Source organism: Pseudomonas entomophila (genome assembly GCF_013523125.1).
Classification (GTDB): domain Bacteria; phylum Pseudomonadota; class Gammaproteobacteria; order Pseudomonadales; family Pseudomonadaceae; genus Aquipseudomonas; species Aquipseudomonas entomophila_B.
This window is the reverse complement of the sequence record NZ_JAAMQJ010000023.1, coordinates 1-57,671: the sequence shown is the minus strand read 5'-3', so window position 1 is coordinate 57,671 and position 57,671 is coordinate 1. Positions and strand designations below refer to the sequence as shown.

The 57,671-nt window shown below is 63.9% G+C and carries 48 protein-coding genes and 2 tRNA genes (1 of these 50 running past the window's edge); 34 read left to right on the top strand and 16 right to left on the bottom strand.

Annotated elements, in window-relative coordinates:
• The 7 genes from dnaK to G7007_RS13415 form a co-directional block, all read left to right on the top strand.
• Positions 1–1,179 carry the 3' portion of a molecular chaperone DnaK gene (gene dnaK, locus G7007_RS13445; protein ID WP_181102435.1) on the top strand. Its footprint begins 747 nt before the window's first position, so 1,179 of the gene's 1,926 nt are visible here — the last part of the coding sequence; its start codon lies off the left edge, out of view; the stop codon is at positions 1,177–1,179.
• A gap of 210 nt (positions 1,180–1,389) precedes the next feature.
• Positions 1,390–2,514 (top strand): molecular chaperone DnaJ, encoded by a 1,125-nt coding sequence (gene dnaJ / locus G7007_RS13440; protein ID WP_181102433.1) that lies wholly within the window; start codon positions 1,390–1,392, stop codon positions 2,512–2,514.
• Between the two features lie 13 nt (positions 2,515–2,527).
• A complete protein-coding gene (gene dapB, locus G7007_RS13435; protein ID WP_181102432.1) occupies positions 2,528–3,334 on the top strand; it encodes a 4-hydroxy-tetrahydrodipicolinate reductase in 807 nt (268 codons plus the stop codon).
• 473 nt (positions 3,335–3,807) lie between these two features.
• Positions 3,808–4,944 carry a glutamine-hydrolyzing carbamoyl-phosphate synthase small subunit gene (carA, locus tag G7007_RS13430; RefSeq protein WP_181102431.1) on the top strand — a complete coding sequence of 379 codons (1,137 nt, stop codon included), beginning with the start codon at positions 3,808–3,810 and terminating at the stop codon, positions 4,942–4,944.
• A gap of 107 nt (positions 4,945–5,051) precedes the next feature.
• Positions 5,052–8,273 carry a carbamoyl-phosphate synthase large subunit gene (gene carB / locus G7007_RS13425; RefSeq protein WP_181102430.1) on the top strand — a complete coding sequence of 1,074 codons (3,222 nt, stop codon included), beginning with the start codon at positions 5,052–5,054 and terminating at the stop codon, positions 8,271–8,273.
• Positions 8,270–8,752, top strand: coding sequence for a transcription elongation factor GreA (gene greA / locus G7007_RS13420; protein ID WP_181102429.1), 483 nt, complete (start codon positions 8,270–8,272; stop codon positions 8,750–8,752). Before carB ends, greA begins: the two co-directional genes overlap by 4 nt.
• The gene (locus G7007_RS13415) at positions 8,730–9,179 is read left to right on the top strand and encodes an MFS transporter (RefSeq protein WP_181102428.1); all 450 of its coding nucleotides are present in this window, start codon (positions 8,730–8,732) and stop codon (positions 9,177–9,179) included. The genes greA and G7007_RS13415 overlap by 23 nt, the downstream gene beginning before the upstream one ends.
• A 13-nt stretch (positions 9,180–9,192) precedes the next feature.
• Here G7007_RS13415 and G7007_RS13410 read toward each other — a convergent pair whose 3' ends face one another.
• On the bottom strand, positions 9,193–9,501 hold the full coding sequence (locus G7007_RS13410) for a YhbY family RNA-binding protein (RefSeq protein ID WP_060392475.1): 309 nt from the start codon (positions 9,499–9,501) through the stop codon (positions 9,193–9,195).
• 102 nt (positions 9,502–9,603) lie between these two features.
• Between G7007_RS13410 and rlmE the strand changes: the two genes are divergently transcribed.
• From rlmE to G7007_RS13330, 16 genes are all read left to right on the top strand, one after another.
• Positions 9,604–10,227: a 23S rRNA (uridine(2552)-2'-O)-methyltransferase RlmE gene (gene rlmE, locus G7007_RS13405; protein WP_060392476.1), complete on the top strand. Its 624-nt coding sequence runs from the start codon at positions 9,604–9,606 to the stop codon at positions 10,225–10,227.
• A 217-nt stretch (positions 10,228–10,444) separates the two neighbouring features.
• A complete protein-coding gene (ftsH, locus tag G7007_RS13400; protein WP_181102427.1) occupies positions 10,445–12,358 on the top strand; it encodes an ATP-dependent zinc metalloprotease FtsH in 1,914 nt (637 codons plus the stop codon).
• A gap of 8 nt (positions 12,359–12,366) precedes the next feature.
• Positions 12,367–13,218, top strand: a complete 852-nt coding sequence (folP, locus tag G7007_RS13395; RefSeq protein WP_181102426.1) for a dihydropteroate synthase — start codon at positions 12,367–12,369, stop codon at positions 13,216–13,218.
• A 20-nt stretch (positions 13,219–13,238) separates the two neighbouring features.
• Complete coding sequence (glmM, locus tag G7007_RS13390; protein WP_181102425.1) at positions 13,239–14,579, top strand: phosphoglucosamine mutase; 1,341 nt, start codon at positions 13,239–13,241, stop codon at positions 14,577–14,579.
• Positions 14,580–14,645: 66 nt separating this feature from the next.
• A complete protein-coding gene (gene tpiA / locus G7007_RS13385) occupies positions 14,646–15,401 on the top strand; it encodes a triose-phosphate isomerase (protein WP_181102423.1) in 756 nt (251 codons plus the stop codon).
• Positions 15,402–15,405: 4 nt separating this feature from the next.
• Positions 15,406–15,804, top strand: coding sequence for a preprotein translocase subunit SecG (gene secG / locus G7007_RS13380; RefSeq protein WP_181102421.1), 399 nt, complete (start codon positions 15,406–15,408; stop codon positions 15,802–15,804).
• A gap of 18 nt (positions 15,805–15,822) precedes the next feature.
• Positions 15,823–15,908 (top strand) — tRNA-Leu (locus tag G7007_RS13375).
• 98 nt (positions 15,909–16,006) lie between these two features.
• Positions 16,007–16,083: transfer RNA gene (locus G7007_RS13370), tRNA-Met, on the top strand.
• Positions 16,084–16,211: 128 nt separating this feature from the next.
• Positions 16,212–16,670 (top strand): ribosome maturation factor RimP, encoded by a 459-nt coding sequence (gene rimP, locus G7007_RS13365; protein WP_060392482.1) that lies wholly within the window; start codon positions 16,212–16,214, stop codon positions 16,668–16,670.
• Positions 16,671–16,729: 59 nt separating this feature from the next.
• Positions 16,730–18,211 (top strand): transcription termination factor NusA, encoded by a 1,482-nt coding sequence (gene nusA, locus G7007_RS13360; protein WP_181102419.1) that lies wholly within the window; start codon positions 16,730–16,732, stop codon positions 18,209–18,211.
• A gap of 27 nt (positions 18,212–18,238) precedes the next feature.
• Positions 18,239–20,764 (top strand): translation initiation factor IF-2, encoded by a 2,526-nt coding sequence (gene infB / locus G7007_RS13355; protein ID WP_181102417.1) that lies wholly within the window; start codon positions 18,239–18,241, stop codon positions 20,762–20,764.
• 121 nt (positions 20,765–20,885) lie between these two features.
• Positions 20,886–21,284 (top strand): 30S ribosome-binding factor RbfA, encoded by a 399-nt coding sequence (gene rbfA, locus G7007_RS13350; protein WP_181102415.1) that lies wholly within the window; start codon positions 20,886–20,888, stop codon positions 21,282–21,284.
• 3 nt (positions 21,285–21,287) lie between these two features.
• A complete protein-coding gene (truB, locus tag G7007_RS13345) occupies positions 21,288–22,205 on the top strand; it encodes a tRNA pseudouridine(55) synthase TruB (protein WP_181102413.1) in 918 nt (305 codons plus the stop codon).
• Between the two features lie 147 nt (positions 22,206–22,352).
• On the top strand, positions 22,353–22,622 hold the full coding sequence (gene rpsO, locus G7007_RS13340; RefSeq protein WP_023629335.1) for a 30S ribosomal protein S15: 270 nt from the start codon (positions 22,353–22,355) through the stop codon (positions 22,620–22,622).
• Positions 22,623–22,873: 251 nt separating this feature from the next.
• Complete coding sequence (pnp, locus tag G7007_RS13335) at positions 22,874–24,979, top strand: polyribonucleotide nucleotidyltransferase (protein WP_181102411.1); 2,106 nt, start codon at positions 22,874–22,876, stop codon at positions 24,977–24,979.
• Positions 24,980–25,242: 263 nt separating this feature from the next.
• Positions 25,243–25,596, top strand: a complete 354-nt coding sequence (locus G7007_RS13330; protein ID WP_181102409.1) for a BON domain-containing protein — start codon at positions 25,243–25,245, stop codon at positions 25,594–25,596.
• Between the two features lie 107 nt (positions 25,597–25,703).
• On the opposite strand, the gene G7007_RS13325 is transcribed toward G7007_RS13330, so the two are convergent.
• The 12 genes from G7007_RS13325 to dksA form a co-directional block, all read right to left on the bottom strand.
• Positions 25,704–28,625 carry a DUF748 domain-containing protein gene (locus tag G7007_RS13325; protein WP_181102408.1) on the bottom strand — a complete coding sequence of 974 codons (2,922 nt, stop codon included), beginning with the start codon at positions 28,623–28,625 and terminating at the stop codon, positions 25,704–25,706.
• An 83-nt stretch (positions 28,626–28,708) separates the two neighbouring features.
• Entirely contained in the window at positions 28,709–29,578 is an 870-nt protein-coding gene (locus G7007_RS13320) for an oxygenase MpaB family protein (protein WP_181102407.1), read from the bottom strand.
• 125 nt (positions 29,579–29,703) lie between these two features.
• Positions 29,704–31,368, bottom strand: coding sequence for a glucose-6-phosphate isomerase (gene pgi, locus G7007_RS13315; RefSeq protein WP_181102406.1), 1,665 nt, complete (start codon positions 31,366–31,368; stop codon positions 29,704–29,706).
• Positions 31,369–31,587: 219 nt separating this feature from the next.
• Positions 31,588–32,457, bottom strand: a complete 870-nt coding sequence (gene panC, locus G7007_RS13310) for a pantoate--beta-alanine ligase (protein WP_181102405.1) — start codon at positions 32,455–32,457, stop codon at positions 31,588–31,590.
• Positions 32,454–33,254, bottom strand: a complete 801-nt coding sequence (gene panB / locus G7007_RS13305; protein WP_181102404.1) for a 3-methyl-2-oxobutanoate hydroxymethyltransferase — start codon at positions 33,252–33,254, stop codon at positions 32,454–32,456. The genes panC and panB overlap by 4 nt, the downstream gene beginning before the upstream one ends.
• A gap of 212 nt (positions 33,255–33,466) precedes the next feature.
• The gene (gene folK, locus G7007_RS13300) at positions 33,467–33,964 is read right to left on the bottom strand and encodes a 2-amino-4-hydroxy-6-hydroxymethyldihydropteridine diphosphokinase (protein ID WP_181102403.1); all 498 of its coding nucleotides are present in this window, start codon (positions 33,962–33,964) and stop codon (positions 33,467–33,469) included.
• Positions 33,948–35,330 (bottom strand): polynucleotide adenylyltransferase PcnB, encoded by a 1,383-nt coding sequence (locus G7007_RS13295; protein WP_181102402.1) that lies wholly within the window; start codon positions 35,328–35,330, stop codon positions 33,948–33,950. The genes folK and G7007_RS13295 overlap by 17 nt, the downstream gene beginning before the upstream one ends.
• A gap of 709 nt (positions 35,331–36,039) precedes the next feature.
• Positions 36,040–37,476 carry a sigma-54-dependent transcriptional regulator gene (locus tag G7007_RS13290; RefSeq protein ID WP_181102401.1) on the bottom strand — a complete coding sequence of 479 codons (1,437 nt, stop codon included), beginning with the start codon at positions 37,474–37,476 and terminating at the stop codon, positions 36,040–36,042.
• Between the two features lie 4 nt (positions 37,477–37,480).
• Positions 37,481–40,456, bottom strand: a complete 2,976-nt coding sequence (locus G7007_RS13285; RefSeq protein WP_181102400.1) for a sensor histidine kinase — start codon at positions 40,454–40,456, stop codon at positions 37,481–37,483.
• On the bottom strand, positions 40,440–40,616 hold the full coding sequence (locus tag G7007_RS13280) for a hypothetical protein (RefSeq protein WP_003250005.1): 177 nt from the start codon (positions 40,614–40,616) through the stop codon (positions 40,440–40,442). The genes G7007_RS13285 and G7007_RS13280 overlap by 17 nt, the downstream gene beginning before the upstream one ends.
• A 539-nt stretch (positions 40,617–41,155) precedes the next feature.
• Positions 41,156–42,043, bottom strand: coding sequence for a tRNA glutamyl-Q(34) synthetase GluQRS (gluQRS, locus tag G7007_RS13275; protein WP_181102399.1), 888 nt, complete (start codon positions 42,041–42,043; stop codon positions 41,156–41,158).
• A gap of 63 nt (positions 42,044–42,106) precedes the next feature.
• Entirely contained in the window at positions 42,107–42,553 is a 447-nt protein-coding gene (gene dksA, locus G7007_RS13270; RefSeq protein ID WP_181102398.1) for an RNA polymerase-binding protein DksA, read from the bottom strand.
• Between the two features lie 209 nt (positions 42,554–42,762).
• Between dksA and G7007_RS13265 the strand changes: the two genes are divergently transcribed.
• Positions 42,763–43,935, top strand: coding sequence for a pyridoxal phosphate-dependent aminotransferase (locus G7007_RS13265; RefSeq protein ID WP_181102397.1), 1,173 nt, complete (start codon positions 42,763–42,765; stop codon positions 43,933–43,935).
• Positions 43,935–44,642, top strand: a complete 708-nt coding sequence (gene sfsA / locus G7007_RS13260; protein WP_181102396.1) for a DNA/RNA nuclease SfsA — start codon at positions 43,935–43,937, stop codon at positions 44,640–44,642. Before G7007_RS13265 ends, sfsA begins: the two co-directional genes overlap by 1 nt.
• Here the strand turns inward: sfsA and G7007_RS13255 are convergent.
• The 3 genes from G7007_RS13255 to G7007_RS13245 form a co-directional block, all read right to left on the bottom strand.
• Entirely contained in the window at positions 44,611–44,955 is a 345-nt protein-coding gene (locus tag G7007_RS13255) for a Rieske (2Fe-2S) protein (protein WP_181102450.1), read from the bottom strand. The two genes, sfsA and G7007_RS13255, sit on opposite strands and share 32 nt — an antisense overlap.
• Before the next feature lie 388 nt (positions 44,956–45,343).
• Positions 45,344–45,622 carry a TfoX/Sxy family protein gene (locus G7007_RS13250; protein ID WP_181102395.1) on the bottom strand — a complete coding sequence of 93 codons (279 nt, stop codon included), beginning with the start codon at positions 45,620–45,622 and terminating at the stop codon, positions 45,344–45,346.
• A gap of 143 nt (positions 45,623–45,765) precedes the next feature.
• Positions 45,766–47,325, bottom strand: coding sequence for a bifunctional aminoglycoside phosphotransferase/ATP-binding protein (locus G7007_RS13245; protein WP_181102393.1), 1,560 nt, complete (start codon positions 47,323–47,325; stop codon positions 45,766–45,768).
• A 116-nt stretch (positions 47,326–47,441) separates the two neighbouring features.
• Between G7007_RS13245 and mrcB the strand changes: the two genes are divergently transcribed.
• The 9 genes from mrcB (at position 47,442) to msrQ (ending at position 57,304) form a co-directional block, all read left to right on the top strand.
• Positions 47,442–49,763, top strand: coding sequence for a penicillin-binding protein 1B (gene mrcB, locus G7007_RS13240; protein WP_181102392.1), 2,322 nt, complete (start codon positions 47,442–47,444; stop codon positions 49,761–49,763).
• A 36-nt stretch (positions 49,764–49,799) separates the two neighbouring features.
• Positions 49,800–50,576: a tetratricopeptide repeat protein gene (locus G7007_RS13235; RefSeq protein ID WP_181102391.1), complete on the top strand. Its 777-nt coding sequence runs from the start codon at positions 49,800–49,802 to the stop codon at positions 50,574–50,576.
• A complete protein-coding gene (locus tag G7007_RS13230; protein WP_181102390.1) occupies positions 50,573–50,905 on the top strand; it encodes a YqcC family protein in 333 nt (110 codons plus the stop codon). The genes G7007_RS13235 and G7007_RS13230 overlap by 4 nt, the downstream gene beginning before the upstream one ends.
• Positions 50,906–51,313: 408 nt before the next feature.
• A complete protein-coding gene (locus G7007_RS13225; RefSeq protein WP_181102389.1) occupies positions 51,314–53,038 on the top strand; it encodes an acetolactate synthase 3 large subunit in 1,725 nt (574 codons plus the stop codon).
• A 1-nt stretch (position 53,039) separates the two neighbouring features.
• Positions 53,040–53,531 carry an acetolactate synthase small subunit gene (gene ilvN, locus G7007_RS13220; RefSeq protein WP_060392506.1) on the top strand — a complete coding sequence of 164 codons (492 nt, stop codon included), beginning with the start codon at positions 53,040–53,042 and terminating at the stop codon, positions 53,529–53,531.
• Between the two features lie 52 nt (positions 53,532–53,583).
• On the top strand, positions 53,584–54,600 hold the full coding sequence (gene ilvC, locus G7007_RS13215) for a ketol-acid reductoisomerase (protein WP_181102388.1): 1,017 nt from the start codon (positions 53,584–53,586) through the stop codon (positions 54,598–54,600).
• Positions 54,601–54,748: 148 nt separating this feature from the next.
• Positions 54,749–55,600, top strand: coding sequence for a CDP-diacylglycerol--serine O-phosphatidyltransferase (gene pssA / locus G7007_RS13210; RefSeq protein ID WP_181102387.1), 852 nt, complete (start codon positions 54,749–54,751; stop codon positions 55,598–55,600).
• 76 nt (positions 55,601–55,676) lie between these two features.
• Positions 55,677–56,690 carry a protein-methionine-sulfoxide reductase catalytic subunit MsrP gene (msrP, locus tag G7007_RS13205; protein ID WP_181102386.1) on the top strand — a complete coding sequence of 338 codons (1,014 nt, stop codon included), beginning with the start codon at positions 55,677–55,679 and terminating at the stop codon, positions 56,688–56,690.
• A complete protein-coding gene (msrQ, locus tag G7007_RS13200) occupies positions 56,690–57,304 on the top strand; it encodes a protein-methionine-sulfoxide reductase heme-binding subunit MsrQ (protein ID WP_181102385.1) in 615 nt (204 codons plus the stop codon). The genes msrP and msrQ overlap by 1 nt, the downstream gene beginning before the upstream one ends.
• Positions 57,305–57,671: the final 367 nt, after the last annotated feature.

The following is a 57,671-nucleotide window of genomic DNA, read 5'->3' as shown; positions in this document are numbered from 1 at the left end:
ATGGACCTGAAGAACGATCCTCTGGCCCTGCAGCGTCTGAAAGAAGCCGCCGAAAAAGCCAAGATCGAGCTGTCCTCGGCCCAGTCGACCGACGTCAACCTGCCGTACATCACCGCCGATGCGACCGGTCCGAAGCACCTGAACGTGAAGATTTCCCGCGCCAAGCTGGAATCGCTGGTCGAAGACCTGGTCAAGCGCACCATCGAGCCGTGCCGCATCGCCCTGAAAGACGCCGGTATCGACGCCAGCAAGATCGACGACGTGATCCTGGTCGGTGGCCAGACCCGTATGCCGATGGTGCAGAAGGCCGTGGCCGACTTCTTCGGCAAGGAAGCACGCAAGGACGTCAACCCGGACGAAGCCGTCGCCATGGGTGCGGCCATCCAGGGCGCCGTTCTGGCCGGTGACGTGAAGGACGTGCTGCTGCTGGACGTCAGCCCGCTGACCCTGGGTATCGAAACCATGGGCGGCGTGATGACCGCGCTGATCGAGAAGAACACCACCATCCCGACCAAGAAGTCGCAGGTGTTCTCGACCGCCGACGACAACCAGAACGCCGTGACCATTCACGTGCTGCAGGGTGAGCGCAAGCAGGCCTCGCAGAACAAGTCCCTGGGCAAGTTCGACCTGGCCGACATCCCGCCAGCACCTCGCGGCGTGCCACAGATCGAAGTGACCTTCGACATCGACGCCAACGGCATCCTGCACGTCGGTGCCAAGGACAAGGCCACCGGCAAGCAGCAGTCGATCGTCATCAAGGCCAACTCCGGCCTGTCGGACGACGAGATCGAGCGCATGGTGCGTGACGCCGAGGCCAATGCCGAGGAAGACCGCAAGTTCGAAGAGCTGGTCGCGGCCCGCAACCAGGGTGACGCGCTGGTCCACTCGACCCGCAAGATGGTCACCGACGCCGGCGACAAGGTGACGGCCGACGAGAAGTCCGCGATCGAAGCCGCCGTGGTTGCCCTGGAAGCTGCCCTGAAAGGCGACGACAAGGCTGCCATCGACGCCAAGGTCGAGGAGCTGTCGAAGGTCTCCGCGCCCGTCGCGCAAAAGATGTACGCCGAGCAGGGCGAGCAGGCGCAAGCCGGTGCCCAGCAGCAGGCCGAGCCTGAAGCGCGCAAGGACGACGTGGTCGACGCCGAGTTCGAAGAAGTGAAAGACAACAACAAGCAGTAATCCCTGCAAGTTGTCGGCCGGTTGATCGCCCTGAGGCGATCAACTGGTAGGATGTCGCCGCGCGGGGGCTTGCTCCCGCGTTGGCGTGTCTGGAACACGAGAATTTTTACGGCATCTGTCTGGGCGCTTCCGAGTGTGGCGGCAGGTGCTGTCGGCACGGCGCATGATGCGCAGAGGTTTGCCGAACGCCCTCAAGAGTGCAAATGACCTATGGCAAAGCGTGATTATTATGAGGTGCTGGGTGTCGAGCGCGGCGCCAGTGAAGCTGACCTCAAGAAGGCCTATCGCCGTCTGGCGATGAAGCACCACCCGGACCGTAACCCGGGTGACAAAGCGTCCGAGGACATGTTCAAGGAGGCCAATGAGGCCTACGAAGTGCTGTCCGACGCCAGCAAACGCGCCGCCTACGATCAGTATGGCCACGCCGGTGTCGATCCGAGCATGGGTGGCGGCGGTGCCGGCTTCGGTGGCGCCAACTTCTCCGATATCTTCGGCGATGTCTTCAGCGACTTCTTCGGCGGTGGTCGGGGCGGCGGTCGCGGTGGCGCCCAGCGCGGCAGCGACCTGCGCTACACCCTCGAACTGAACCTGGAAGAAGCGGTGCGCGGCACCACCGTCAGCATCCGTGTGCCGACCCTGGTCAACTGCGCGCCGTGCGATGGCACCGGTGCCAAGAAGGGCTCCTCGCCGATCTCCTGCCCGACCTGTGGCGGCATCGGCCAGGTGCGCATGCAGCAAGGGTTCTTCTCGGTGCAGCAGACCTGCCCGCGCTGCCACGGCCAAGGCAAGATCATCAGCGACCCGTGCACGTCCTGCCAGGGCGAAGGGCGCGTCGAAGAGTACAAGACGCTGTCGGTCAAGGTGCCGCCAGGGGTCGACACGGGCGATCGCATCCGCCTGTCCGGGGAAGGCGAAGCCGGTACCCAGGGCGGCCCGACGGGCGATCTGTACGTGGTCATCAGCGTGCGTGAGCACTCGATCTTCCAGCGCGACGGCAAGCACCTGTACTGCGAAGTGCCGATCAGCTTCATCGAAGCGGCCCTGGGTGGCGAGCTCGAAGTGCCGACGCTCGATGGCCGGGTCAAGTTGAAGATCCCGGAAGGTACCCAGACCGGCAAGCAGTTCCGTCTGCGCGGCAAGGGCGTGGCGCCCGTGCGCGGTGGGGCGCCGGGCGACCTGTTGTGCCGTGTGGCCGTGGAAACCCCGGTCAACCTCAGCCGTCGCCAGCGCGAACTGCTCGAAGAGCTGCGTGATTCGCTGCAGGTCGACAGCTCCCACTCGCCCAAGGCCAGTGGCTGGTTCGACGGCGTGAAGCGCTTCTTCGGCGATCTCTGACAAGGAACACGACATGCGACGTATTGCGGTGATGGGCGCGGCAGGGCGGATGGGCAAGACGCTCATCGAGGCCGTGCAGCAACAGGCGCCAAGCGCGGGCCTGACGGCGGCGGTCGACAAGCCCGACAGCTCGCTGGTCGGTGCCGATGCCGGCGAGCTGGCGGCACTGGGCCGGATCGGTGTGCCGCTGTGCGGCGACCTGGCCAAGGTGGCGGACGAATTCGATGTGCTCATCGACTTCACGCACCCGTCGGTGACCCTGAAGAACCTGGCGTTCTGCCGCAAGGCAGGCAAGGCCATGGTGATCGGCACCACCGGCTTCACGACCGAAGAGAAGGCCTTGCTGGCCGAGGCCGGCAAGGAGATTCCAATCGTCTTCGCCGCCAACTTCAGCATCGGCGTCAACCTCTGCCTCAAACTGCTCGACACGGCCGCTCGCGTGCTGGGCGACGAGGTGGACATCGAGATCCTCGAGGCGCACCACCGCCACAAGGTCGATGCGCCGTCCGGAACCGCGCTGCGCATGGGTGAGGTCGTGGCTCAGGCGCTGGGTCGTGACCTGGACGAGGTGGCCGTGTACGGTCGCGAAGGCCAGACCGGCGCGCGGGATCGCAAGACCATCGGTTTCGCCACCGTGCGTGCAGGCGATGTGGTCGGCGATCACACCGTGCTGTTCGCGGCCGAAGGCGAGCGCGTGGAGATCACCCACAAGGCCTCGAGCCGCATGACCTTCGCCAAGGGCGCGGTTCGTGCTGCGCTGTGGCTGGATGGGCGCGCGCCTGGGTTGTATGACATGCAGGATGTGCTGGATCTGCGTTGAGTGAGGACGGCAGGTGCTCGGGCCGTGAGGGTCGGGTGCCTGTTGTGGTTTTAGGCGGTGCGTGCCTGATCCATGTCGGCAGCAGTGTGGCAGGTTTGCGGGTCCTGCGGACCCGATCGCGGCACGGGGGCCGCTCCCACAGGGGATTGCATCAGTCTGTCAGATCAGCAATGCGGCCCGGACTGAGCGGCCCCTGCGCCGCGATCGGGTCCGCAGGACCCGCTGCATGACTTTGGTCTCTCTTCAGGTCCAGCCTGCAAGCCGGCCTCATACCCGCCATGTCGCCATCCCGTGTTTTTCAGGCACATATCCGGTAGACCCAAAACACTCATTCCTGTAAGCTACAGCTTTAGTGTGTCCACTAAAAGCGCGCAGATAATCAGCATATTAAAGCGGAGTGACGTGTCCATACGTCATTCCGCTTTTTTGCAACCTGCGATCGCCCTTTCAGGCTTGATTTACGGGAGGTCTTCTTGACTAAGCCAGCCATACTCGCCCTTGCCGATGGCAGCATTTTTCGCGGTGAAGCCATCGGAGCCGACGGGCAGACCGTTGGTGAGGTGGTGTTCAACACCGCAATGACCGGCTACCAGGAAATTCTCACGGACCCTTCCTACGCCCAGCAGATCGTTACCCTGACCTACCCGCACATCGGCAACACCGGCACCACCGCCGAAGACGCCGAATCCAACCGTGTCTGGTCCGCCGGCCTGGTCATCCGCGACCTGCCGCTGCTGGCCAGCAACTGGCGCAACACCCAGTCGCTGCCCGATTACCTCAAGGCCAACAACGTCGTCGCCATCGCCGGCATCGACACCCGTCGCCTGACCCGCATCCTGCGCGAGAAGGGCGCCCAGAACGGGTGCATCCTGGCCGGTGACGACATCACCGAGGAAGCGGCGATCGCTGCAGCGCGCGGTTTCCCAGGCCTGAAGGGCATGGACCTGGCCAAGGTGGTCAGCACCAAGGAGCGTTACGAGTGGCGCTCCGGGGTCTGGGACCTCAAGACCGATAGCCACCCGACCGTCGATGCCGCCGACCTGCCGCATCACGTCGTCGCCTTCGACTACGGCGTCAAGGTCAACATCCTGCGCATGATGGTCGACCGCGGCTGCCGCCTGACCGTCGTGCCGGCGCAGACCCCGGCGAGTGAAGTGCTGGCGCTGAACCCGGACGGCGTGTTCCTCTCCAACGGCCCGGGCGATCCCGAGCCGTGCGACTACGCGATCCAGGCGATCAAGGACATCCTCGAAACCGACATCCCGGTCTTCGGCATCTGCCTGGGGCACCAGCTGCTGGCCCTGGCCTCCGGTGCCAAGACCGTGAAGATGGGCCATGGTCACCACGGCGCCAACCACCCGGTGCAGGACATCGACTCCGGCGTGGTCATGATCACCAGCCAGAACCACGGCTTCGCCGTTGACGAAGCGACCCTGCCGAGCAACGTGCGCGCCATCCACAAGTCGCTGTTCGACGGCACCCTGCAGGGCATCGAGCGCACCGACAAGAGCGCGTTCAGCTTCCAGGGCCACCCCGAGGCGAGCCCAGGGCCGACCGACGTCGCGCCGCTGTTCGACCGCTTCATCGATGCCATGGCCAAGCGCCGCTAAGCATCCTGCTCCAGGGCTCCCGGACCGGCACGCGCCGCGTCCGGACGCGCCCGACCAAGATCGTTCAAGACGGCTTGCCGACTGACCCGCGGATTTGAGTGACAACCATGCCAAAACGTACAGACATCAAAAGCATCCTGATTCTCGGCGCTGGCCCGATCGTGATCGGCCAGGCCTGCGAATTCGACTACTCCGGCGCCCAGGCCTGCAAGGCCCTGCGCGAGGAAGGTTTCCGCGTCATCCTGGTGAACTCCAACCCGGCCACCATCATGACCGACCCGTCGATGGCCGACGCCACCTACATCGAGCCGATCAAGTGGCAGTCGGTGGCCAAGATCATCGAGAAGGAGCGCCCTGACGCGGTGCTGCCGACCATGGGTGGCCAGACTGCGCTGAACTGCGCCCTGGACCTGGAGCGCCACGGCGTGCTCGAGCAGTTCGGCGTGGAAATGATCGGTGCCAACGCCGACACCATCGACAAGGCCGAAGACCGTTCGCGCTTCGACAAGGCGATGAAAGACATCGGCCTGGAATGCCCGCGTTCCGGTATCGCCCACAGCATGGACGAGGCCAACGCGGTGCTTGAGCGCCTGGGCTTCCCCTGCATCATCCGTCCGTCCTTCACCATGGGCGGCACCGGTGGCGGCATCGCCTACAACCGTGAAGAGTTCGAAGAGATCTGTGCCCGGGGTCTGGACCTGTCGCCGACCAAGGAGCTGCTGATCGACGAATCGCTGATCGGCTGGAAGGAATACGAGATGGAGGTGGTCCGCGACAAGAAGGACAACTGCATCATCGTCTGCTCGATCGAGAACTTCGACCCGATGGGCGTGCACACCGGCGACTCGATCACCGTCGCCCCGGCCCAGACCTTGACCGACAAGGAATACCAGATCATGCGCAACGCCTCGCTGGCGGTGCTGCGTGAGATCGGTGTCGAGACCGGCGGCTCCAACGTGCAGTTCGGCATCTGCCCGGACACTGGCCGCATGGTCGTCATCGAGATGAACCCGCGCGTGTCGCGTTCCTCGGCCCTGGCCTCCAAGGCCACTGGCTTCCCGATCGCCAAGATCGCTGCCAAGCTGGCCGTCGGCTACACCCTCGACGAGCTGCAGAACGACATCACCGGCGGCCGCACCCCAGCGTCCTTCGAGCCGTCGATCGACTACGTCGTCACCAAGCTGCCGCGCTTCGCCTTCGAGAAATTCCCCAAGGCCGACGCCCGCCTGACCACCCAGATGAAGTCGGTCGGTGAAGTCATGGCCATCGGCCGGACCTTCCAGGAATCCCTGCAGAAAGCCCTGCGTGGCCTGGAAGTCGGCGCCTGCGGCCTCGACCCGAAAGTCGACCTGGCCAGCCCGGAGGCGGCCAGCATCCTCAAGCGCGAGCTGACCGTGCCGGGCGCCGAGCGCATCTGGTACGTGGCCGACGCCTTCCGTGCCGGCATGACGCGTGACGAAATCTTCGCCCTGACCAGCATCGACCACTGGTTCCTGGTGCAGATCGAAGACATCATCAAGGACGAGGAAAAGGTCAAGACCCTGGGTCTGGCCGACATCGACGCCCAGCTGATGCGTCGCCTCAAGCGCAAGGGCTTCTCTGACCAGCGCCTGGCGAAACTGCTCGGGATCACCGACAAGAACCTGCGCCGTCACCGTCACAAGCTCGACGTGCTGCCGGTCTACAAGCGTGTCGACACCTGCGCGGCCGAGTTCGCCACCGACACCGCCTACCTGTACTCCACCTACGAGGAAGAGTGCGAGGCCAATCCGTCGACGCGCGACAAGATCATGATCCTCGGTGGCGGCCCCAACCGTATCGGCCAGGGCATCGAGTTCGACTACTGCTGCGTTCACGCGGCCCTGGCGCTGCGTGAAGATGGTTACGAAACCATCATGGTCAACTGCAACCCCGAGACCGTGTCGACCGACTACGACACCTCCGACCGCCTGTACTTCGAGCCGCTGACCCTGGAAGACGTGCTGGAAGTCTGCCGCGTCGAGAAGCCCAAAGGCGTCATCGTTCATTACGGTGGCCAGACCCCGCTGAAACTGGCGCGCGCCCTGGAAGAGGCCGGCGTACCGATCATCGGTACCAGCCCGGACGCCATCGATCGCGCCGAAGACCGCGAGCGCTTCCAGCAGATGGTGCAGCGCCTGAACCTGCTGCAGCCGCCGAACGCCACCGTGCGCAGCGAAGACGAAGCCATCCGTGCCGCCGGCGACATCGGCTACCCGCTGGTGGTGCGTCCTTCGTACGTGCTGGGCGGTCGCGCCATGGAGATCGTCTACGAACTGGACGAACTCAAGCGCTACCTGCGTGAGGCGGTCCAGGTCTCCAACGACAGCCCGGTACTGCTCGACCACTTCCTCAACTGCGCCATCGAGATGGACGTGGATGCGGTCTGCGACGGCACCGACGTGGTGATCGGCGCGATCATGCAGCACATCGAACAGGCCGGCGTTCACTCCGGTGACTCGGCTTGCTCGCTGCCACCGTACTCGCTGAGCCAGGGCGTCCAGGACGAAGTCCGCGAACAGGTGCGCAAGATGGCCCTGGAGCTGGGCGTGGTCGGCCTGATGAACGTGCAGCTGGCCCTGCAGGGCGACAAGATCTACGTGATCGAGGTCAACCCGCGCGCCTCGCGTACCGTGCCGTTCGTGTCCAAGTGCATCGGCACCTCGCTGGCGATGATCGCTGCGCGCGTGATGGCCGGCAAGACGCTCAAGGAACTGGGCTTCACCAAAGAGATCATCCCGAACTTCTACAGCGTCAAGGAAGCCGTCTTCCCGTTCGCCAAGTTCCCGGGCGTGGACCCGATCCTCGGCCCAGAGATGAAGTCCACCGGCGAAGTGATGGGCGTGGGCGACAGCTTCGGCGAAGCCTTCGCCAAGGCCCAGATGGGCGCCAGCGAAGTGCTGCCGACCGGTGGCACCGCCTTCATCAGCGTGCGTGACGACGACAAGCCGCAGGTCGCTGGTGTGGCCCGTGACCTGATCGCCCTGGGCTTCGAGATCGTGGCCACCGCCGGCACCGCCAAGGTGATCGAGCAGGCCGGTCTGAAGGTGCGCCGTGTGAACAAGGTGACCGAAGGGCGTCCTCATGTGGTCGACATGATCAAGAACGACGAAGTATCGTTGATCATCAACACCACCGAAGGCCGTCAGTCGATCGCTGACTCCTACTCGATCCGCCGCAACGCGCTGCAGCACAAGATCTACTGCACCACGACCATTGCCGCGGGTGAAGCCATCTGCGAAGCGTTGAAATTCGGTCCGGAAAAGACCGTGCGCCGCTTGCAGGATCTGCACGCAGGACTCAAACCATGAGCATGACCAAGTACCCCATGACCGTCCAGGGTGCTCGCGCCCTGGAAGAAGAGCTGACCTTCCTGAGCAAGACCGAGCGCCCACGCCTGAGCCAGGCCATTGGCGAAGCGCGCGAACTGGGCGACCTGAAGGAAAACGCCGAATACCATGCCGCACGCGAAGAGCAGGGCATGGTCGAGGCGCGTATCCGTGACATCGAAGGCCGTCTGCAGAACGCCGTGGTGATCGACGTCACCACCATCGCCCATACCGGCAAGGTCATCTTCGGCACTACCGTGCTGCTCGAGAACACCGAATCCGGCGATCAGGTCACCTACCAGATCGTCGGCGAGGACGAGGCCGACGTGAAGAAGGGCAAGCTGTCCAGCAGCGCGCCGATCGCCCGTGCCATCATCGGCAAGGAAGAAGGTGACACGGTGGTCGTCAAGACGCCCAACGGCACGGTCGAGTACGAGATTGTCGAAGTCAAGCACATCTGACCGACGCCTGCGGGCGCCGTCCCTCGAGGGCATCCTCTGGCAGCTGGCCCAGGTCTTCTGGGTCGGCGGCCTGTGGGTGTTCCACGTGGGGCTGGTGCCGGCGCTCAAGGTCAGCGGCCTGGCGCCCCTGCTGGTGCAGGACGTCGCTGCGCAGATCGACCGTTGGCTGGTCGGTGTGGCGTGGCTCGGGCTGATGATCCAGCTGGCGGTGCTGGCGCGAGTCGACGGCCTGCCGGCCTGGTGGCGTCAGTTCCGGGGGCAGATGCTGTTGCTGGGCTTCACCGCCTGCGTGGCGTACTACACGCTGCGCTATGGCATCGCCGTCGGGGAGCGGTGGCAGATGTTCTGCTTCCTGGCGCTGGGCTTCGCCGGCATCGTGCTGGTGGCCCAGCCGGTCCCCGTCAGGGCGCGCGCGCCGCGCCGCTGAGGGGGTTCACCGCTTACTTGTAGCGGTGGACGTTCGACAGCTGCTTGTTCGGCTGCGGGTTCTTGCGGTAGATCAGGGCTTTCTTGCCGATGGTCTGCACCAGCTCGGCGCGGCCGACCTTGCACAGCTCGGCGATGGCCGCGGCACGCTCTTCGCGATCTTCCGAGCGGATCTCTACCTTGATCAGCTCGTGATCGGCCAGGGCGCGCTCCAGTTCGGCCACCACACCTTCGTTCACCCCATTGCCGGCGACGATCAGGACAGGCTTGAGGTCATGACCAATGGACTTGTACTGCTTCTTCTGCTCGTTATTGAGCGGCATAATCTGACCCTTTTCGTCTGATTCTGTAAAATTGACGGGCATTTTACCCGAGGGCCCGTGGCTCCGCCCAGTCAATCACGACGCATATCATCGAGGTGCCCCGTGGCGCAACGTTCCAAAAGCAGCCATAACTGGCTGAGAGAGCATTTCAACGACCCCTTCGTCAAACAGGCGCAGAAGGATGGCTACCGCTCGCGCGCCAGCTACAAGCTGCTGGAGATCCAGGAAAAGGACCGGCTGATCCGCCCGGGCATGAGCGTGATCGACCTGGGCGCCGCCCCGGGTGGCTGGTCGCAGGTGACCAGTCGTCTGATCGGTGGGCAGGGGCGTCTGATCGCCTCCGACATCCTGGAGATGGACAGCATCCCCGACGTGACCTTCATCCAGGGCGACTTCACCCAGGACGAAGTGCTCGAGCGCATCCTGCAGGCGGTCGGCGATTCCCACGTGGACCTTGTGATTTCCGACATGGCCCCCAATATGAGTGGTACGCCCGAGGTCGACATGCCGCGGGCAATGTTCCTGTGCGAGCTGGCCCTGGATCTGGCCAGCCGCGTATTGAAACCTGGCGGCGATTTTCTGATCAAGATATTCCAGGGTGAAGGCTTCGATCAGTACCTCAAGGACGTGCGTGGCAAGTTCGACAAGGTGCAGATGCGCAAGCCGTCCTCGTCGCGGGACCGTTCCCGCGAGCAGTACCTGCTCGCCAGGGGTTGGAAGGGGTAGGGCGTGCCGCAGGTACGTGTTGCCACGTCGAGCGATAGGTAATTCCAATCGGCGGTTTCTGACGGGCGTGTCGGATCTTCGTGTAGGCTAAGTTTCACAAAGGGTTACAGACGGCGCCTGCGGATGCGTAGGTAATGTAGTAAGTTACGCCGGTGAATATCATGCGAGGCACGGCCGCGTCGTGCGCCGGACCTCAGAGGGTAGCTAATTGAACGACATGGCAAAGAACCTGATCCTGTGGTTGATCATCGCGGCGGTCCTCGTGACGGTGATGAACAACTTCTCCAGCCCGAACGAGCCGCAGACCCTCAACTACTCCGACTTCATCCAGCAAGTGAAGGAAGGCAAGGTCGAGCGCGTGACCGTCGACGGTGCCGTCATCACGGGCAAGCGTACCGATGGCGACAACTTCAAGACCATCCGTCCGGCCATCGCCGACAACGGCCTGATCGGCGATCTGGTCGACAACCGTGTCGTGGTCGAAGGCAAGCAGCCCGAGCAGCAGAGCATCTGGACCCAGTTGCTGGTGGCCAGCTTCCCGATCCTGGTGATCATCGCGGTGTTCATGTTCTTCATGCGCCAGATGCAGGGCGGTGCCGGGGGCAAGGGTGGCCCGATGAGCTTCGGCAAGAGCAAGGCGCGCCTGCTCTCCGAGGACCAGGTCAAGACCACGCTGGCTGACGTCGCCGGTTGCGACGAGGCCAAGGAAGAAGTCGGCGAGCTGGTGGAATTCCTGCGTGATCCGGGCAAGTTCCAGCGCCTGGGCGGTCGCATTCCCCGCGGCGTGCTGATGGTCGGCCCGCCCGGTACCGGCAAGACCTTGCTGGCCAAGGCCATCGCCGGCGAGGCGAAGGTGCCGTTCTTCACCATTTCCGGTTCTGACTTCGTCGAGATGTTCGTCGGTGTCGGTGCCAGCCGCGTGCGCGACATGTTCGAGCAGGCCAAGAAGCATGCGCCGTGCATCATCTTCATCGACGAGATCGACGCCGTCGGCCGCCACCGTGGCGCCGGCATGGGTGGCGGTCACGACGAGCGCGAGCAGACCCTCAACCAGCTGCTGGTAGAGATGGACGGCTTCGAGATGAACGATGGCATCATCGTCATCGCCGCGACCAACCGTCCCGACGTGCTGGACCCGGCGCTGCTGCGTCCTGGCCGCTTCGACCGTCAGGTCGTGGTCGGGCTGCCGGACATCCGTGGTCGCGAGCAGATCCTCAAGGTCCACATGCGCAAGGCGCCGATCAGCGAGAACGTCAACGCCGCAGTCATTGCCCGTGGCACACCTGGCTTCTCCGGTGCCGACCTGGCCAACCTGGTCAACGAGGCCGCGCTGTTCGCCGCCCGTTCCGGCAAGCGCACCATCGAGATGAAGGAGTTCGAGCTGGCCAAGGACAAGATCATGATGGGCGCCGAGCGCAAGACCATGGTCATGTCCGAGAAAGAGAAGCAGAACACGGCCTACCACGAAGCCGGTCACGCCATCGTCGGCCGCGTGGTGCCCGAGCATGATCCGGTCTACAAGGTGTCGATCATTCCGCGCGGCCGCGCCCTGGGCGTGACCATGTTCCTGCCCGAGGAAGACCGCTACAGCCTGTCCAAGCGTGCCCTGATCAGCCAGATCTGCTCGCTGTACGGCGGCCGGATCGCCGAAGAGATGACCCTGGGCTTCGACGGCGTCACCACCGGTGCCTCCAACGACATCATGCGTGCCAGCCAGATCGCCCGGAACATGGTCACCAAGTGGGGCCTGTCGGAGAAGCTGGGCCCGCTGATGTATGCCGAGGAAGAAGGCGAAGTGTTCCTGGGTCGCGGTTCGTCGGGCCAGAACACCAGTGTATCGGGTGAGACCGCCAAGTTGATCGATTCGGAAGTGCGCAGCATCATCGACCATTGCTACGACACCGCTCGCCAGATCCTCATGGAAAACCGCGACAAGCTCGATGCCATGGCTGAAGCGCTGATGAAGTACGAAACCATCGACGCCGACCAGATCGACGACATCATGGCCGGGCGCACCCCGCGCGAGCCACGTGACTGGGACAACAACGACGCTGGGTCGTCCGGCACGCCGGTCGCGCCACAGGGCGATCGTCCCGAGTCCCCGATCGGTGGCCCCGCCGCTCAACACTAAGGGCGCCTATGAGCTCTCAGCAGTACCCCACCCGGTTGCCCTGCGGCAACCGGGTGCTCGATCTGTCCCAGACCCATGTCATGGGCATCCTCAACGTCACCCCTGACTCCTTTTCCGATGGTGGCCAGTTCGCGCGCCGTGACGCGGCACTGCGCCATGCCGAAGCCATGGTGGCGGCGGGTGCGACGCTGATCGACGTGGGTGGTGAATCCACCCGCCCAGGCGCGCGTGCCGTGTCGGTCACCGAGGAGCTCGAGCGTGTGGCGCCGATGGTCGAAGCCATCGCCGCCCACCTGGACGTAGTCATTTCGGTCGATACCTCCACGCCTGCGGTCATGCGCGAAGCCGCGCGTCTGGGCGCCGGCCTGATCAACGATGTGCGTGCGCTCGAGCGCGACGGCGCGCTGGATGCTGCTGCTGCCACGGGGCTGCCCGTGTGCCTGATGCACATGCGCGGCGAGCCCGGCACCATGCAGGATGACCCGCACTACGACGATGTGACCCAGGATGTGGCGCGCTATCTGGAATCGCGCATGGCGGCCTGCGCGGCTGTCGGTATCGACGCCAGTCGCATCGTGCTCGATCCGGGGTTCGGCTTCGCCAAGACGCTGGCGCACAACCTCAGCCTGTTCAAGCACCTCGAGGTGTTGCATCGCCTGGGCCGTCCGCTGCTGGTCGGCGTGTCGCGCAAGAGCATGATCGGCCTGACCCTGGAACGATCGGTCGATGAGCGACTCTATGGCAGCCTGGCGTTGGCTGCCTTGGCGATGACCCAGGGCGCGCGTATCCTTCGCGTCCATGATGTGCACGAGACCGTCGATGTGGTGCGCATGATCGCTGCGGTGCAGAACGCCGAATAAAAGAATCCTGGAGCCTCGTCATGAGCAGAAAATACTTTGGTACCGACGGCATCCGTGGCCGTGTCGGTGAGTACCCGATCACGCCCGACTTCATGCTCAAGCTCGGCTGGGCGGCGGGCATGGCCTTCCGCAAGCAGGGCAACTGCCGCGTGCTGGTCGGCAAGGACACGCGGATCTCCGGCTACATGTTCGAGTCGGCCCTGGAGGCCGGGCTGTCCGCCGCCGGTGCCGACGTGATGCTGCTGGGGCCGATGCCCACGCCGGCCATCGCTTACCTGACGCGCACCTTCCACGCCGAAGCCGGCATCGTCATCAGTGCCTCGCACAACCCCCACGATGACAATGGCATCAAGTTCTTCTCGGGCCAGGGTGTCAAGCTGCCCGACGACATCGAACTGATGATCGAGGAGCTGCTCGATCAGCCGATGACCGTCGTCGAGTCGAGCAAGCTGGGCAAGGTCTCGCGGATCAACGACGCGGCCGGCCGCTACATCGAGTTCTGCAAGAGCAGCGTGCCGAGCAGCACCGATTTCGCCGGCCTCAAGCTGGTGGTCGACTGTGCCCACGGCGCGACGTACAAGGTGGCCCCGAGCGTGTTCCGCGAGCTGGGCGCCGACGTGACCGTGCTGCATGCCCAGCCCGACGGGCTGAACATCAACGAGAGCTGCGGCTCGACCCACATCGAGTCGCTGCAGGCCGCCGTGCTGGTCGGGCACGCCGACCTGGGCATCGCCTTCGATGGCGACGGCGACCGCGTGCTGATGGTCGACCACACCGGTGCGATCGTCGATGGCGACGAACTGCTGTTCATCATCGCCCGCGACCTCCAGGAGCGCGGCAAGCTGCAGGGCGGCGTGGTCGGGACCCTGATGAGCAACCTGGGCCTGGAGCTGGCTCTGGGCGAGCTGGGCATTCCGTTCGCGCGTGCCAAGGTGGGCGATCGTTACGTGATGGCCGAGCTGCAGGAGCGTGACTGGCAGCTCGGTGGCGAGAACTCCGGGCACGTGGTGTGCTGCAACCACACCACCACGGGCGATGCGATCATCGCCGCGCTGCAGGTGCTGATGGCGCTCAAGCGCCGCGGCGAGACGCTGGCGCAAGCCCGTCAGGCGCTGCGCAAATGCCCGCAGGTGCTGATCAACGTGCGCTTCTCCGGCAGCGACGTCGACCCACTGGAGCATCCCGAGGTCAAGCAGGCCAGCGCCGAGGCGACCGAGGCCATGGCCGGGCGTGGCCGCGTACTGCTGCGCAAGTCGGGTACCGAGCCGCTGGTACGGGTGATGGTCGAGGGCGATGACGAAGGCCAGGTGCGCAAGCATGCCGAATCGCTGGCCAAACTGGTCACCGAGGTTTGTGCGTGAAAGAGGCTTGCCAGCGCGAATCGGTTTGGATAAGATCTGCGCCCACTTTGATCGACGAGGTAAAGCATGCGTCGCCCCATGGTAGCTGGTAACTGGAAAATGCACGGTACCCGCGCCAGCGTCGCTGAGCTTATCTCGGGCCTGAGCAGGCTGCCCCTCCTGGGGAGTATCGAAGTCGCAGTGTTCCCACCGGCGCTGTTCATTTCCTCGGTCATCGAGGGTGTGCAGGGCACGGAGATCATCGTCGGGGCACAGAATTCTGCGGTACAGCCTGGGCAGGGCGCATTGACCGGCGAGCTTTCGCCGACTCAACTCGCCGACGTAGGGTGTGAACTTGTTCTGGTCGGGCACTCCGAGCGTCGCCAGTTGATGGGCGAAGACGACGATGTGCTCCAGCGCAAGTTTGCAGCCGCCCAGGCCAGTGGTTTGAAGCCGGTGCTCTGCATAGGGGAAACCCTGGAAGAGCGCGAGGCGGGCAAGACGCTCGACGTCGTCGGTCGTCAGCTGGGCAGTATCATCGATGCATGTGGTGTTACGGCCTTTGCCAATGCAGTCATCGCCTACGAGCCCGTCTGGGCTATCGGCACGGGGCTGACGGCAACGCCTCAGCAGGCTCAGGATGTGCACGCCGCGATCCGAAGCCAGCTGGCGGCAAAGGATGCCGAGATCGCCGCCAACGTACAGATCCTGTACGGCGGCAGTGTCAAGGCAGCCAATGCGGTTGAGTTGTTCGGCATGCCGGATATCGATGGGGGGCTCATTGGTGGAGCGTCCCTGAACGCAGACGAATTCGGTGCAATTTGTCGCGCCGCAGGAAACTGAACAAATGCTGGAAACAGTCGTAGTCGTTTTTCATCTGTTGGGTGCCATCGGGGTTATTGCGCTGGTGTTGCTGCAACAGGGTAAAGGTGCGGAAGCCGGTGCTTCGTTTGGCGCAGGTGCTTCGAATACCGTATTCGGTAGTCAGGGCTCCGCCACGTTCCTGAGTAAAATCACTGCTATACTTGCTGCCTCTTTCTTTTTGACGGCACTTGGGTTAGGATACTTCGCAAAGCAGAAAGCACATGAGCTTTCTCAAGCCGGTCTCCCAGATCCAGCGGTCATGGAAGTCCAGCAGCAACAAAAACCGGTATTGAATGATGATGTACCGGTGCTCCAAGAACAGAAGAGCGCAACGACCCCAACTGCGGGTGATGTACCTCCTCCGGCTGAAGAGCAGCAGTAATAGGTTTCATGTAGTATTGCCGAGGTGGTGGAATTGGTAGACACGCAACCTTGAGGTGGTTGTGCCCATAGGGTGTAGGGGTTCGAGTCCCCTTCTCGGTACCAATTGAAGCATGAGAGCCCGCTGTTGCGGGCTTTCTTGCAGGTGGAGGTCAGATTGACCCCTTCGCGGGTTCGGTCTTATACTTTCGCTCCAGCGTTGACGCGGGGTGGAGCAGTCTGGTAGCTCGTCGGGCTCATAACCCGAAGGTCGTTGGTTCAAATCCAGCCCCCGCAACCAATGTCAGCGGAGCCCCTTCACAGGGGCTTTTTGTTGGCTGAACAGTCTTAGCGCCGTTGTCCGACGGCGTATCAGGGATGGGCGCTTCGCCCATTTTTTATTTGCACAGCATGCACGAGGGGGTTCAGGTGTCGAGCAAGCTAGAACAGTTGCAGGCTTTGCTGGCCCCGGTTGTCGAGGGTCTGGGCTACCAATGCTGGGGGATCGAATTCATCTCCCAAGGCAAGCATTCGGTCCTGCGTATCTACATCGACAAAGAGGGCGGCATCCTGGTGGACGACTGCGAAGCGGTCAGCCGTCAGGCCAGTGGCGTACTGGATGTAGAAGATCCAATCAGCTCCGAATATACCCTCGAAGTGTCTTCTCCCGGCATGGATCGGCCGCTGTTCACCCTTGAACAGTTCGCCCTGCATGCCGGCGAACAAGTGAAGATCAAACTGCGTACGCCGTTCGAAGGGCGGCGTAATTTCCAAGGCCTTCTCCGCGGTGTGGAGGAGCAGGACGTGGTGGTTCAGGTAGACACCCACGAGTTCCTGCTGCCGATCGATTCGATCGACAAGGCCAATATCATTCCCAGTTTTGACTGAGACGTGCCTGGCCCGGCGGAGATTCCGGGTCTGAAGGCTTGCGCAAGGCGAGGCGTACGATGAGCAAAGAAGTACTGCTGGTTGTTGAATCGGTATCCAACGAAAAGGGCGTTCCGCCCGGCGTCATTTTCGAGGCGCTGGAAGTGGCCCTGGCCACCGCGACCAAGAAGCGTTTTGAAGACGAAGTCGACCTGCGTGTGGAAATCAACCGCCACACCGGTAGCTACGAAACCTTCCGTCGCTGGACCGTGGTCGAGGAAGACGACCTGGACGATCCGGCCATTGAAGTCTGGCCGAGCAAGATCAAGGACAGTCATCCCGAGGCCAACGTCGGTGACGTGATCGAGGAAAAGATCGAGTCCATCGAGTTCGGTCGCATCGCCGCCCAGACCGCCAAGCAGGTCATCGTACAGAAGGTCCGTGAGGCCGAGCGTGCGCAGATCGTCGACGCCTACCGCGAGCGCGTCGGTGAGATCATCTCGGGTACGGTCAAGAAAGTCACCCGCGACAACGTCATCGTCGACCTGGGCAACAACGCCGAGGCGCTGCTGGCGCGCGAAGACATCATCGCTCGCGAAACCTTCCGGGTTGGCGTGCGCCTGCGTGCGCTGCTCAAGGAAATCCGTACCGAAAACCGTGGTCCGCAGCTGATCCTGTCGCGTACCGCTCCACAGATGCTGATCGAGCTGTTCCGGATCGAAGTCCCGGAAATCGCCGAGGGTCTGATCGAGGTGATGGCTGCGTCCCGTGATCCGGGTTCGCGCGCCAAGATCGCCGTGCGCTCGAAGGATAAGCGCATCGACCCGCAGGGTGCCTGCATCGGCATGCGTGGCTCGCGCGTCCAGGCCGTTTCCGGCGAACTGGGTGGCGAGCGCGTGGACATCGTCCTCTGGGACGAGAACCCGGCACAATTCGTCATCAATGCCATGTCGCCCGCCGAAGTTGCCGCCATCATCGTCGACGAGGATGCCCATGCCATGGACATCGCCGTGGCCGAGGACAACCTCGCCCAGGCGATCGGTCGCGGCGGTCAGAACGTTCGCCTGGCCAGCCAGCTGAGCGGCTGGACCTTGAACGTGATGACCGAGAAGGACATCCAGGCCAAGCAGCAGGCCGAGACGGGCGACATCCTGCGCAACTTCATCGAAGAGCTGGAAGTCGATGAAGAACTGGCTCAGGTGCTGGTCGACGAAGGCTTCACCAATCTGGAAGAAATTGCCTACGTACCGTTGGAAGAAATGCTCAACATCGACGGCTTTGACGAAGACATCGTCAACGAGCTTCGCGCTCGTGCCAAGGATCGTTTGTTGACCAAGGCCATCGCTACCGAGGAAAAACTGGCAGACGCGCATCCGGCCGAAGACTTGCTCTCCCTCGAGGGCATGGACGACGACCTGGCAGCGGAACTGGCGGTGCGCGGCGTGGTTAACCGCGAAGACCTGGCCGAGCAGTCGATTGACGACCTGCTCGACATCGACGGCATCGACCAAGAGCGTGCCGGCAAGTTGATCATGGCCGCCCGAGCCCACTGGTTCGAGTAATTAGGCGCGGCCTGAGGAGAGAAGTGCATGACGCAAGTCACGGTGAAAGAACTGGCCCGAGAGGTCGAAGCACCGGTAGAGCGCCTGCTGCAGCAGATGCGTGAGGCAGGTCTGCCGCACACCGACGCCGGTCAGGTAGTGACCGACAATGAAAAGCAGGTTTTGCTGAACCACCTGAAAAGTGGCCACAAGGCCAAGGCGGAAGAGCCGCGCAAGATCACCTTGCAGCGCAAGACCACCAGCACCCTGCGTGTCGCCGGTAGCAAGAGCATCAGCGTAGAAGTACGCAAGAAGAAAGTATTCGTTCAGCGCAGCCAGGAAGAGATCCAGGCGGAGCAGAAACGCGAGCTCGAAGAGCGTCGTGCCGCCGAAGAAGCCGCGCGCATCAAGGCCAACGCCGATTCCCGTCAGCGCATCGAGGAGCAATCCCGTCGCGAGCCGGCTGCAGCGGCCAAGCCTGCACCGGCTGCCGCTCCGGCATCGGCCCCGGCTCCGGCGGCTGCCCCGGCGGCCAACGCACCAGCGTCCGAAGACGCCGCGGCGCGTGCTGCCGAGCGCAAGAAGGACGACGCCCGTCGTGGCGAGCGTGCCCGTGAGGACGATCGTCGTGGCGAGCGCCGCAACGAGGCGCCGCGCGTATCGGTGAAGGTCAAGGTCAAAGAGAAAGAGAAGGCCCCGACGCCGCGTGCTGCGCCGCGTACTACCGAAGAAGAGAGCGATGGTTTCCGTCGCGGTCGCGGTGGCAAGGGCAAGCTGAAGAAGCGCAACCAGCATGGCTTCCAGAGCCCGACTGGCCCGATCGTCCGTGACGTCACCCTCGGCGAGACCATCACCGTCTCCGAGCTGGCACAGCAGATGGCCGTCAAGGGCGCCGAAGTCGTCAAGTTCATGTTCAAGCTGGGCACGCCCGTCACCATCAACCAGGTGCTGGACCGTGAAACCGCACAGCTGGTCGCCGAAGAGCTGGGCCACAAGGTCAAGCTGGTCAGCGACACCGCGCTGGAAGACTCCCTGGCCGAATCGCTGAAGTTCGAAGGCGAGACCGAGTCGCGTGCACCGGTGGTGACCGTGATGGGCCACGTCGACCATGGCAAGACCTCGCTGCTCGACTACATCCGTCGTGCCAAGGTTGCCGCAGGCGAGGCCGGTGGTATCACCCAGCACATCGGTGCCTACCACGTGGAAACCGACCGCGGCATGGTCACCTTCCTCGATACCCCAGGCCACGCCGCGTTCACCGCGATGCGTGCCCGTGGTGCCAAGGCCACCGACATCGTCATCCTGGTGGTGGCGGCGGACGACGGCGTGATGCCACAGACCCGCGAAGCCGTTCAGCATGCCAAGGCAGCGGGCGTTCCGCTGGTCGTGGCGGTGAACAAGATCGACAAGCCAGGCGCGGACCTCGACCGTATTCGCAACGAGCTGTCCGTCGAAGGCGTGACCTCCGAGGACTGGGGTGGTGACACGCCGTTCGTGAAGGTCTCGGCGAAGATGGGTACCGGTGTCGACGAGCTGCTCGAAGCCGTCCTGCTGCAGGCCGAGATCCTCGAGCTGAGCGCGACGCCGACCGCGCCAGGTCGTGGCGTCGTGGTCGAATCGCGTCTCGACAAGGGCCGCGGTCCGGTCGCTACCATCCTGGTTCAGGACGGTACGCTGCGTCAGGGCGACATGGTGCTGTGCGGTTCCAACTACGGCCGCGTCCGTGCCATGCTCGACGAGAACGGCAAGCCTGTGAAGGAAGCCGGCCCGTCGATCCCGGTCGAGATCCTCGGCCTGGACGGTACGCCGGAAGCCGGTGACGAGCTGTCCGTGGTCGCCGACGAGAAGAAAGCCCGTGAAGTGGCCATGTTCCGTCAAGGCAAGTACCGCGAGGTCAAGCTGGCCCGTGCGCACGCCGGCAAGCTGGAAAACATCTTCGAGACCATGGGTCAGGAAGAGAAGAAGACCCTCAACATCGTCCTCAAGACCGATGTGCGCGGTTCCCTGGAAGCGCTGCAAGGCTCGCTCGGCGGGTTGGGCAACGACGAAGTCCAGGTGCGTGTGGTCGGTGGCGGTGTCGGTGGTATCACCGAGAGCGACGCCAACCTGGCGCTGGCGTCCAATGCGGTGCTGTTCGGCTTCAACGTGCGTGCCGATGCCGGTGCGCGCAAGATCGTCGAGCAGGAAGGTCTGGATATGCGTTACTACAACGTGATCTACGACATCATCGAAGACGTCAAGAAGGCCCTGACCGGCATGCTCGGCAGCGATGTTCGCGAGAACATCCTGGGCGTCGCCGAAGTGCGTGACGTGTTCCGTTCGCCGAAGTTCGGCGCTGTCGCTGGCTGCATGGTCATCGAAGGCACCGTCTACCGCAACCGTCCGATCCGCGTACTGCGCGAGGACGTGGTGATCTTCGAAGGCGAGCTGGAATCGCTGCGTCGCTTCAAGGACGACGCTGCCGAAGTCCGTTCGGGCATGGAGTGCGGCATTGGTGTCAAGAGCTACAACGACGTCAAGGTCGGCGACAAGATCGAAGTCTTCGAGAAGGTCCAGGTGGCGCGTACGCTCTAAGCAACGTGCCAGGGAGAACGTCGGGTCATCCTCTGCGAGGACCCGATCGCGCTCTACGAACAGCGCCCGGTCAGGCTTTCGCCTGGTCGGGCGTTTGCCGCTTCAGTGACAGGTAACAACGATGGCAAAAGAATACAGCCGTACCCAACGTATCGGCGATCAGATGCAGCGCGAACTGGCTGACCTGATCCGTCGCGAGGTCAAGGATCCCCGTGTCGGCCTGGTGACCATCACCGCCGTGGACGTCAGCCGTGACCTGGGCCATGCCAAGGTGTTCATCACCGTCATGGGTGCCGATGGTTCCGATACGGTGGCACAGACCCTCAAGGCGCTCAACAGCGCCGCCAGCTTCCTGCGCCTGCACCTGGGCCGCGCGATGAACCTGCGCAGCGTCCCGCAGTTGCACTTTCACTTCGACGAGAGCATCAGCCGAGGGGCCCACCTGTCGGCGCTGATCGAGCGTGCGGTGGCCGAAGACCGTCAGCACCAGGATGCCGACAAGCCGGACGCCGAGGAGTAAGCGGTGGCCCAGGTCAAACGTATCCGCCGTAACGTCAGCGGCATCATCCTGCTCGACAAGCCCTTGGGCTTCACGTCCAATGCGGCCTTGCAGAAGGTGCGCTGGCTGCTCAATGCCGAGAAGGCCGGCCATACCGGCAGCCTCGATCCGCTGGCCACCGGCGTGCTGCCGCTGTGCTTCGGTGAGGCGACCAAGTTCTCCCAGTACCTGCTCGACTCCGACAAGGGCTACGAGACGGTCATGCAGCTGGGTCAGACCACCAACACCGCCGACGCCGAAGGCGAGGTGCTGCGCACCCGCGAGGTGACCGTCGGTCGCCCCGACATCGAGGCGGCACTGCCGCAGTTTCGGGGTCCGATCAGCCAGGTGCCGCCGATGTACTCGGCGCTCAAGCGCGATGGCCAGCCGTTGTATAAACTGGCACGTGCAGGAGAGGTAGTGGAGCGCGAGGCGCGTTCTGTTACTATTAACCACCTGGAACTGCTCGACGTCGATGGCACGCGTGCCAGACTGTCGGTCGGTTGCAGCAAAGGCACCTACATCCGTACGCTGGTCGAGGATATCGGCGAAGTGCTCGGGTGCGGTGCCTACGTCGCCGAGTTGCGGCGTACGCAGGCCGGTCCCTTCGACCTGGCCCGTACGGTGACGCTCGAGGCGCTCGAACAGGCCCATGCCGAAGGCGGCAACGAAGCGCTCGATCGCTTCCTGCTCCCCGCTGACAGCGGCTTGCTCGACTGGCCGCTGGTGCAGCTGTCGGAACACAGTGCGTTCTACTGGCTGCACGGTCAGGCAGTGAGGGCACCAGAGGCACCGGCCTTCGGCATGGTGCGCGTACAGGATCATGACGGTCGCTTCATCGGGATCGGTGAAGTGAGCGAAGACGGGCGCATCGCGCCACGTCGCTTGATTCGGTCGGAATGACCGAAACCATGGGCAAAGGCTTCGGCCGATGCCCGTGGACCGAGGATGGCTGTCAATAGGCACGGTCACGCCTCTTACATTCATACAGGGCTCCGTCCCTGGCCTATTGGACCCCGCTCGCGGGATCCGTTTATCAGGAGAAGCCACATGGCCCTCAGCGTCGAAGAAAAAGCTCAGATCGTTGCAGACTATCAGCAAGCCGCCGGCGACACCGGTAGCCCGGAAGTTCAGGTTGCCCTGCTGACCTTCAACATCAACAAGCTTCAAGGCCACTTCAAGGCCAACGAGAAAGACCACCACTCGCGTCGTGGCCTGATCCGCATGGTTAACCAGCGTCGTAAGCTGCTGGACTACCTCAAGGGCAAGGACACCACCCGTTACAGCGCCCTGATCGGTCGCCTGGGCCTGCGTCGCTAATAGCGGCTCGGCCACGTGGTGCACATGGCATGTTGCGGTCTCGAGCATCGCTGCCTGGCAGCGGTGCACGAGAACAGGTCATGTTCGTCGAAGAGGTTGGCGGTCTGGTCTGGTCGAGCGATGTTCAGCTCGGCCGGCCAGGCTTCCAACCTTTTGTTTTATCTGGACGGTCGACAGGGCCGATTCCCTGTACTGCCCAAGCATTCGCAAGACACCCGTTTCCCCCAGAGCCATTGAAGAAGGTAGAAACCGTGAACCCGGTCATCAAGACATTCCAGTTCGGTCAGTCGACCGTTACGCTCGAAACGGGCCGCATCGCCCGCCAGGCCTCCGGCGCCGTGCTGGTCACCGTCGACAACGACGTGACCGTGCTGGTCACCGTGGTCGGGGCCAAGCAGGCCGACCCGAGCAAGAGCTTCTTCCCGCTGTCCGTGCACTACCAGGAAAAGACCTACGCCGCCGGCAAGATCCCAGGTGGTTTCTTCAAGCGTGAAGGCCGTCCTTCCGAGAAAGAGACCCTGACCTCGCGCCTGATCGACCGTCCGATCCGTCCGCTGTTCCCCGAAGGGTTCATGAACGAAGTGCAGGTCGTCTGCACCGTGGTTTCCACCAGCAAGAAGACCGATCCGGACATCGCCGCGATGATCGGCACCTCGGCTGCCCTGGCCATCTCCGGCATTCCGTTCGAAGGCCCGATCGGCGCTGCCCGTGTCGCTTTCCATGAAAGCACCGGCTACCTGCTGAACCCGACCTACGAGCAACTGGCTGCCTCCAGCCTCGACATGGTCGTGGCCGGTACCGACTCCGCCGTGCTGATGGTCGAATCCGAAGCCAAGGAACTGACCGAAGACCAGATGCTGGGCGCCGTGCTGTTCGCCCATGACGAGTTCCAGGCCGTCATCAAGGCCGTCAAGGAACTGGCTGCCGAAGCCGCCAAGCCGACCTGGGAGTGGCAGCCTGCCGCTGCCAACACCGCGCTGCTCGACGCCGTGCGTGGCGAGTTCGGCGCGGCCATCTCCGAAGCCTACACCATCACCCTGAAAGCCGATCGCTATGCCCGTCTGGGCGAGCTGCGCGACCAGGTCGTGGCACGCTTCAGCAATGAAGAAACTGGCCCGAGCGCTGGCGCGGTCAAGGAGGTCTTCGGCGAGCTGGAATACCGTACCGTTCGCGAGAACATCGTCAACGGCAAGCCGCGTATCGACGGCCGTGACACCCGCACCGTGCGTCCGCTGAACATCGAAGTCGGTGTGCTGCCCAAGACCCACGGCTCGGCCCTGTTCACCCGTGGCGAAACCCAGGCCCTGGTCGTCGCGACCCTGGGTACTGCCCGTGACGCCCAGTTGCTGGATACCCTGGAAGGCGAGAAGCGCGATGCTTTCATGCTGCACTACAACTTCCCGCCGTTCTCGGTCGGTGAGTGTGGCCGCATGGGCGGCGCCGGCCGTCGTGAGATCGGTCACGGCCGTCTGGCCCGTCGTGGCGTCCAGGCCATGCTGCCGAGCGACAGCGAATTCCCGTACACCATCCGCGTGGTCTCGGAAATCACCGAATCCAACGGCTCCAGCTCCATGGCGTCGGTGTGCGGTGCTTCGCTGGCCCTGATGGACGCCGGTGTCCCGATGAAGGCACCGGTGGCCGGTATCGCCATGGGCCTGGTCAAGGAAGGCGACAAGTTCGCGGTCCTGACCGACATTCTGGGTGACGAAGACCACCTGGGCGACATGGACTTCAAGGTAGCCGGTACCGCCAAGGGCGTCACCGCGCTGCAGATGGACATCAAGATCAACGGCATCACCGAAGAGATCATGGAGATCGCCCTGGGCCAGGCCCTGGAAGCGCGCCTGAACATCCTCGGCCAGATGAACCAGATCATCGCTCAGTCGCGCACCGAGCTGTCGGCCAATGCGCCGACCATGATCGCGATGAAGATCGACACCGACAAGATCCGTGACGTCATCGGCAAGGGCGGCGCGACCATCCGTGCCATCTGCGAAGAGACCAAGGCGTCGATCGACATCGAAGACGACGGCTCGATCAAGATCTTCGGCGAAAGCAAGGAAGCGGCCGAGGCCGCCCGTCAGCGCGTGCTGAGCATCACCGCCGAAGCCGAAATCGGCAAGATCTACGTCGGCAAGGTCGAGCGCATCGTCGACTTCGGTGCCTTCGTCAACATCCTGCCGGGCAAGGACGGCCTGGTGCACATCTCCATGCTCAGCAACGAGCGCGTGGAGAAGGTCACCGACATCCTCAAGGAAGGTCAGGAAGTCGAAGTGCTGGTACTGGACGTGGACAACCGCGGCCGTATCAAACTGTCGATCAAGGACGTCGCCGCGGCCAAGGCCTCGGGCGTCTAAGCACGACACTGCGTCAGGAAAAGGGCCCCTCGTGGGCCCTTTTTCATGTGTGCAGTGCAAAGGCTTGGGGCGAACTTGCATCTTGCCTGCAAAAAAAAGCGGCAGTATGCATTTTGCACGACGCATACAGTGCCAATTATAATTAACTTACTGATTTTAAAGGAATTTATTCATAATTGAACCTGGCACCGCTTGTGCACTCTGATAAGTACTGACGCCGTAAAAGACTGGCTCAGCCCTATCGAAGACCAGGAGTGTTCCGTATGAAGAAGTTCGCCATTGCTGCCGCTACTGCTACCGCTCTGACGCTGACCATGGCTAACGCCGCTTTCGCTCAGCAGTCTGCACAGGCACCTATGACGCTGGCGGCCAACACGACGACCCAAGAAGTCAAGCAAGACACCTCTGACACCTGGATCACCACCAAGGTCAAAGCCGACCTGCTGACCGAGAAAGGCATCCCAGGCAGCGACATCAAGGTCGAAACCAACAAAGGCGTGGTTTCCCTGTCCTCTGACGTGAAAGTCACCGAGTCGCAGAAAGACGTCGCCGTCTCGATCGCCAAGAAGATCAAAGGCGTGCAGGCCGTCTCGGCTGACGGCCTGAAAGCCGAGTAAGCACACAGCGAGTGGCCAGACGGATCTGGCCAACGTTGACCAAAGACCCCCGGCAGCGATGCCGGGGGTTTTTCATTTGCGCCTGTCGTGCAATGGAGAGGCGCTGCTCATTCAGCGTCCAGGTGCAGTGGTGTGACGATACGGCCATCGGCTCGTGCGGTGCCAAGGGCCGTGTCGATGAAGTAGACGCGTTCGTCCGCCAGCTTGCCGTGGCTGACCAGGTAGTCCTTGATACTGCTGGCACGCTGCTGCCCGAGCAGCCTCAACAGGGTAGGGCTTTGCGCCCACGTGTCGAGCAGAGCGCTACGCAGCCGTGCTGTACGTTGCTCGACATCGAGGCGTTCCCACTCGGCGGGCGGCTGCTGCTTGAGCCGTGCGCGGTAGATGCCTTCGAGCAGCGCAGGCTTGTCTTCGTCCTTGACCTGTAGCAGCGAAGCGTCAGCAGGCACCTTCTCGCCGCGACGCTGAAGAACCTTGTACCACGTGGTCTGGTACTCCCGTTCCAGGCGCTGTCGAGCGATCAGCGGGCCGTCGCTGGCCTGCGCACTGGTGCCTTCGATCTCCAGGCGTAGTCTAGGCCGCTTGGCCAGGGCTGCGGCCAGGGTGTCCAGGGAGGCGCGGGCCGAGGCATCCAGCTCGCTCGAGCCGGGTACGAAACTGACCGTGCTCAAGTCTTCCGAGTCGCCCCCGGCCACCAGGCCGCCGAGGAAGCGGAAGGGCGACTGCACCGCGCGCAGGGCCAGGTTGCGCAGGGTCTGCCAGACGATCGGCATGACCTGGAACTGCGGGTTGCGCAGGTCGCCCGAGACCGGCAAGGACAGCGAGATGGTGCCCTTGCTGTCCTTGAGCAGGGCCACCGCCAGACGGATCGGCAGGTCGAGGGCATCGGGACTGTCGACCCGCTCGCCCAACTGCAGTTGCTCGACCACCACCTCGTTCTCGGCCACCAGCCGACCCTGGCTGATCACGTAGTGCAGGTCCAGGTTGAGCCGGCCCTTGCGGATGCGATAACCGGCGAACTTGCCGGCATACGGCGTCAGGGTGGTCAGCTCGACGCGCCTGAAGCCGGCGGCGATGTCCAGGCTGGCCATGGGGTCGAAGGGGTTGAGCTTGCCGTTGATCGCCACCGGCGCATAGCGGTCGACCTTGCCTTCGATGTCGATCCGGGCGGGCTCGGCGCGGCGGTTGTCGATCGTACCGATGGTGCCGTGGAGCTGCTGCACGGCCGTGGCGAAGAACGGGGTGAGGGTGAAGTCGGCGAAGTTCGCCGCACCGTTCTTGATCAGCGTGCGGCCGATGTGAATGCCCAGGGCCGGTTCAGACGGGGCGCTGGCGTGCGCTTGCTGACGCTGGGCCTTTTCGGACGGCGTCTCGATGAGCAGGTCGTCGATGTTGGTGCTGCGGTCTTCGTTGATCATGAACCGTGCATAGGGTTGGTCCAGTGTGGCGGTGTCGACCGTCAACGCCTCGCCATGCACGTACGACAACCCCTCGAGCGTCAGGCGCTGCCATTTCAGCAGGTTGCGGTCCTTGAGCGTGTCGAGGGTGTGCAACTGGTCCACCTGGGCCTTGCCGGTCACCGTGAGCGCCAGGGGCTCCAGCCGTGCAAGGTTCACCTTCACGTCGCTGTCGAGTCTGCCACTGCGCAGTTCGAGGCGGATGTGCGGTGTGATGTAGGGCTGGGCGATGCGCAGGTCGAGGTCGCGGGTGACGACGTCGAGCTGGGCACTGACCGGCGCGAGATTGACCTGGCCCTTTGCCTGAAGCCGGCCTTCCTTGCCCACGCCCGTGTCGAGCGTGAGGGTGAAGGGGGCCTTGTTCCGGCTGTCGAAGCGCTTCACGTCCAGGTCCAGCGGGCCGACGTCCAACAGGACAGGCGCTGCCGGGCGACGGTCCGCGAGGTGCAACTGGTACCCGCGCAGGCGTGCGTCATTGACCCGTATCTGCCAAGGAGTGCTGCTGGTCTGTGGCGACCGCGGTGTCGCCTCGTCGCTGGCGGGGCGAGCAGCGCGAGCGGAGGTGCCCGCAGGCGATGCCAACAGCGCCTGCCAGTCGAGCCGACCATCTGCCTCGAGCGCGATCCAGGTCTCCAGGTTGTCGCTGCGCAACGTGCCGATGTCGACCGTCTGGCGGACCAGGTCGACCGAGGCGTCCTGGGCACGCAGGTTGGCGACACGCAGCAGTTTCGAGCCGTCGCGGGTCTTGAGGGCGAAAGGCGCGATGGTCAGCGAGGCCTTGTCCAGTACCAGCTCGGTGTTTTCAGTCAGGTCCAGGCGGTATCGGGTCTCGAGGCTGAAGCGTCCGTCCTCCAGCACCAGGGGCACGGTATCGCGGACGTACGGCCACCAGAGCTTCATCTGGCCGTCGGTGATCTTCAGCGTGCCCTGGGAGCGAAACGGCAGCAGGCCGAACGTGCCGGTCCAGTCGATCTGCCCGCCGTCAGGCCCTTTTGCCAGCAGGGTCATTTCAGCGTCGTCGCCCTCTAGCGTGCTGAGGTGCTTCAACTCGAGGTTCAGCGAATCGTACAGCAGCACGATCGGCTCGCTCGGGCGAGCGTCGCGGACACGCAGGTAGCCCTCATTGATCCGCACGCGGTCCATGCGCACGGGCAGCGGTCTGGTCTCGGGTTCGTCCATCGCTGTCGAGGAGGTGGGTAACGTGAACAACTGGGCAAGATTGAGCGTGCCGTCCTTGGCGAACGCCACCTGGGTGCGGGGTTTGTCCAGCTCGACCTCGCTCAGGTGCAGGACGCCGCGCCAGGCGCTGTCCAGCCGCACGTGGCCGTACAGCCGTTCGAACCCCAGGGTCGGCTCGCCCGGTGCGCCGATCTTCAGGCCCCAGAGGGTCAGCTCGAGGGTGAAGGGGTTGAATTCCAGGCGTTGCAGCTCGGCCGGAACCGTCGCGTACTGCTGCAACTGCTGGTTGGCGACGCGCAGGGCGACGCCTGGCAGGATGAAGAAACCGATCAGGCCGTACAGGGCCACGAGGGCCAACAGGGCCGCGACGAGGCGGCTCACTCCTTTGATCATGTCAGCGGTCGTCTGTCGCGAGCGGGGGAGGGTTGGAGTCTGGTAGGGCGTTTGGGTTCCAGGCGCCCATCATCCAGCCTGTTTCAAGTGATGCCCATGCGTCGCCGTGCCCGATACAGCGAGCTGTCACGTACGGCCCAGCGTAGTACCGGGGCGATGCCATGCACGCCCGCACGGGTCAGACGACGCTCGATCGGACCCAGCTGCAGGCCCAGCAATTGCTGACCCCATTCCGGTACCAGGTCGATACCGGCCTTGAGCATCAGCTTGCCCACCGGCACTGCCAGGCGGCTCGGCGCCGGTGCGTCGAGCAGCACCTGCACGACTTCAAGGCTATGGGCGTCGCAACGCAGTTCCGGGCGAGCCGCCTCCAGGTAGGCAGCGATCTCGGCACGGGTGCGTGGCACCCCGCGTGCGCCCAGGCGCTCGGCGGTCAGGGCGACTTCGTCGTAGTAGCGGTCCTGATCGGCAGGCGTCATGTGCGGGTCGTGGTAGCGCAGGTGTGCGGCCAGAAAGCTGCTGACCTCGGCGACATGCACCCAGGTCAGCAGGTTCGGGTCGCTGGCGGCATACGGCCGGCCATCGGGTGCGACGCCCACGACATGCCGGTGCACCTTGCGGACCTTTTCGATCAGCCACTCGGTGTCACGGGTCGAGCCGAACGTGGTGCCGGCCACGAATTGCCCGGTCCGTCGCAACCGTCCGATCAGGTCCTTGCGGAAATTGGAATGGTCCCAGACCCCGGCCAGGGCCAGGGGGTGCAGCAACTGCAGCAGCAACGCGCTGATGCCGCCGATCAGCATGCTGGTGAAGTCGCCGTGCACGCGCCAACACACGCTCTGTGGGCCGAACAGGCCTGGGTCGCCCTTGGGGTTTTCCAGGTCGAGCTGGCCAAGGGCCAGGCCGGTCATGCTGAGCACTTGGGTTTCGATACGTTGGCGAATGGCTTCCATGGCGACCTGCGATCAGGCCTTTCGAAGCGATCGGCCGTGAGTGGGGGAACGGCGGGTTCGGGCGGCTCACGGGCCGGCCATGCCTTGAGGCAGGCCCGCCCGTGAGCGACGACGGGGCAGGACGATCAGCCGCGGTGGCGTCCGCGGAAGTAGTTGATCAGGCCTTGGGTCGAGCCGTCATCGGCGGCCTGCGCCTCGCTGCCGACCAGGCGCTGGTAGACACCCTTGCCCAACTCCTTGCCCAGCTCCACGCCCCACTGGTCGAAGGCATTGATGCCCCAGATGACGCTCTGCACGAACACCTTGTGCTCGTACATGGCCACCAAGGCGCCCAGCCGCCGTGGGCTGATGCGTTCGACCACCAAGGTGTTGCTCGGCCGGTTGCCGGGGATGACCTTGTGCGGCGCGACACGCTGCACTTCGGCTTCGGGCAGGCCTTTTTCGCGCAGTTCGGCCTCGGCCTCTTCACGGGTCTTGCCGAGCATCAGGGCCTGGCTCTGGGACAGGCAGTTGGCGTACAGCCACTGGTGGTGGTCGGCGACCGGGTTGAAGCTCACCACCGGGACGATGAAGTCGGCCGGGATCAGCTGGGTGCCCTGGTGCAGCAGCTGGTGATAGGCATGTTGACCGTTGCAGCCTACGCCACCCCAGATCACCGGGCCGGTGTCGATCTTCACCGGACTGCCGTCCTGCAGCACGCTCTTGCCGTTGGACTCCATGTCCAGCTGTTGCAGGTGCTTGGTGATGTTGCGCAGGTAGTGGTCGTACGGCAGGATCGCGTGGCTCTGCGCACCCCAGAAATTGCCGTACCAGACGCCCAGCAGCCCCAGCAGGACCGGCATGTTCTGCTCGAACGGCGCGTTCTGGAAGTGCTGGTCCATGGTGTAGGCGCCCGACAGCAGCTCCTTGAAGTTGGCGGTGCCGATGGACAGGGCGATCGGCAGGCCGATGGCCGACCACAACGAGTAGCGGCCGCCTACCCAGTCCCACATCGGGAAGATGTTCTCTTCACGGATGCCGAATGCCACGGCCGCGGTCTTGTTGCTCGACACCGCGATGAAGTGACGGTACAGCTCGGCTTCCGAACCGCCCTGCGCCAGGTACCAGGCACGGGCCGCGGTGGCGTTCTTCAGGGTTTCGAGGGTGTTGAAGGACTTCGACGAGACGATGAACAGCGTGGTCTCGGCGCGCAGGCGGGCCGAGAGTTCGTGGAACTCGCTGCCATCGATGTTGGCCAGGTAATGGCAACGTACGCCGCGCTGGGCGTAGGGGGTCAGCGCCTCGGACACCAGCTCGGGGCCCAGGAAGGAGCCGCCGATCCCGATGTTCACCACGTCGGTGATGGGCTTTTCGCTGTAGCCGCGCCACAGGCCGTCATGGATGCGCCCGACCAGCTCGGTGATCTGGTTGAGCACCTTGTGCACGTCCGGCATCACGTCGGTGCCGTTGACCGCCAGCGTGTCACCGATCGGGCGACGCAGCGCGGTGTGCAGCACCGGACGGCCTTCGGAGGCGTTGATGATCTCGCCGGAGAACATCGAGCCGATAGCCTCTTTGAGCCCGACGTCCTGGGCCAGCTTCACCAGCAGGTCGCGGGTCTCTTCGTTGATCAGGTTCTTCGAGTAGTCGAGAAACAAACCACAGCTGCTGAGGGAAAAATGCTCGAAACGCTGGGCGTCCTGGGCGAATGCCTCGCGCATGCTGAATCCTTGCATGGCGTCGCGGTGCCGCTGGAGCGCATGCCAGGCGGGCAGCGCCGTCACATCATGTGGAGTACGGTAATACGCCATTGCGAATGGTTCCCTAGGTGCGTTGACTTGCCTTGGACACTGGCCGACGCGGCCAGTTGCAGGCACGCAAGCATTATAGGCACACGTCAGGAGCGGATGGACAGACGCACAGGACGTCGAGCTGCGAAGGGGAGCGTGATCGAGGACAGCGCTGCGAAGCTGGCTCGGCTTCACAGCGGTCTGCAAGTGACCGCCGTGACGGGAGGACGGTCAGCCGGTTCAGGCGTCGGGCGACGAACGCTGGAGCGTGACGTGCACGTTGTCGATCAAGCGCGTAGTGCCCAGGTAGGCCGCGGCGATGATGACCACCTCGTCGTCCTCGGCCTTGGCCGGTTGCAAGGTGATCGCGTGGCGGATCTCCAGATAATCCGGGCGCAGTCCGGCCGCCAGCAGCCTGGCCTGACCGGCGGCCACCTGCTCGGCGACGTCGCGCGTGCCCTGGCGCAGCGCCTCGGCGATGCCGCTCAGGACCTGGTACAGCACGGGTGCGACGGCACGCTGGGTCTCGTCGAGGTAACCGTTGCGCGACGACAGGGCCAGGCCGTCGGCCGCGCGCACGGTCGGCTCGCCGATGATCTGCACGGGCAGGTTCAGGTCGCGCACCATGGCGCGGATCACGGCCAGTTGCTGGAAGTCCTTTTCGCCGAACACGGCCAGGTCCGGCTGCACCATGTTGAACAGCTTGCTGACCACCGTCGCCACGCCCTCGAAATGCCCGGGCCGGCTGGCGCCGCACAGGCCTTCGGACAGGTAGGGCACGCTGACCCGGGTCTGCACGGCCATGCCATCGGGGTACATGTCCTCGACCCCGGGGGCGAACAGCAGGTTGCAGCCGGCGTCGAACAGTTTCTCCTGGTCGGCGGCCAGGGTGCGTGGGTAATTGCCCAGGTCCTCGTTGGCGCCGAACTGCAACGGGTTGACGAAGATGCTGGCGACCACGAAGTCGGCGCGCTGCGCGGCCTTGGTCACCAGGGCCACATGGCCGCTGTGCAGGTTGCCCATGGTCGGCACGAAGCCGATCCGCTTGCCTTCCCCACGCGCGCGCGCCACGGCGGCACGCAGTTCTCGGACGGTCTTGACGGTATTCATGCGCTGAATCCATGTTCGCTGGCAGGGAAGGTCACGTGCTTGACGGCCTCGACGTAGGCGGCCAGGGCACTCGGGATGTCCGGCTGGCCGGCCATGAAGTTCTTCACGAACCGGGGTGTGCGACCGCTCAGCGACAGACCGAGCATGTCGTGCAGGACCAGCACCTGGCCGTCGGTGGCACTGCCGGCACCGATGCCGATCACCGGCACACCGGCGGCCTGGCTGATCTGGGCGGCCAGCTCGGCGGGCACGCATTCGAGCAGCAGCATGGCCGCACCGGCGCGCTCCAGGGCCAGGGCGTCTTCGCGCAACTGCTGGGCCTGGCTTTCCTGGCGGCCTTGCACTTTATAGCCACCCATCACGTTCACCGTCTGCGGGGTCAGGCCCAGGTGCGCGCACACGGGCACGCCGCGCTCGCTCAGGCGGGTGATGGTGTCGGCCAGCCAGGCCGCGCCTTCGATCTTGATCATGTGCGCGCCTGCCTGCATCAGCGTGGCGCTGTTGGCGAAGGCCTGCTCCGGCGTGGCGTGGCCCATGAAGGGCAGGTCGGCCAGGATCAGCGAGTGGGGCGCGGCGCGTTTGACGCAGGCGGTGTGGTAGGCCATGTCGGTGACACTGACCGGCAAGGTGCTGTCATGCCCTTGCAGCACCATGCCCAGCGAATCACCGATCAGCAGAACCTCCACACCTGCATCGCTGGCGGCCTTGGCGAAGGTCGCGTCGTAGCAGGTGAGCATGGTGATCTTTTCCCCCTTGGCCTTCAGGCCGTGCAGGGTGGTCAGGGTGACGTCAGGCATGTGGCATTCCTCATTGGCGTCGCAGGCAGGCCGGTTCGCTCCGGCTGCCGTGGCGTCGGCACATCATCGTACGTGATGTTCATGGTCTACGGCCGTGACGGCAGGGGCCACGGGCCGCCTATAGTCGTGAGCGAGGCTGGGGAAGTCAATGATCCTGTTACCGCGGCGTTACCCTGTGCGCTGCGGTGTTACCGATGCGTGGGGCGCGAAGGTTACAGGCGTTCCAGCCCGATGAGCGGACAAGCCTGCAGCAGGTCCGCCAGGCGGCGGCCATCGGCCAGCTGGAAGTCGGCCGGGACCAGTTCGGCCAGGGGATAGAGCACGAATGCGCGTGCCTGCAGGTGGTAGTGCGGCACTTTCAGGCGGGGCTCGTCGATGAGGGCCTCGCCGAACAGGATGATGTCCAGGTCCAGGGTCCGCGGGCCCCAGCGCTCGTGTCGCTCACGGCCCTGTGCCTGCTCGATGGCTTGCAGCGCATCGAGCAGCGCCAGCGGCGCCAGTGTGGTGTCCAGTGCCGCGACGGCGTTGGTGTAGCGCGGTTGGCCGGGCAGCAGCGAGTCACTGGTGTAGAACGACGACACGCCTGCCAGGCGCGACCCTGGAAGCGTCTCCAGCGCCTGTACGGCGTTGTGCAGTTGGGCCGTCGGCGCGGACAGGTTGCTGCCCAGGCCGATGTAGGCGCGCACGCGCCTGTCAGTCCCAGCTGTCATCGCCGCCCTGCTTGCGCTTGCTGTTGCTGCGCTTGCGTTTGCGCGGTGCGGTGCCTTCGTCGCGGCTGCCCAGGTCGCGGATCATGCCGCGACGCTCGCTGTCGTTGGCATCCTGATAGTCGGTCCACCACTGGCCCAGCTCGTCGGTCTGCTCGCCGGCGCTTTCGCGCAGCAGCAGGAAGTCGTACCCGGCGCGGAAGCGTGGATTGTCCAGCAGCAGGTCGGCGCGCTTGCCGCTGCGCCGGGGCAGGCGTTCCTGCATGTCCCAGATTTCGCGGATCGGCAAGGTGAACCGCTTGGGGATGGCGATGCGTTGGCACTGGTCGGCGATCAGGTCGTTGGCCGCGGCATTCATGGCCGGAATCGGCGGAACACCCTGGCTCTGCAGGTACAGCACACGCCCCGGCAAGGCCGGCCACAGCAGCGCGGCAAACAGGAACGCTGGGGTGACCGGCTTGCCCTGGCTGACGCGCAGGTCGGTGTTGGTCAACGCCTGGCTGATCAAGGTGTGGGTGTAGGTCGGACGTTCGTCCAGCGCATGGGCGCTGTCCGGGAACAGCGCCTGGAACAGCTCCAGGTCGACCAGCATCTCGAACGCCAGCGCGCCATGGCCGGACAGGAACAGCTTGAGCACTTCCTCGAACAGTCGGGCAGGCGGGATTTCCCGCAGCAGCGACGACAGCTCGCGAATGGGCTGGAAGGTGTGCTTCTCGATCCCGAAGTCGAGCTTGGCGGCGAAACGCACGGCCCGCAGCATGCGCACCGGGTCTTCCTGGTAGCGCTGGGTCGGATCGCCGATCAGGCGGATCAGGCGGTTGCGGATGTCGTGTACGCCGTTGGCGTAGTCGAGAATGCGCTCGGTGACCGGGTCGTAGTACAGCGCATTGATGGTGAAGTCGCGCCGCTGCGCATCGTCTTCGAGCGTGCCGTAGACGTTGTCGCGCAGGATGCGACCACTGGCGTTGTGCGACGAACGGTGCGTGTCGGACTGGTCGTCGTCCGAGTGATGGGCACGGAAGGTAGCGACTTCGATGATGTCGCGGCCGAACTGCACGTGCACGAGCTTGAAGCGACGGCCGATGATCCGCGCATTGCGGAACTCGGCGCGTACCTGCTCAGGCGTGGCGCTGGTGGCGACGTCGAAGTCCTTGGGCTGGATGCCCAGGAGCAGATCCCGCACGCAGCCGCCGACCAGGTAGGCCTGATAGCCTGCGGCTTGCAGGCGTTCGACGATGCCGACGGCGTGGCGGCTGAACTGGCCGCGCTGCAGCGAGTGTTGGCTACTGTTGATCACCTCGGGCGTGGTGCGCCGATGGTGCTGGCCCCCGACGGGAGGGCGGAATGACTGGAACAGCTTCTTCAGCATGGGAGGCACTGTTTGAAGGAATGTTCGGCCAAGAATGAGTGAATGGCCGCATGATGGGCGGGGATTCTAGCATTTACTCGAGGAATGGTGTAGGCGGGACGAGCAGGGTGCTGGAGGCCGGAAACGACAAGGGGAGCCGAAGCTCCCCAGGAAAGTCGTTGCGTGCTCTTGTTGTTTTTCTAGCGGGCTTCTTGTTTTTGTTGAGTGCCCTACCCACGGATACCTCCTGTGGGTCACTCCCAAGCCGGGAGTGAAGAGCAAACGGATTGCTTTGGACGCCGAGTCATGCTGATCAACCGATCCAATCTGTTCAGGCGCTGCTTTTCAGTGCAGTTTTTGTTGTTCTCTGCCAGATCGTGGGGCAAGCCCCAAACACCATTCCTCTCCAAAAGAATCAGTTAGCTGCGCCTCCGCCGTCTTGTTCTTATTGTGCGTGAGCCGATTCGTCTTGTTCTTATTCTGTTTTGCCATGCTTGTTATTGTTTTTGTACTAAGCCTATAGCAGGTGCCGTGCCAACTTTGCGAAACCCCGTAAAACCGGGGGGTTCCGGGCAAGCGTGTCTGCGACGGGCTGTCGCAGGGGAAAGATTTCGTTACCGTACGCCTCGGACTGTTACGCCAGAGGCCGGTGAGGTAACAGTTTTGCCGGAGGCAGGAGCCGGATCGCTCCCTGAAAGCACGAAGGCGGCCAGTGCCGCCTTCCTGAATGTCAGCCTTCGCTGGCCACGTTGCTCTTGCGCCGTGGAATGCCCAGGCGCTGACGGCGCTCCCACAGGCACTTGCGGCTCACGCCCAGCTTGCGGGCCAGCTCGGTCTCGGTCATGTGGTCCTGGTGCTCGAGCACGAAGTGGTGGAAGTAGTCTTCCAGCGACAAGTCTTCGGTGGGCTCATGGTTGCTCGGGCCGGTACCGTTGACGTTCGAGTCCTCGAACAGGCCGTCGTCCTCGAGATCGCCCAGCTCGATGTCGATGCCCAGCAGGTCGGCCGAGATCTCTGCGCTCTCGCTCAGAATGACGGCACGCTCCACGGCGTTTTCCAGCTCACGTACGTTACCTGGCCAGCCGTAGTGACGAATGGCTTGCTCGGCTTCGTGAGAGAAGCGCAGGTCATCGCGCCCCAATCGTGTAGCGTGCCGGGCCAGGAACGCCTTGGCAATTTCGTTCACATCGCTGCCGCGCTCACGCAGGGCCGGCAGTTTCAGGGCGATCACGTGCAGGCGGTAGTACAGGTCTTCACGGAACTGGCCGATCTTGGCCAGGCTCTTCAGGTCCCGGTGGGTCGCGGCGATCAGGCGCACGTCGACTTTTTGCGATTGCACCGAACCGACCCGGCGGATCTCGCCTTCCTGCAGCACCCGCAGCAGACGGGCCTGCGCCTCCAGCGGCAGTTCGCCGATCTCGTCGAGAAACAAGGTCCCGCCATCCGCCGCTTCCACCAGCCCTGCACGCCCGGCACTGGCACCGGTGAACGCGCCTTTCTCGTGACCGAACAGTTCCGATTCGATGAGGGTTTCCGGGATGGCCGCACAGTTGACCGAGATCATGGGCGCCTTGGCGCGTCGCGACAGGTTGTGCAGCGCACGGGCCACCAGCTCCTTGCCGGTCCCCGATTCGCCTTGCACCAGGACGTTGGAGTCGGTGGGCGCGACCTTGCGGATCTTGACGAACAGATCCTGCATCGGTGCACAGGCACCGATGATGCCGATGTCGCCATTGCCATTCGCCGCAGGCGCGGCCTTGTCGCCAACGACCGGTTTGCTCGCAGGCCGCGTTTCGCCAGTGGGGGCCGGCGTGCGTTGGTGATCGCGCAGGATGCGGGATACCGCCTGTAGCATCTCGTCGTGGTCGAACGGCTTGGCGATGTAGTCCACCGCGCCCATCTTCATCGAGTCCACCGCCGAGCGCAGGCTGGCGTAGCTGGTCATGATCAGCACCGGCGTACCTTCGCCCAGCTTGATCAGCTCGGTTCCCGGTGCGCCGGGCAGGCGCAGGTCGCTGACGATCATGTCGAAGCCGGGGATGCTGAAGCGCTCCTGGGCCTCTTGCACCGAACCGGCTTCGCTGACCTGGTACTGGTTGCGCTCCAGCAGGCGGCGCAGGGCCGAGCGGATGATGGTTTCGTCTTCGACGATCAGAATGTGCGGCATTGATTCAATTCTCTCGACGGTCTCGATTCTCGGGGGACGTCGCGGTGACATGCCGGGGCAGGGTCACGCGAATCCGGGTACCTCGTTGCCGTTCGATATCGGCCGGGCTGTCGATCGTGATGTGTCCATAATGCTCTTCCACGATGGAATAGACCAGTGCGAGCCCGAGCCCGGTTCCTTCGCCAGGGTCCTTGGTGGTGAAGAACGGCTCGAACAGACGGTCCATGATCGCCTTGGGAATGCCGGTGCCTTCGTCCTCGACGATCAGGTCGACGGTGTGCTCGCACGCGCTGCTGCGTACGCGCACGGCGCTCCCCGGCGGTGATGCGTCGCGGGCGTTGGACAGCAGGTTGATCAGCACCTGGGCCAGGCGTTGCGGATCCCCCTCGGCCCAGTGTTCCGGGTCGCACAGGTTGAAGAACTGCACCTCGAAGTTGCGCCGGTTGAGCGCCAGCAGGCCGATCGCATCCTGCGCCACCTCGGCCAGCGAGACCGGCTCTTCGGTGTTCTGGTGACTGCCGCCGGCATGGGCGAAGCTCATCAGCGACTGCACGATGCGCGACACGCGCTTGGTCTGCTCGAGGATCTGCCCCGACAGCTCGGTGATCTCGCCATCGTCCTCGCGCTCCTCGCGCAGGTTCTGCGCCAGGCAGGCGATGCCGGTGATCGGGTTGCCGATCTCGTGCGCTACGCCGGCGGCCAGGCGCCCGATGCTGGCCAGGCGCTCGGAATGCACCAGCTTGTCTTCCAGGGCCTGGGTGACGGTCAGGTCCTCGACCAGCAGCACCAGGCCACTGTTGCCAGGGGCCAGGGGCTCGGCGATGGCGGCCTTGTGCAGGTTGAGCCAGCGGCTCTGGCCGTCCGGTGCCAGGCGCTGCTTGTGCAGGTGTTCGTCAGGCACGTTGATGAAGTCCAGCAGCAGCGCGCGCCACGGCTCGTCGATGGTGGTCAGGCGCGAGCCGACCACGTGCTTGGCGGCGATGCCGGTGAGCTCTTCCATGGCCTTGTTCCACATCAGGATCTCCTGATCCTTGGCCAGCGAGCAGACCCCCATCGGCAGCTCCTGCAGGGTCTGGCGGTGGTAGCGGCGCAGCGCATCGAGTTCGGCGGCCAGGCCGGTCAGACGCGAATGGTAGTCCTCGAGCCGGCTTTCGATGAAGTGGATGTCCTCGGTGACGTAGTTCTCGCTACCGGACTTGTACGGCAGGAAGGTCTCGACCATGTCCTGGGCGACGCTCGGCCCCATCAGGCCGGAGAGGTTCGCCTCGATGCGGTCGCGCAACCGACGCAGGGCATAGGGACGTCGCTCGTCGAAGGGCAGGTAGAGGTCGCGCAGGGCCTGTTCGACTTCCTTCTGCGCCGCCTTGGCGCCCAGCGGCTTGGCCAGCTGGGTGGCGAATTCCTGGGGCGAGGCGGCGTGCAGTTCACGCCGCTGCGGCCGGCGCACGTTGTCCACCGCGCAGGCCTCGGCGGCACTGACCTCTTCGGCACTGGCGTTGGTGAACAGCGAGATCAGGGTGAAGAGCAGGACGTTGGCGGCCAGCGAAGCGATCGCCGCCATGTGCCAGCTGGTGTCGTCCAGCACGTAGATCATGTCCAGCGACGGGATGTAGAAGCCTTGCAGGTTGCCGAGCATCGGCAGCAGCATGGTGATCATCCATACCAGAAAACCGGCCAGCAGCCCGGCGATGAAACCGCGCCGATTGGCCGTCGGCCAATACAGCACCGAGAGCACGCCGGGGAGGAACTGCAAGGTGGCGACGAAGGCGACGATGCCGAGGTTGGCCAGGCTCTGGTGGTTGCTCTGGGTCAGGTAGACCACGAAACCGGCGGCGATGATCGCCACGATCAGCGCACGGCGCGTCCACTTCAGCCAGCGGTAGATGTTGCCCTCGGCCGGTGGCTGGTAGAGCGGCAGGACCAGGTGGTTCAGGGCCATGCCCGAAAGCGCCAGCGTGGTGACGATGATCAGCCCGCTGGAAGCCGACAGGCCGCCGACGTAGGCCAGCAGGGCCAAGGCCGGGCTGTCGGCGGCGATGCCCAGGCCCAGGGTGAAGTACTCCGGGTTGGTGCTGGCGCCCAGGCGCAGCCCGGCCCACAGGATCAGCGGCACCGCCAGGCTCATCAGCAGCAGGAACAGCGGCAGCCCCCAGCTGGCGCTCACCAGCGAGCGGGGGTTGAGGTTCTCGGTGAAGGCCATGTGGTACATCTGCGGCATGACGATGGCCGAGGCGAAGAACACCAGCAGCAGGGTGCGCCAGGGGCCTTCCTGCAACGGGGTGTGCAGGGCCGCCAGCGCGGTCTGGTTCTGCAGCAGCCAGACTTCCAGCTGGTGCGGCCCGCCGAATACGCCGTACAGCGCATACAGCCCGATCCCGCCCAGGGCCAGCAGCTTGATCACCGACTCGAAGGCGATGGCGAAGACCAGGCCCTCGTGCTTTTCACGCGTGGCGATGTGACGTGAACCGAAGAAGATCGTGAACAGGGTGATCATGGCGCAGAAAGCCAGGGCCACCCGCGCCTTGATCGGCTCGCCGGTGAGGATGTTGATCGAGTCGGCCACCGCCTGGATCTGCAGCGCCAGCAAGGGCAGGACGCCGATCAGCATGAACAGGGTGGTCAGCGCGCCGACCCAGGTGCTGCGAAAGCGAAACGCCAGCAGGTCGGCCAGCGACGAGAGCTGGTAGGTGCGGGTGATCTTCAGGATCGGGTAGAGCAGCACCGGCGCCAGCAGGAACGCGCCGGACACGCCCAGGTACACCGCCAGAAAGCCGTAGCCGTACTGATAGGCCAGGCCGACCGAGCCATAGAACGCCCAGGCGCTGGCATAGACGCCGAGCGACAGGGTGTAGGTCAGCGGGTGGCGGATCACCGCACGCGGGATCAGGCCGCGTTCACTGACCCAGGCCACGCCGAACAGGACCAGCAGGTAGGCGGCGCTGATCAGGATCAGCTGGGTCAGGCTAAAGCTCATCGGCATCTCGTTGGCTCTGCAGAATGAAGGTGACGACGATGAGGATCAGCCAGAGCAGGTAAGGGCGATACCAGGCACCGGTCGGTTCGATCCACCAATCCATGATGGCGGGCGAGAACAGGTAGATCCCCACCACCAGAAGCAGGACCAAACGATAGATGTACATGCTGGCCTCGAGGGTTGGGCGCTACAGGCGTGGGCGCCTTGTCGGCGCACGTGACCGAGGGGATGCTAGCGGGAATCGCCGGGGTTCGCCAAGAGGTTGATTTGGCGGGGTTTGCTTTTGTACGGGACAAGTCTGTCCGGCTGTTCTCGTGGGTGAGTGCAGCGAGCGTTCAGGCCTCTCGCAAGGATCGTATCTGCCTATAAGGCCGAGATGACGCTACGGGTGTGGGCTTGCCCGCGATGCAGGTGGCGTGACGGGGCCCTATCGCTGGCAAGCCAGCTCCCACCTAGCCCCTTGCAGCCTGTCGAGCAAGCAAAGCTGCAAGCATCCTGTGAGAGCGGGCTTGCCCGCGATGCAGGCGGCGCGTGACCAGGCCCTGTCGCCGGCAAGCCGGCTCCCACACCGGTCTCGCGGCACAGTCCCCGCCCATTGATGAGCACAGGAAAGACAAAGCAGAAAAGACAGTTGCCTGAGTGAAAGGCGACGGCGTTCTGACACATCAGTGCAGAGGAGAGACCCTTGAGCGGGTCAGCAAACGCTCAGCGCAAGTCCGCTTCAGGCATCGTCGTCGTCCGGGCAATCGCCTCCGGCCGCCACCGCGTGCGGGCCACGGCCAGGACTTCGGCCGGTGTCGCCTGCCTCTGCTGCGGCTCGGTTTCCTGCCCCAGTGCGCGCAGGGCCCGCAGCAACAGGGGCGTCGCCTGGTCCCCCTGCAGCGGCGGCGAACGGTAGGATTTGCCCAGCTTGTGGCCATCCGGCTGCACGAGCAGGGGGATGTGCAGGTAGCGTGGCTGCGACAACCCCAGCAGCTCTTGCAGGTACAGCTGACGCGGGGTGTTGTCCAGCAGGTCGGCGCCGCGCACGATGTCGGTCACGCCCTGCCAGGCATCGTCCAGCACCACCGCCAGCTGATAGGCATACAACCCGTCACGGCGCTGGATGACGAAGTCGCCCACCTCACGGCCCAGGTGCTGCGCATACTCGCCCTGCACCCGATCGGTGAAACGGTAGAGCAGTTCCGGCACCCGCAGGCGGATGGCCGCGCCTTCGCGGGCATGCCCGGCGTTGCGGCAAAAGCCTGGATAGAGGCCGTTGTAACCTTCCAGCTGCTTGCGCGAACAGGTGCAGGCATAGGCCAGGCCCAGGCTGAACAGGCGGTCGACCACGGCGGCATAGGCATCATGGCGCTGGCTCTGGCAGACCACCTCGCCGTCCCAGTGCAGGCCGTAGGATTCGAGGGTCCGCAGGATGGCATCGCGGGCACCTGGCATCTCGCGTGGCGGATCGGTGTCCTCGATGCGCAGCAGCCAGCGGCCGTCGACGGCACGCGCATCCAGCCAGGACGCCAGGGCAGCGACCAGGGAGCCGAAATGCAGGAAGCCGCTGGGAGTGGGGGCGAAGCGTCCGATGTAACGGGAGTCGGTCATGGGCAGGTTGGGTCGGCAAACGAAACGGGGCGCATGGTGCGCCCCGTTCAGGTGGAAGGACGATCAGCCTTTGCCGACCGTCTTTTCCTTCTTCTCGGCAATTTCCTTGCAGTCGAAGCACAGGTCGGCGGTCGGACGGGCTTCCAGACGGCGCAGGCCGATCTCGATGCCACAGGATTCGCACCAGCCGTAATCTTCGTCCTGGATCTTCTGCAGGGTCTTGTCGATCTTCTTGATCAGCTTGCGCTCGCGATCGCGGTTGCGCAGTTCCAGGGCGAACTCCTCTTCCTGGCTGGCACGGTCGGCCGGGTCCGGGAAGTTGGCGGCTTCGTCTTTCATGTGGTCGACCGTACGATCCACGCTCTGCATCAGATCTTGCTTCCAGGCATTGAGCAGGCTGGTGAAGTGAGCCCGCATGGGCTCGCCCATGTACTCCTCACCTTTGGCGACTTGGTAAGGTCCTATTTGATCGTAATGTTGACTGCTTTTATGCTTTTCTTGGGTGGACATGAATAGACCGCCTCTCACTCTCTGATCCAATGCACAGGCTTGCTCCATCTCCGGCACCTGCCGGCCCTGCGACTGTGAGCCGCCGAACTTACCAGATAGAGGGTGCGGTATGCTACCCCGCCTGCATCGTGCTAATGGACAGCGGCGTGCAGTACACGTTCGCCGCTTCCTGGCAGAATTGTCAGTTCCGTTCGGATTGGAAGAAAACCATGCCCTCACCCTATAGCCAGCGTAGTCGCGCCATCGAACCGTTTCACGTCATGGCCCTGCTGGCGCGGGCCAACGAGCTGCAGGCGGCCGGGCACGATGTGATCCATCTGGAAATCGGCGAGCCGGACTTCACCACCGCCGCGCCCATCGTGCAGGCCGGCCAGGCAGCGCTGGCCGCCGGGCATACCCGCTACACGGCCGCGCGCGGGTTGCCCGCCTTGCGCCAGGCCATCGCACACTTCTATGGCGAGCGCTACGGGGTGGACGTCGACCCGCAGCGGATCCTGATCACCCCCGGCGGCTCAGGCGCGCTGCTGCTGGCCAGCAGCCTGCTGGTCGATCCCGACAAGCACTGGCTGTTGGCCGACCCTGGCTATCCCTGCAACCGGCACTTCCTGCGCCTGGTCGAAGGGGGCGCGCAACTGGTGCCGGTCGGACCGGATGAGAACTATCAACTGACGCCCGAACACGTGCATCGGTGCTGGAACGAGCAGACCGTCGGCGCCCTGGTGGCCTCGCCTGCCAACCCCACCGGTACGGTACTCGACCGCGAGGCGCTGGCGAACCTGTCGCAGGCCGTGCGCGCCCAGGACGGTCACCTGGTGGTGGACGAGATCTATCACGGGCTGACCTACGGCATGGACGCGCCCAGTGTGCTGGAGGTGGACCAGGACGCCTTCGTGCTCAACAGCTTCTCCAAGTACTTCGGCATGACCGGCTGGCGGCTGGGGTGGCTGGTCGCGCCACCCGCGGCGGTGGCCGACCTGGAGAAGCTGGCGCAGAACCTCTACATCAGTGCGCCGAGCATGGCCCAACACGCCGCGCTGGCCTGCTTCGAACCAGACACCCTGGCGATCTTCGAGGCGCGCCGCGCCGAGTTCGCCCTGCGGCGCGATTACCTTCTGCCGGCATTGCGCGCGCTGGGCTTTCGCATCGAGGTCGAACCGCAAGGCGCGTTCTACCTGTACGCCGACATCAGCGCGTTCGGCGGCGATGCGTTCGGCTTCTGCCAGCACTTTCTGGAGAGCCAGCACGTGGCCTTCACGCCTGGGCTGGATTTCGGCCGGCATCTGGCCGGGCACCATGTGCGCTTCGCCTATACCCAGAGCCTGCCTCGCCTCGAAGAAGCGGTGCAGCGCATCGCCCGTGGCTTGCAGGGGTGGCAGGGCTGATGCTGTTTTCCCCTGAGCTCGAGCGAGGACGGCTGCTGCGCCGGTACAAGCGTTTTCTGGCCGATATCGAGCTGGCCAGTGGCGAGCAGTTGACCATTCATTGCCCCAATACCGGGTCGATGCTCAACTGCATGCGTGAGGGCGGCGATGTCTGGTTCACCCGCTCCAACGACCCCAAGCGCAAGTTGCCCGGTACCTGGGAGTTGAGCGAAACGCCTCAAGGCCGGTTGGCCTGCATCAATACCGGACGTGCCAATGCGCTGGTCGAAGAAGCGCTGCGGGCCGGGGTGATCACCGAACTGGCCGGGTTCGACGCCTTGCGCCGCGAAGTCGCTTATGGCGAGGAGCGCAGCCGGGTGGATTTCTACCTGAAGTACGCCGAGGGGCCGGCCTACGTCGAGGTCAAGAGCGTGACCCTGGGGTACCCGGACAGTGCCGTGGCGGCGTTCCCGGATGCAGTGACCCAGCGCGGCGCCAAGCACCTGCGCGAGTTGGCCAGCCTGGCCCGGCAAGGGGTGCGTGCGGTGCAGCTGTATTGCGTGAACCTCAGCGGGATCGAGGCGGTGCGCCCGGCCCAGGAGATCGACGACGCCTATGCCCAAGCCTTGCGCGCGGCGGTGCGCGATGGTGTCGAGGTGCTGGCCTACGGCACGCGCGTAGAGACCACGGGGATCGTCATCGACCGCCCGTTGCCGGTGAGGCTGTAGGCGCGGCCCAGAGACCGTTCGCATCTTCCCAGCACCTGACCGGTTGCAGGCGCTGTCCTTCGCAGGGCCCCGTGACACACTCGCCGTCTTCGATCAGAAACAGCGCGCCATGCCGGGCGCAGCGGATCAGGCTGCCGCTGTCGTCGAGAAACCCCCCGTCCTGCCAGTGCAGGGGTACGTGGCGATGCGGGCAGCGGTTGACGTACAGGTAGGCACGGCCCTGGTGACGGACCGCGAACAGCGTTGTGTCCTGGCGCTCGAACAGACGGCTGGCGCCCTCGGGGAGTGCATCGGAGCGGCACAGGCGCGTCATGCCGGGCGGTGGCGAACGCTCGTCGGTGGCGGACCCAGGGGAAGCGTTGAACGGCATTGGCTCGGTTTCCTGACGATCGAGGGCGCCATAGTGCGAAGTCTCGTGGTTTCCGGCAAGCACGCGGGCGTGAAAGAGGCGTGGCGCGAGGGCGTGCAGTATCTGGGGAAAGACCGGAAACCGTGGCCTGCTGACCCGTTTCAGGCAGCAGCCTACTGATCGAGCACGCAAAAAAAGACCCGGCAAAGTGCCGGGTCAATAACCGTGATTAGCCTGATGAGGAGATAATCTGAACGTCCGAACCAAGGTCTTCCAGATTACCCAACCAGTCTCGCGACCAGTTGTGATAATCATAACGATTCTCATTTCACAGTCAATGGCTTTGTGAACTTTATTTTTCGAGGGTCCGGGCGTCGGGTTGAGACAGGAGCCGTTGTTCGAGTGCGCGCTTGTGGTCCGGGGACAGTTCGTTCCAGTGGACGTCGAGCAAGGCACCCTCTATCGCATACAGCAGTACCTTGGAGATTCGGAAGCCACGTGTCTTGACGGCCTGATAGGCGCCGACGGCGCCAAGCCGACGCAGGTCGGATTCGTTGTGGATGCCAACGGCATGCAACCACTGCGCGGACGTTTTCCCCAGATTCTTCAGGCCTTGCAACTCGTCGTTCATCCAGGCTCCTTGCTGTGGCAGGCGGCGGGTCAGGGAAGGCAGGCGAATCACAGCAGTGTAGCGGGGCGGGGGGCAGCCGTGTGGACGCATGCCCCAATGGCCGACGGGTTGCCTGTTGCAGGCGCCGTCGGCCCGGCTCGGCCTTACAAGCCTGGCAGAGAGTGGCGGATCTGGTCGATCAGGCTATCCATGCTGGCACAGGCCTGGGTGTCGACGCGTTTGCTGAAGGCCTGCTCTTCGGCATCCAGGGGTTCGCGCTCGGCCTGTTGCGCCTTGATCACCTCCAGCGTGGCATCGGACGGATCGCGCTGCTCGGCCTGGCGTTGCTGCAGCCAGCTGGCGATCACCGCGTCCGGCGCGTGGCAGTCGAGAATCACGAAGGGCACGCCCGTCTCGCTGGCGATGGCGGCAGCAGCCTGGCGCTGGTCGCGCTTGAGGTAGGTGGCATCGAGCACCACCGGGAAGCCGGCGCGCAGGATGACGGCGGCCAGGTGGTGCAGGCGCTGGTAGGTCTTCTGGCTGGCCTGGGGGTCGTACAGGCCGGCATGCAGCGCCTGCTCGTCCAGGACCTGTTCGGGGAACAGGCGCTTGCGCTCGACATCCGAACGCACGCGAATCGTGCCCAGGGCTTCGACCAGGCGCATCGACACGTGGCTCTTGCCCACTGCCGAGACGCCGTGGGTGATGGCCAGCAGGCGCGACGGGATAGCGCTGTAGCTTTCTGCCAGGTTGGCGTAGTTGCGGTAGGTGCGCAGCGTCGTGGCGCGCTGCACGCCGGTGCTGTCCGGCGCCAGGCTGAACAGGGCGACCTTGGCCCGTACCAGGGCACGGTAGGCCTTGTAGAAGTTCAGCAGCTCCAGCCCCTCGTAGTCGCCGGTCAGCTCCAGGTACTGGCTGACGAAGCGCCGCGACAGGCTCTTCAGGCCACGGTCCTCCAGGTCCATGGCCAGGAAGGCGATGTCGGCGTACACATCGGTCAGGCGGAACGGTTCGTTGAACTCGATGCAGTCGAAGATCACCACCTGCCCGTCGATCAGCGTGGCGTTACCCAGGTGGATGTCGCCATGGCATTCACGGATGAAGCCACCGGCCTTGCGTGCCTCCAGCAGCGGGCGCAGGCGCTCGAAGCTGCTCTGGGCCCAGGCCTGCAGGCCGTCGAGCTGCTGCAGGTCGGCCGCGTCGGTGAGGAACGGGCGGATCTGCTCGAAGTTCTGCTCCACCGGCTGCATGACGCTCTCCGGCGTGCCGAGCGGGTGCTCCACAGGGACGGTCGGTGCGTGCAGGTGGAAATCGGCGATCTGCGCGGCCATCTGGTCGATGTGCGCGGCGGTCAGTTCGCCATTGGCCTGCAGGGTGTTGAGCATGTGCGCCTGGGGGAACTGGCGCATCTTCAGGGCGTATTCGATCGCCTCGCCCTGACCGCCTAGTTGCGGCGCCTCCGCCGAGCCGGTGATCGGCAGGACGTCGAGATAGACGCCTTCGGTCAGGCGCTGGTTGAGGCGCAGTTCTTCGTTGCAGAAGTGGGCACGCTGGCTCAGGTCGGTGAAGTCGAGAAAGCCGAAGTTCATCGGCTTCTTGATCTTGTAGGCGTAGTCACCGGTCAGCAGGACCCAGGAGATGTGCGTCTCGATCAGCTGGAAGCCGTCGACGGGGTGCGGGTAGAGCGCGGGGTTCTGCAGCGCGTTGATCAGAGCTTGGCTCACGGGCGATCCTTCTGGGTCAGGGAATTCGAATCCGTCATTATGGTCAATGGTGGCGCCCCTGCAAACCGCCAGAGGGCGCCTGCCCAGCCTCAGCAAAGTGCGTATAATCCGCCGCCATGACTCGTACCAAGACCTCCCGCACCTCCAAAAAACGCCCGACCGGACGCGCTCGCGCCTGGCTGGGCTGGGCCCTCAAGCTCAGCCTGGTCGGCCTGGTGATACTCGCCGGCTTTGCGGTCTACCTCGACGCCGTCGTCCAGGACAAGTTCGCCGGCAAACGCTGGTCGATCCCGGCCAAGGTCTACGCCCGGCCCCTGGAGCTGTTCAGCGGCCAGAAACTCAGCCGTGACGACTTCCTGACCGAGCTCGATGCCCTCGGCTACCGACGCGAAAGTTCGGCCAATGGCCCGGGCGCGGCGTCGGTCAACGGCAACACGGTCGACATCAACACCCGTGGCTTCCAGTTCTACGAAGGGCTGGAGCCGGCGCAGTTCGTGCGCGTGCGCTTCTCCGGCGACTACGTGGCCGGGCTCAGCGGGGCCAATGGCGCCAAGCTCGACGTGGTGCGCCTGGAGCCGCTGATGATCGGCGGCATCTACCCGAAGAACCTTGAGGACCGCATCCTGATCAAGATCGACCAGGTGCCGCCCTACCTGCTCGAGACCCTGGTGGCGGTCGAGGACCGTGACTTCTACAGCCACATGGGCGTTTCGCCCAAGTCCATCGCCCGGGCGATCTGGGTCAACACCTCGTCCGGTGCCATGCGCCAGGGCGGCAGTACCCTGACCCAGCAGCTGGTGAAGAACTTCTACCTCACCAACGAGCGCAGCCTGAGCCGCAAGCTGACCGAGGCCATGATGGCCGTGCTGCTGGAATTGCACTACGACAAGCGCGAGATCCTCGAGGCCTACCTCAACGAGGTGTTCGTCGGTCAGGACGGTCAGCGCGCGGTGCATGGTTTCGGCCTGGCCAGCCAGTTCTTCTTCAGCCAACCGCTGTCGGAACTCAAGCTGCACCAGGTGGCCTTGCTGGTGGGCATGGTCAAGGGGCCGTCCTACTACAACCCGCGTCGCCACCCCGAACGCGCCCTGAACCGCCGCAACCTGGTGCTCGATCTGCTCGCCGAGCAGGGCGTGGCGACCCGGGAAGCGGTCGATGCGGCGAAGAAGATGCCTCTGGGCGTGACCCGGCGCGGCAGCCTGGCCGACAGCTCGTTCCCGGCGTTCCTCGACCTGGTCAAGCGTCAATTGCGTCAAGACTATCGCGACGAGGACTTGACCGAAGAAGGCCTGCGCATCTTCACCAGCTTCGACCCGATCCTGCAGATGAAAGCCGAGTCGGCCATGACCGAGACCTTCAAACGCCTGGCCGGGCGCAAGGGCGCCGACGAGGTCGAGTCGGCGATGGTGGTGACCAACCCGGAAACCGGTGAGGTGCAGGCGCTGATCGGCAGCCGTCAGGCCGGCTTCGCCGGTTTCAACCGGGCCATCGATGCCGTACGGCCGATCGGCTCGCTGGTCAAGCCGGCGGTCTACCTGACGGCGCTGGAAAAGCCCAGCCAGTACACCCTGACCAGCTGGGTGCAGGACGAGCCGTTCTCGGTCAAGGGCGCCGACGGCCAGGTCTGGCGGCCGCAGAACTATGAGCGCAAGCCCCATGGGACCATCTACCTCTACCAAGGGCTGGCGCATTCCTACAACCTGTCCACCGCCAAGATCGGCCTGGAAGTCGGCGTACCCAACGTGATCAAGACCATCGGGCGACTCGGCGTCGACGTCGACTGGCCGCCGTTCCCAGCGATGTTGCTGGGCGCTGGCGGCATGTCGCCGGTGCAGGTGGCGACCATGTACCAGACGTTGGCCAACGGCGGCTTCAACACGCCCATGCGTGGTATCCGCAGCGTGCTGACGGCCGAAGGCGAGCCGCTCAAGCGTTACCCGTTCCAGATCCAGCAGACCTTCGATCCAGGCGCCATCTTCCTGGTGCAGAACGCCATGCAGCGGGTCATGCGTGAAGGCACCGGCCGCTCGGTCTACAACACGCTACCCAGTTCGCTGACCCTGGCGGGCAAGACCGGCACCAGCAACGACTCGCGCGACAGCTGGTTCTCAGGCTTCAGCCAGGACCTGCTGGCCGTGGTCTGGCTGGGCCGCGACGACAACGGCAAGACGCCCTTCACTGGGGCGACCGGCGCCTTGCAGGTGTGGACCAGCTTCATGCGCAAGGCCGACCCGTTGCCGCTGGACATGCCGCAGCCGGACAACATCGTCCAGGCCTGGATCGACCCCTACTCGGGCAAAGGCTCCGATGCCAGCTGTCCGGGAGCCGTGCAGATGCCGTATATTCGCGGCAGCGAACCGCCTGCCGGCGCCGCCTGCAACGCTCAGCCCGAGGCCGAAGACTCGGTCATGGACTGGGTCAAGGGCTGGATGAACTGAATGCGTGGCCTGCCATCTGGGCGGGCCACCGGATGCATGAGAGGGTGTGACGTGAACAAGTGGTGGTTTCCTGCCTTGACGGCGCTGGCCATGCTGCATGGCTGCTCCAGCGTTCCACGCGGTTCGATCCCGGTGGTGGATTCGAGCACACGGGTGTCCAACAGCGAGCGTGTCCAGGCCAATCGCACGCCGGCCGCCTCGGTCAACCGAGGCACCGCGCAGGCCCAGTCGATGCCGACCGATACCGGTGTCACGGTCATGGTGCCGCAGGGCGCCGGTGCTGCGCCGATCCAGACGTTCCCGGCCTCGACCGCGGCGGCGCCGATCAGCACGACGCCGATCACGCCAGGGCCTGCCGCGGACGATGAGCCGTTCGACATCGCCGCCATGGACGCCGCAGCGGCCAGCAAGCCTGCAGCCGCCAGTACGCCTACCGGCATTCCACGGAGCAACACGGCAGCCAGTGGTGGCCTGTCGGCCGACGAGCAGCTCGACGGCCCGGTGCTGGCGTTGTTGACCACGGCCCAGCAACAGCAGGGTGGTGGCGACTTCAACGGGGCTTCGTCGAGCCTCGAGCGTGCCCAGCGCATCGCGCCGCGTGAACCCCAGGTGCTGTTCCGACTGGCCCAGGTGCGTCTGGCACAGGGCGATGCCGCGCAGGCCGAGCAACTGGCCCGTCGGGCGTTGTCCTACGCCAACGGACGACCGAACCTGCAAGCCGAGCTGTGGAACGTGATCGCCCAGGCTCGCGAGAAGCAGGGCGACAGCGCCGGCGCGGCCTTGGCTCGCCAGAAAGCCCAGGTCGCCTCGTGATGGAGCCGCGCATCCTGAACATCGCCGACCAATTGCTGTTGATCGAGCATGAGCTGCGCGTGCAGGGCTGGTGGGATCACACCCCGCCCAGCGAGCAGGCGTTGGCCAGCACCGTGCCTTTCGCGCTCGACAGCCTGCGTTTCGAGCAATGGCTGCAATGGATCTTCCTGCCGCGCATGACGCAGATCCTCGAGCAGGGCCTGCCACTGCCCCAGGCCTCGGGCATCCTGGTGATGGCCGAAACGGTCTATGTCGACCGTCCTGAGCAAAGTCGCGAGCTACGGCGCTTGCTGGCCGTATTCGACCAATTGATCGCGCCATCCGCCTGATTTTTTCGGTTTTACCTCTCAGGGCCGCAGATTGTGGCCCTTTTTTATGGAAATCTTTATTTTCCTGCTGCAAGCGTTCTCGTTTGTGGTGACTGTAATTGAAGTCTTGGAAATATTGGCAATAATTTTTCTTGACTTGTCGCCGCCGAATCACAAGAATCCAGTTTCCGCTGTAGGGGGACTGCCAGAAGCAGACCCGCCAAGCCGAACATGAGGCGCACACCCGCGCCGACCTGTTTTACCCCGCAACGCGTTACCTCGCGCTGGGTGGGAAGGTCCCGAAACACTCAGGGACGCTCCCAATACTTGCTCAGTCAGTGCTGAACGTTCGCTCATGCTCTGCTTGGCAGTAAACCTATCAAGACCCCGCCCCTCGGGCGGTACTCTGGCGTTTTAGAGGTGAACAACGTGGAGCTTTTATCTGGCGGCGAGATGCTTGTCCGCTTCTTGCGTGACGAGGGCATCAAGCACATCTACGGGTACCCTGGCGGTGCTCTCCTTCATGTCTACGATGCCTTGTTCAAGGAACCAGAGATCGAGCACATCCTGGTCCGCCACGAACAGGCCGCGACGCACATGGCCGACGGCTATGCACGCGCCACCGGCAAGGCCGGCGTCGTGCTGGTGACCTCCGGCCCAGGCGCCACCAACGCCATCACCGGTATCGCCACGGCGTACATGGACTCCATCCCGATGGTCATCCTGTCAGGCCAGGTGCCCAGCACCATGGTCGGCACCGATGCCTTCCAGGAAACCGACATGATCGGTATTTCCCGGCCCATCGTGAAACACAGCTTCATGATCAAGCATGCCTCGGAAATCCCCGAAGTCCTGAAGAAGGCCTTCTACCTGGCCGAGTCCGGGCGTCCCGGTCCGGTGGTGGTCGACATTCCGAAGGACATGACCAACCCGGCCGAGAAGTTCGAGTACGTCTATCCGAAGAAGGTCAAGCTGCGCTCCTACAGCCCGGCCGTGCGTGGCCATTCCGGTCAGATCCGCAAGGCGGCCGAGATGCTGCTGGCGGCCAAGCGCCCGATCCTCTACTCCGGTGGCGGCGTCATCCTCGGTGGTGGTTCCGAAACTCTGACCGAGATCGCCCGTGCGCTGAACCTGCCGGTCACCAACACCCTGATGGGCTTGGGCGGCTACCCCGGTACCGATCGCCAGTTCCTCGGCATGCTCGGCATGCACGGCAGCTACCCGGCCAACATGGCGATGCACCACGCCGATGTGATCTTCGCTGTCGGCGCGCGCTTCGACGACCGCGTGATCAATGGCCCGGCCAAATTCTGCCCGAACGCCAAGATCATCCACATCGACATCGACCCGGCGTCGATCTCCAAGATGATCAAGGCCGACGTGCCGATCGTGGGCCCGGTCGACAGCGTACTCGCCGACATGCAGGCCATCCTCAAGGAAATCGGTGGTCAGCCCGACCAGGCGGCCATGGATACGTGGTGGAAGCAGATCGACGAATGGCGCGGTAACCGTGGGCTGTTCCCGTACGACCAGGGCGACGGTGAAGTGATCAAGCCGCAGAAGGTCATCGAGACCCTGTGCGAAGTCACCAATGGCGATGCCTTCGTCACCTCCGACGTCGGCCAGCACCAGATGTTCGCGGCGCAGTACTATCGCTTCAACAAGCCCAATCGCTGGATCAACTCCGGTGGCCTGGGCACCATGGGCTTCGGTTTCCCGGCGGCCATGGGCGTGAAGCTGAGCTTCCCCGACGACGACGTGGCCTGCGTCACCGGCGAAGGCAGCATCCAGATGAACATCCAGGAGCTGTCGACCTGCCTGCAGTACGGCTTGCCGGTGAAGATCGTCAACCTGAACAACGGCGTATTGGGCATGGTTCGCCAGTGGCAGGACATGTCCTACAACAGCCGCCACTCGCATTCCTACATGGAGTCGTTGCCCGACTTCATCAAGCTGGTCGAAGCCTATGGCCATGTCGGCATTCGCATCACCAGCCTGAAGGACCTCAAGCCCAAGCTCGAGGAAGCCTTCGCCCTGAAGAATCGCCTGGTCTTCATCGACATCCAGGTCGACAGGAGCGAGCACGTCTACCCGATGCAGATCAAGGACGGCTCGATGCGTGACATGTGGCTGAGCAAGACGGAGCGTACCTGATATGCGGCACATCATTTCCCTGCTGCTGGAAAACGAACCCGGTGCCTTGTCTCGCGTGGTCGGGCTGTTTTCCCAACGCAACTACAACATCGAAAGCCTGACCGTGGCCCCGACCGAGGACCCGAGCGTATCGCGTCTGACGTTGACCACCATCGGCCACGACGAGGTGATCGAGCAGATCACCAAGAACCTGAACAAGCTCGTCGAAGTGGTCAAGCTGGTCGACCTGTCGGAAAGCGCGCACATCGAGCGCGAAATGATGCTGGTCAAGGTCAAGGCCACCGGCGCCCAGCGCGCCGAGATCAAGCGCACCACCGACATCTTCCGTGGACAGATCGTCGACGTCACCGCCAGCGTGTACACCGTGCAGCTGAGCGGGACCAGCGACAAGCTCGACAGCTTCATCCAGGCGATCGGCACCACGTCGATCCTTGAAACCGTTCGCAGTGGCGTCACCGGCATCGCCCGGGGCGACAAAGTGCTCAGCATCTAACTTCAACAATTAGCGTTGGCTCCCGCGAGCCAGGATATAACAGGGGTAGTTCATGAAAGTTTTCTACGATAAAGATTGCGACCTTTCCATCATCCAGGGCAAGAAAGTCGCCATCATCGGTTACGGCTCCCAGGGTCACGCCCAGGCGTGCAACCTGAAGGACTCGGGCGTCGACGTCACCGTCGGCCTGCGCAAGGGCTCGGCCACCGTCGCCAAGGCAGAAGCCCACGGCTTGAAAGTCGCTGACGTGGCGTCCGCCGTCGCCGCTGCCGACCTGGTCATGATCCTGACCCCGGACGAATTCCAGGGCACGCTGTACAAGAACGAGATCGAGCCGAACATCAAGCAGGGCGCGACCCTGGCGTTCTCCCACGGCTTCTCGATCCACTACAACCAGGTCGTGCCGCGCGCCGACCTGGACGTGATCATGATCGCGCCGAAGGCCCCGGGCCACACCGTGCGTTCCGAGTTCGTCAAGGGCGGTGGCATCCCTGACCTGATCGCCATCTACCAGGATGCGTCGGGCAACGCCAAGAACGTCGCGCTGTCCTACGCCGCAGGCGTCGGCGGTGGCCGCACCGGCATCATCGAAACCACCTTCAAGGACGAGACCGAAACCGACCTGTTCGGTGAGCAGGCCGTGCTGTGCGGCGGTACCGTCGAGCTGGTCAAGGCCGGTTTCGAAACCTTGGTCGAAGCCGGTTACGCGCCGGAAATGGCCTACTTCGAGTGCCTGCACGAGCTGAAGCTGATCGTCGACCTCATGTACGAAGGCGGTATCGCCAACATGAACTACTCGATCTCCAACAACGCCGAGTACGGCGAGTACGTGACCGGTCCTGAAGTCATCAACGAAGAATCCCGCAAGGCCATGCGCAACGCACTCAAGCGCATCCAGGACGGCGAATACGCGAAGATGTTCATCAGCGAAGGCGCCACCAACTACCCGTCGATGACCGCCAAGCGTCGCAACAACGCCGCCCACGGCATCGAAATCATCGGCGAGCAGCTGCGCTCGATGATGCCGTGGATCTCGGCCAACAAGATCGTCGACAAGAGCAAGAACTGATCCTGTCCTGACGTGACGAAGAACGCGGCCTCGGCCGCGTTTTTTCGTTCAGGCGCCCGCATCTGGTATAAAGCGACCAGGGGCAGGCGTCGAACCTCCGTCGCCTGCCCGCGTCGAATACTTTCCATCCTGTTGCAAGGTAATCTCCATGAGCGAACGTCCCGAAGAGCCGCACACGCCCTCCGACGCCGAAAGCCTGCTACCTGTCGATGAGCACATTGAAGAGGGGCATGACGCCGAAGGGCGCAAGGTTCGGCATCGCGGCATCTACCTGTTGCCCAATCTGTTCACCACCGCCAACCTGTTTGCCGGGTTCTACGCGATCATCAGCGCCATCAGCGCCCATGGCTATTTGAGCGCTGGCGACGCGCACGAGGGCAGCAAGTACCTGGCGTTCGCCGCCATCGCGATCTTCGTGGCCATGGTGCTCGACAGCCTCGACGGTCGCGTGGCGCGCATGACCAATACCCAGAGCGCCTTCGGTGCCGAGTACGACTCGCTGTCGGACATGGTCGCTTTCGGTGTGGCCCCTGCATTGCTGGCCTTCGTCTGGGCCTTGGGCGACATGGGCAAGGTCGGCTGGATGGTGGCCTTCATCTATGTCGCTGGCGCAGCACTGCGTCTGGCACGGTTCAACACCCAGGTCGGCACCGCCGACAAGCGCTACTTCATCGGTCTGGCGAGCCCGGCCGCGGCCGGTGTGGTGGCGGGTACCGTCTGGGCCTTCAGCGACTACGGCATTCAGGGCTCCAAGCTGTCGTTCCTGGTGGCTCTGCTGGTCGCGGCGGCCGGCATGCTGATGGTCAGCAACGTCAAGTACAACAGCTTCAAGGAGCTGGACCTCAAGGGTCGCGTGCCCTTCGTCGCCATCCTGGCGGTGGTGCTGGTGTTCGCCGTGGTCTTCAGTGATCCACCGCGCATCCTGCTGCTGATCTTCCTCGGCTATGCGGCTTCGGGGCCTGTGCAGTACCTGCTGCGCAAACGGCGCCGTAAAGCGTGAGATCGATTTAATGCGGGAATAACCCTGCGGCCCTACAGTCTATTGGTACATCCTTGTCCAGTGCTGTGGGGTCGACATGCTCATCCAGCTTCCCAAATCGTCCGATTGCAAACTGTCGGACGTTACGCCTGAATCCCTTTATCTCTCCCGCCGTCGTGTGCTCGGTGGTGCAATGGCCGGGTTGGCGCTCGGTACCTTGCCCTCCGTCGGCCATGCCGCTGACCGTGCTCGTTACCCGGATGTCGAGCCTGGCAAGCCAGCGGGCTGGTTCACCGACAAGCTCGCTGCCACACGCTGGCAAGCGGTGACCGTGAAGGACGAAGCGATCACGCCTTTTCGCGACGCCACCCATTACAACAACTTCTATGAGTTCGGGCCCGACAAGGGCGACCCGGCTGATAACGCCGGGAGTCTGCCGACCGAACCCTGGCGCCTGGTGATCGATGGCGAAGTCGACGAGCCGGGTCAGTACGCGCTGGAGGACTTCGTCAAACCCTACCGACTGGAAGAGCGCATCTACCGGCTGCGCTGCGTCGAAGCCTGGTCGATGGTGATTCCGTGGCTGGGCTTTCCGTTGGCAGACATCCTCAAGCGCGTCCAGCCGACCTCCAAGGCCCGTTATGTACGCTTCGAAACCCTTCGTGATCCTGAGCACATGCCAGGGCAGCGCTCGGGGTTCGCCTTGATCGACTGGCCCTATGTGGAGGGCTTGCGCCTGGACGAGGCGATGAACCCGCTGACCCTGATGGCCGTCGGCATGTACGGTCGCGAGCTGCCGAATCAGAACGGGGCGCCACTGCGGCTGGTCGTGCCGTGGAAATATGGGTTCAAGAGCATCAAGTCGATCGTGCGCATGAGCCTGGTCGCCGAGCAGCCCAGGACCACCTGGCAAGGCTTGGCGCCCGACGAGTACGGCTTCTATGCCAACGTCAATCCGCAGGTCGATCATCCGCGCTGGACACAGGCCCATGAGCGACGGCTACCGAGTGGGCTGTTCAGTCCGAACGTACGCGACACGCTGATGTTCAACGGCTATGCCGAACAGGTCAGTGGCTTGTACGCGGGGCTGGATCTGCGGAAGTACTATTGATGCGCTATCCACGACTACGGCTGGCGCTGTTTCTGTTCGGTTGCCTGTTGCCGGCCTGGTGGCTCTACGAAGCCGTGGGCAACCAATTGGGTCCTGATCCTGGCAAGGTGCTGGTCACGCGCCTGGGACTGGGAGGGTTGATCTACCTGTTGGTCAGTCTGTGCATGAGCCCCCTCCAGCGCATGACCGGGTGGGCAGGCTGGATCGTGGTGCGCAGGCAGATCGGCTTGTGGAGCTTTGCCTACATCCTGCTGCACCTGCTCGGCTATCTGGTGTTCATGCTGGGGCTGGATCTCGGGCAGCTGGGTGTCGAGTTGCGTCGGCGGCCCTACATCATCGTCGGTACGCTGGGGTTCTTGGGCCTGCTCGTGCTGGCGGTAACCTCGAACAAGGCCAGTCAGCGGCGACTGGGCGCACGCTGGCGGTCCTTGCATCGACTCGTCTATGCAGTGTTGGGGTTGGGGCTGCTGCATTTCCTGTGGATCGTACGTTCCGATCTGGGGGAGTGGACCCTGTACGCAGGGGTGGGGCTCGTGCTGATGGTGCTGCGTATCCCGGCTGTGTGGCGACGGTTGCCACGGTTCAACCGGAAAAAGCGAAATGAATCGAAATAAAGGGTTGACGGGGTTTCAGATCCCCTTATAATGCGCACCACTTCCAACGCACTCGGAACGATAAACGCCTTGTTAATCAACAGGTTGTTTGAATCGAGATAGCGCTGGAAGGGCTTCGGTTTCGACCGGAAGCGGTGAAAAAGGTGGTTGACAGCAGGTTGTAACGCTGTATGATTCGCCTCCCGCTTCGAGAGATCGCAGCGAGTCAAGTGGTTGAAGTTGTTAGGGTTTCCCGAAAAGAACTTCAAAATAAACGCTTGACACACAACGAGGACAGCGTAGAATGCGCGCCTCGGTTGAGACGAAAGCTTCTCAGCCAAACGCTCTTTAACAAATTGAATCAAGCAATTCGTGTGGGTGCTTGTGA

Excerpts from the sequence above, each read along its gene's own strand:
- dapB (WP_181102432.1), top strand. The coding sequence starts at position 2,528 with ATGCGACGTATTGCGGTGATGGGCGCGGCAGGGCGGATGGGCAAGACG.
- panC (WP_181102405.1), bottom strand. The coding sequence starts at position 32,457 with ATGAATACCGTCAAGACCGTCCGAGAACTGCGTGCCGCCGTGGCGCGC.
- G7007_RS13330 (WP_181102409.1), top strand. The coding sequence starts at position 25,243 with ATGAAGAAGTTCGCCATTGCTGCCGCTACTGCTACCGCTCTGACGCTG.
- G7007_RS13250 (WP_181102395.1), bottom strand. The coding sequence starts at position 45,622 with ATGAACGACGAGTTGCAAGGCCTGAAGAATCTGGGGAAAACGTCCGCG.
- nusA (WP_181102419.1), top strand. The coding sequence starts at position 16,730 with ATGAGCAAAGAAGTACTGCTGGTTGTTGAATCGGTATCCAACGAAAAG.
- G7007_RS13320 (WP_181102407.1), bottom strand. The coding sequence starts at position 29,578 with ATGGAAGCCATTCGCCAACGTATCGAAACCCAAGTGCTCAGCATGACC.
- glmM (WP_181102425.1), top strand. The coding sequence starts at position 13,239 with ATGAGCAGAAAATACTTTGGTACCGACGGCATCCGTGGCCGTGTCGGT.
- G7007_RS13280 (WP_003250005.1), bottom strand. The coding sequence starts at position 40,616 with ATGTACATCTATCGTTTGGTCCTGCTTCTGGTGGTGGGGATCTACCTG.
- tpiA (WP_181102423.1), top strand. The coding sequence starts at position 14,646 with ATGCGTCGCCCCATGGTAGCTGGTAACTGGAAAATGCACGGTACCCGC.
- ilvN (WP_060392506.1), top strand. The coding sequence starts at position 53,040 with ATGCGGCACATCATTTCCCTGCTGCTGGAAAACGAACCCGGTGCCTTG.
- ftsH (WP_181102427.1), top strand. The coding sequence starts at position 10,445 with ATGGCAAAGAACCTGATCCTGTGGTTGATCATCGCGGCGGTCCTCGTG.
- greA (WP_181102429.1), top strand. The coding sequence starts at position 8,270 with ATGAGCATGACCAAGTACCCCATGACCGTCCAGGGTGCTCGCGCCCTG.
- G7007_RS13285 (WP_181102400.1), bottom strand. The coding sequence starts at position 40,456 with ATGCCGATGAGCTTTAGCCTGACCCAGCTGATCCTGATCAGCGCCGCC.
- infB (WP_181102417.1), top strand. The coding sequence starts at position 18,239 with ATGACGCAAGTCACGGTGAAAGAACTGGCCCGAGAGGTCGAAGCACCG.
- msrQ (WP_181102385.1), top strand. The coding sequence starts at position 56,690 with ATGCGCTATCCACGACTACGGCTGGCGCTGTTTCTGTTCGGTTGCCTG.
- dnaJ (WP_181102433.1), top strand. The coding sequence starts at position 1,390 with ATGGCAAAGCGTGATTATTATGAGGTGCTGGGTGTCGAGCGCGGCGCC.
- folK (WP_181102403.1), bottom strand. The coding sequence starts at position 33,964 with ATGACAGCTGGGACTGACAGGCGCGTGCGCGCCTACATCGGCCTGGGC.
- G7007_RS13265 (WP_181102397.1), top strand. The coding sequence starts at position 42,763 with ATGCCCTCACCCTATAGCCAGCGTAGTCGCGCCATCGAACCGTTTCAC.
- msrP (WP_181102386.1), top strand. The coding sequence starts at position 55,677 with ATGCTCATCCAGCTTCCCAAATCGTCCGATTGCAAACTGTCGGACGTT.
- rpsO (WP_023629335.1), top strand. The coding sequence starts at position 22,353 with ATGGCCCTCAGCGTCGAAGAAAAAGCTCAGATCGTTGCAGACTATCAG.
- G7007_RS13290 (WP_181102401.1), bottom strand. The coding sequence starts at position 37,476 with ATGCCGCACATTCTGATCGTCGAAGACGAAACCATCATCCGCTCGGCC.
- G7007_RS13255 (WP_181102450.1), bottom strand. The coding sequence starts at position 44,955 with ATGACGCGCCTGTGCCGCTCCGATGCACTCCCCGAGGGCGCCAGCCGT.
- pgi (WP_181102406.1), bottom strand. The coding sequence starts at position 31,368 with ATGGCGTATTACCGTACTCCACATGATGTGACGGCGCTGCCCGCCTGG.
- G7007_RS13325 (WP_181102408.1), bottom strand. The coding sequence starts at position 28,625 with ATGATCAAAGGAGTGAGCCGCCTCGTCGCGGCCCTGTTGGCCCTCGTG.
- G7007_RS13235 (WP_181102391.1), top strand. The coding sequence starts at position 49,800 with ATGAGAGGGTGTGACGTGAACAAGTGGTGGTTTCCTGCCTTGACGGCG.
- rbfA (WP_181102415.1), top strand. The coding sequence starts at position 20,886 with ATGGCAAAAGAATACAGCCGTACCCAACGTATCGGCGATCAGATGCAG.
- panB (WP_181102404.1), bottom strand. The coding sequence starts at position 33,254 with ATGCCTGACGTCACCCTGACCACCCTGCACGGCCTGAAGGCCAAGGGG.
- pssA (WP_181102387.1), top strand. The coding sequence starts at position 54,749 with ATGAGCGAACGTCCCGAAGAGCCGCACACGCCCTCCGACGCCGAAAGC.
- sfsA (WP_181102396.1), top strand. The coding sequence starts at position 43,935 with ATGCTGTTTTCCCCTGAGCTCGAGCGAGGACGGCTGCTGCGCCGGTAC.
- gluQRS (WP_181102399.1), bottom strand. The coding sequence starts at position 42,043 with ATGACCGACTCCCGTTACATCGGACGCTTCGCCCCCACTCCCAGCGGC.
- secG (WP_181102421.1), top strand. The coding sequence starts at position 15,406 with ATGCTGGAAACAGTCGTAGTCGTTTTTCATCTGTTGGGTGCCATCGGG.
- folP (WP_181102426.1), top strand. The coding sequence starts at position 12,367 with ATGAGCTCTCAGCAGTACCCCACCCGGTTGCCCTGCGGCAACCGGGTG.
- ilvC (WP_181102388.1), top strand. The coding sequence starts at position 53,584 with ATGAAAGTTTTCTACGATAAAGATTGCGACCTTTCCATCATCCAGGGC.
- carB (WP_181102430.1), top strand. The coding sequence starts at position 5,052 with ATGCCAAAACGTACAGACATCAAAAGCATCCTGATTCTCGGCGCTGGC.
- G7007_RS13410 (WP_060392475.1), bottom strand. The coding sequence starts at position 9,501 with ATGCCGCTCAATAACGAGCAGAAGAAGCAGTACAAGTCCATTGGTCAT.
- mrcB (WP_181102392.1), top strand. The coding sequence starts at position 47,442 with ATGACTCGTACCAAGACCTCCCGCACCTCCAAAAAACGCCCGACCGGA.
- G7007_RS13295 (WP_181102402.1), bottom strand. The coding sequence starts at position 35,330 with ATGCTGAAGAAGCTGTTCCAGTCATTCCGCCCTCCCGTCGGGGGCCAG.
- dksA (WP_181102398.1), bottom strand. The coding sequence starts at position 42,553 with ATGTCCACCCAAGAAAAGCATAAAAGCAGTCAACATTACGATCAAATA.